38 protein-coding genes, 1 pseudogene, 1 CRISPR repeat array and 1 riboswitch (1 of these 41 cut by a window edge) are annotated in these 57,671 nt (G+C 38.9%); of the genes and pseudogenes, 31 read left to right on the top strand and 8 right to left on the bottom strand.

The genetic code is table 11. The features are described from left to right. The 4 genes in view from CEF22_RS10890 to CEF22_RS10875 are tightly spaced (each overlapping or abutting the next) and all read left to right on the top strand, a layout consistent with a single transcriptional unit that may run on beyond the window. On the top strand, window positions 1-987 hold the 3' portion of the coding sequence (locus CEF22_RS10890) for a Wadjet anti-phage system protein JetD domain-containing protein (RefSeq protein WP_100402899.1). The gene continues 30 nt to the left of window position 1, outside the view; 987 of the gene's 1,017 nt are visible here — the last part of the coding sequence; its start codon lies beyond the left edge, outside the window; it ends in the stop codon at window positions 985-987. After that, a complete protein-coding gene (locus CEF22_RS10885) occupies window positions 975-2,489 on the top strand; it encodes a replicative DNA helicase (RefSeq protein WP_100402898.1) in 1,515 nt (504 codons plus the stop codon). The genes CEF22_RS10890 and CEF22_RS10885 overlap by 13 nt, the downstream gene beginning before the upstream one ends. After that, window positions 2,476-3,216 (top strand): DUF6063 family protein, encoded by a 741-nt coding sequence (locus tag CEF22_RS10880; protein ID WP_100402897.1) that lies wholly within the window; start codon window positions 2,476-2,478, stop codon window positions 3,214-3,216. Before CEF22_RS10885 ends, CEF22_RS10880 begins: the two co-directional genes overlap by 14 nt. Next, the gene (locus CEF22_RS10875) at window positions 3,203-7,615 is read left to right on the top strand and encodes a Smc domain-containing protein (protein WP_100402896.1); all 4,413 of its coding nucleotides are present in this window, start codon (window positions 3,203-3,205) and stop codon (window positions 7,613-7,615) included. The genes CEF22_RS10880 and CEF22_RS10875 overlap by 14 nt, the downstream gene beginning before the upstream one ends. Window positions 7,616-7,696: 81 nt before the next feature. Here the strand turns inward: CEF22_RS10875 and CEF22_RS10870 are convergent, their stop codons facing one another. From CEF22_RS10870 to CEF22_RS10850, 5 genes are all read right to left on the bottom strand, one after another. Next, complete coding sequence (locus CEF22_RS10870) at window positions 7,697-7,969, bottom strand: YgaP family membrane protein (protein WP_100402895.1); 273 nt, start codon at window positions 7,967-7,969, stop codon at window positions 7,697-7,699. A 281-nt stretch (window positions 7,970-8,250) separates the two neighbouring features. Then, complete coding sequence (locus CEF22_RS10865) at window positions 8,251-9,606, bottom strand: sigma-54 interaction domain-containing protein (RefSeq protein WP_100402894.1); 1,356 nt, start codon at window positions 9,604-9,606, stop codon at window positions 8,251-8,253. 268 nt (window positions 9,607-9,874) lie between these two features. Further along, on the bottom strand, window positions 9,875-10,333 hold the full coding sequence (locus tag CEF22_RS10860; protein ID WP_157843223.1) for an acyl-CoA thioesterase: 459 nt from the start codon (window positions 10,331-10,333) through the stop codon (window positions 9,875-9,877). Next, a complete protein-coding gene (locus CEF22_RS10855; RefSeq protein ID WP_100402892.1) occupies window positions 10,330-11,247 on the bottom strand; it encodes an alpha/beta hydrolase in 918 nt (305 codons plus the stop codon). Before CEF22_RS10855 ends, CEF22_RS10860 begins: the two co-directional genes overlap by 4 nt. Before the next feature lie 24 nt (window positions 11,248-11,271). Next, on the bottom strand, window positions 11,272-11,580 hold the full coding sequence (locus CEF22_RS10850) for a muconolactone Delta-isomerase family protein (protein ID WP_100402891.1): 309 nt from the start codon (window positions 11,578-11,580) through the stop codon (window positions 11,272-11,274). A 269-nt stretch (window positions 11,581-11,849) separates the two neighbouring features. Between CEF22_RS10850 and CEF22_RS10845 the strand changes: the two genes are divergently transcribed. The 8 genes from CEF22_RS10845 (at window position 11,850) to CEF22_RS10810 (ending at window position 22,896) form a co-directional block, all read left to right on the top strand. Continuing rightward, entirely contained in the window at window positions 11,850-12,845 is a 996-nt protein-coding gene (locus CEF22_RS10845) for an NAD(P)H-dependent flavin oxidoreductase (RefSeq protein ID WP_232726104.1), read from the top strand. Next, window positions 12,845-14,269, top strand: coding sequence for a carotenoid oxygenase family protein (locus CEF22_RS10840; protein ID WP_100402890.1), 1,425 nt, complete (start codon window positions 12,845-12,847; stop codon window positions 14,267-14,269). The genes CEF22_RS10845 and CEF22_RS10840 overlap by 1 nt, the downstream gene beginning before the upstream one ends. A gap of 53 nt (window positions 14,270-14,322) precedes the next feature. Next, window positions 14,323-16,050 (top strand): class I adenylate-forming enzyme family protein, encoded by a 1,728-nt coding sequence (locus tag CEF22_RS10835; protein WP_100402889.1) that lies wholly within the window; start codon window positions 14,323-14,325, stop codon window positions 16,048-16,050. Between the two features lie 27 nt (window positions 16,051-16,077). Beyond that, window positions 16,078-17,283 (top strand): acetyl-CoA C-acetyltransferase, encoded by a 1,206-nt coding sequence (locus tag CEF22_RS10830; RefSeq protein WP_100402888.1) that lies wholly within the window; start codon window positions 16,078-16,080, stop codon window positions 17,281-17,283. Window positions 17,284-17,380: 97 nt separating this feature from the next. Then, window positions 17,381-18,484 carry an acyl-CoA dehydrogenase family protein gene (locus tag CEF22_RS10825; protein WP_100402887.1) on the top strand — a complete coding sequence of 368 codons (1,104 nt, stop codon included), beginning with the start codon at window positions 17,381-17,383 and terminating at the stop codon, window positions 18,482-18,484. 58 nt (window positions 18,485-18,542) lie between these two features. After that, a complete protein-coding gene (locus CEF22_RS10820) occupies window positions 18,543-19,733 on the top strand; it encodes an acyl-CoA dehydrogenase family protein (RefSeq protein ID WP_100402886.1) in 1,191 nt (396 codons plus the stop codon). A gap of 89 nt (window positions 19,734-19,822) precedes the next feature. Then, window positions 19,823-21,379, top strand: a complete 1,557-nt coding sequence (locus CEF22_RS10815) for a class I adenylate-forming enzyme family protein (RefSeq protein ID WP_100402885.1) — start codon at window positions 19,823-19,825, stop codon at window positions 21,377-21,379. A 170-nt stretch (window positions 21,380-21,549) separates the two neighbouring features. After that, the gene (locus CEF22_RS10810; RefSeq protein WP_100402884.1) at window positions 21,550-22,896 is read left to right on the top strand and encodes a 3-hydroxyacyl-CoA dehydrogenase family protein; all 1,347 of its coding nucleotides are present in this window, start codon (window positions 21,550-21,552) and stop codon (window positions 22,894-22,896) included. Between the two features lie 166 nt (window positions 22,897-23,062). Here the strand turns inward: CEF22_RS10810 and CEF22_RS10805 are convergent, their stop codons facing one another. Then, entirely contained in the window at window positions 23,063-23,593 is a 531-nt protein-coding gene (locus CEF22_RS10805; protein WP_157843222.1) for a GNAT family N-acetyltransferase, read from the bottom strand. Between the two features lie 230 nt (window positions 23,594-23,823). On the opposite strand from CEF22_RS10805, the gene CEF22_RS10800 reads away from it, so the two are divergent. The 18 genes and pseudogenes from CEF22_RS10800 (at window position 23,824) to CEF22_RS10715 (ending at window position 53,752) form a co-directional block, all read left to right on the top strand. Next, on the top strand, window positions 23,824-25,011 hold the full coding sequence (locus tag CEF22_RS10800; RefSeq protein ID WP_100402882.1) for a PucR family transcriptional regulator: 1,188 nt from the start codon (window positions 23,824-23,826) through the stop codon (window positions 25,009-25,011). Window positions 25,012-25,088: 77 nt separating this feature from the next. Next, window positions 25,089-25,955, top strand: a complete 867-nt coding sequence (locus CEF22_RS10795; RefSeq protein WP_100402881.1) for a DMT family transporter — start codon at window positions 25,089-25,091, stop codon at window positions 25,953-25,955. A gap of 74 nt (window positions 25,956-26,029) precedes the next feature. Further along, the gene (locus tag CEF22_RS10790; protein ID WP_100402880.1) at window positions 26,030-26,407 is read left to right on the top strand and encodes a VOC family protein; all 378 of its coding nucleotides are present in this window, start codon (window positions 26,030-26,032) and stop codon (window positions 26,405-26,407) included. Window positions 26,408-26,518: 111 nt separating this feature from the next. Next, window positions 26,519-28,654 (top strand): ATP-dependent helicase, encoded by a 2,136-nt coding sequence (locus CEF22_RS10785; protein ID WP_100402879.1) that lies wholly within the window; start codon window positions 26,519-26,521, stop codon window positions 28,652-28,654. A 177-nt stretch (window positions 28,655-28,831) separates the two neighbouring features. Next, complete coding sequence (locus CEF22_RS10780; RefSeq protein WP_100402878.1) at window positions 28,832-29,323, top strand: RNA polymerase sigma factor; 492 nt, start codon at window positions 28,832-28,834, stop codon at window positions 29,321-29,323. Then, on the top strand, window positions 29,323-30,234 hold the full coding sequence (locus CEF22_RS10775) for a sigma factor regulator N-terminal domain-containing protein (RefSeq protein ID WP_100402877.1): 912 nt from the start codon (window positions 29,323-29,325) through the stop codon (window positions 30,232-30,234). The genes CEF22_RS10780 and CEF22_RS10775 overlap by 1 nt, the downstream gene beginning before the upstream one ends. A 123-nt stretch (window positions 30,235-30,357) precedes the next feature. Beyond that, window positions 30,358-32,787, top strand: a complete 2,430-nt coding sequence (locus CEF22_RS10770; RefSeq protein ID WP_100402876.1) for a CRISPR-associated helicase/endonuclease Cas3 — start codon at window positions 30,358-30,360, stop codon at window positions 32,785-32,787. 12 nt (window positions 32,788-32,799) lie between these two features. Then, complete coding sequence (gene cas5c, locus CEF22_RS10765; protein ID WP_100402875.1) at window positions 32,800-33,519, top strand: type I-C CRISPR-associated protein Cas5c; 720 nt, start codon at window positions 32,800-32,802, stop codon at window positions 33,517-33,519. Next, on the top strand, window positions 33,520-35,409 hold the full coding sequence (gene cas8c / locus CEF22_RS10760) for a type I-C CRISPR-associated protein Cas8c/Csd1 (protein WP_100402874.1): 1,890 nt from the start codon (window positions 33,520-33,522) through the stop codon (window positions 35,407-35,409). 15 nt (window positions 35,410-35,424) lie between these two features. Next, window positions 35,425-36,288, top strand: a complete 864-nt coding sequence (gene cas7c / locus CEF22_RS10755; RefSeq protein ID WP_100402873.1) for a type I-C CRISPR-associated protein Cas7/Csd2 — start codon at window positions 35,425-35,427, stop codon at window positions 36,286-36,288. After that, the gene (gene cas4, locus CEF22_RS10750) at window positions 36,278-36,934 is read left to right on the top strand and encodes a CRISPR-associated protein Cas4 (RefSeq protein ID WP_442857366.1); all 657 of its coding nucleotides are present in this window, start codon (window positions 36,278-36,280) and stop codon (window positions 36,932-36,934) included. The genes cas7c and cas4 overlap by 11 nt, the downstream gene beginning before the upstream one ends. Continuing rightward, entirely contained in the window at window positions 36,931-37,962 is a 1,032-nt protein-coding gene (cas1c, locus tag CEF22_RS10745; RefSeq protein ID WP_100402871.1) for a type I-C CRISPR-associated endonuclease Cas1c, read from the top strand. Before cas4 ends, cas1c begins: the two co-directional genes overlap by 4 nt. A 9-nt stretch (window positions 37,963-37,971) precedes the next feature. Next, window positions 37,972-38,262, top strand: coding sequence for a CRISPR-associated endonuclease Cas2 (gene cas2 / locus CEF22_RS10740; protein ID WP_100402870.1), 291 nt, complete (start codon window positions 37,972-37,974; stop codon window positions 38,260-38,262). 167 nt (window positions 38,263-38,429) lie between these two features. Further along, a CRISPR array of direct repeats spans window positions 38,430-49,268; the repeat unit is 32 nt; unit sequence GTCGCACTCTACATGAGTGCGTGGATTGAAAT. A gap of 436 nt (window positions 49,269-49,704) precedes the next feature. Beyond that, a pseudogene (locus CEF22_RS10735) lies at window positions 49,705-50,858 on the top strand (RNA-guided endonuclease InsQ/TnpB family protein). 156 nt (window positions 50,859-51,014) lie between these two features. After that, window positions 51,015-51,518, top strand: a complete 504-nt coding sequence (locus CEF22_RS10730; protein WP_232726103.1) for a YhfM domain-containing protein — start codon at window positions 51,015-51,017, stop codon at window positions 51,516-51,518. A 172-nt stretch (window positions 51,519-51,690) separates the two neighbouring features. Further along, a complete protein-coding gene (locus tag CEF22_RS10725; protein ID WP_198508060.1) occupies window positions 51,691-52,095 on the top strand; it encodes a geobacillin-26 family protein in 405 nt (134 codons plus the stop codon). Window positions 52,096-52,251: 156 nt separating this feature from the next. Further along, window positions 52,252-52,428 carry a hypothetical protein gene (locus tag CEF22_RS10720; RefSeq protein WP_157843220.1) on the top strand — a complete coding sequence of 59 codons (177 nt, stop codon included), beginning with the start codon at window positions 52,252-52,254 and terminating at the stop codon, window positions 52,426-52,428. A gap of 151 nt (window positions 52,429-52,579) precedes the next feature. Further along, window positions 52,580-52,664: riboswitch (cyclic di-GMP riboswitch) on the top strand. A gap of 119 nt (window positions 52,665-52,783) precedes the next feature. Further along, the gene (locus CEF22_RS10715; protein WP_100402866.1) at window positions 52,784-53,752 is read left to right on the top strand and encodes a sensor domain-containing diguanylate cyclase; all 969 of its coding nucleotides are present in this window, start codon (window positions 52,784-52,786) and stop codon (window positions 53,750-53,752) included. A 151-nt stretch (window positions 53,753-53,903) separates the two neighbouring features. Here the strand turns inward: CEF22_RS10715 and CEF22_RS10710 are convergent, their stop codons facing one another. Both CEF22_RS10710 and pdxR read right to left on the bottom strand, forming a co-directional pair. Next, complete coding sequence (locus CEF22_RS10710) at window positions 53,904-54,971, bottom strand: DUF3900 domain-containing protein (RefSeq protein ID WP_100402865.1); 1,068 nt, start codon at window positions 54,969-54,971, stop codon at window positions 53,904-53,906. A gap of 15 nt (window positions 54,972-54,986) precedes the next feature. Beyond that, entirely contained in the window at window positions 54,987-56,402 is a 1,416-nt protein-coding gene (pdxR, locus tag CEF22_RS10705; protein ID WP_100402864.1) for a MocR-like pyridoxine biosynthesis transcription factor PdxR, read from the bottom strand. A gap of 207 nt (window positions 56,403-56,609) precedes the next feature. Between pdxR and ytvI the strand changes: the two genes are divergently transcribed. Further along, window positions 56,610-57,641: a sporulation integral membrane protein YtvI gene (ytvI, locus tag CEF22_RS10700; RefSeq protein ID WP_100402863.1), complete on the top strand. Its 1,032-nt coding sequence runs from the start codon at window positions 56,610-56,612 to the stop codon at window positions 57,639-57,641. The last annotated feature ends 30 nt before the right edge of the window (window positions 57,642-57,671 follow it).

Genomic DNA, 57,671 nt, shown 5'->3' with positions numbered 1-57,671 from the left:
TATTCTAAAAGAACTGTTTCTTTAAATGAACTTGAACAGTTATTGAACGATTATTTCGATACATACGAAGCATTTTCGGATACGATATTGAAATTGGAATCTGAAGGTGTGTTAGAGATGGTAAAGTCTAAAGGGCGTACAGGAAGAGTGCCCTCGCTTGCTTTACAGTATCGAATCAATAAGAGTTTACTCGTGGCAGATTACCATAAGGAATTACAACGTTATCGTTACATTTTGCACCCAGCTATTAACCTTGATGAGTATTATCGTAAAGATTCCTCTATTTGGGCACAGGATCTAGCTTATATTCAGAAAGTAGATACATATATTAAGCAATACTCTTTTCCGACTGAACCAGTTCCAGCCCCTGAGCGTAGCTTTGAAGTAGTTGGGGATGAGAAGTGGATAGTTGAAAAAGGTGGGAAGGAGTTGTTGGAGCGAATCGGTGTCTTTGAACGATTACATATTATCCCTGTTTCTGAACCTCTTATGTTCGCGATTAATCCAACCAACATACAAAGTAACCGACAATTACATTTGATCGTTGAAAACAAGACCACTTATCAAGGGCTACTTCCCGCTCTAACAGAAACGGAATTTTCGACGCTTATATATGGAAGTGGAAAGACCGTAATTAAAAGCATCGAACAATTTTCAATTCAATATCCAGTCAACGCAGATCATCATTTTTTTTACTTCGGAGATATTGATCGCGAAGGATTAAAAATATGGCATTCTTTATCGAAAAAACAAACAGCTATTCCCGCTCTCCCTTTTTATCGTGCCTGTTTAGAGAAAGTATCCGTCAAAGGAAAAGGTTATCAGAGTGAAAATATACAAGCACAAGAAGCCTTTTTGGGTTTCTTTTCCCGACAAGAGCAAGAGAGGGTCCGTACTTTATTAGCTAAAGGAGAGTACTACCCTCAGGAAACGTTAAAGACAAAAGAGTTACAGAAGATTTGGAGGGAGTCCGATTGGAGAACCTAGAATTAAATGAGTTAACGAGAGGATTTCGAGAGCGGATGAGAAGGCTTGCTCTTTTCGATCCGTTATATGATTTGGACCGGAAGCGTGTGCAAGATTTAGAAGGTACAAATATTGATATGAAGGGGCTTGGACTTCTTTCCCTTCTTTTTTTCTTTGAAAATATGATTATGAGGCAATCTAAAACAGGTGTAAAGCAGCTTGCTATCTTTTTGCAAAAAACCACCGCTAAAACGTATCTTGTTCCAGAAGAAAAATATATAGAAGTTGCAAGAACGATTCTTGAAACGTTCCGTCCGACGCATGGAAAAAAACGCAGTTATTCATATTTTGATTGGGAGCATCAAGAAGAGCAACGGATTGAATACTCGATCTTAAAAGCGAACAGTTTTGATGTGAAAACGAATACGCAATACTATGCACTAGATGAAGACGGCTTAGAGTTGTTGTTTGCGACAAAGGAGTTTTATAATGAGTTCCAGCTTTCGATTAATCAGTTAATCCTTCGAAAGCAGCTTGATAAAGGGGAATTTAAAGGAGCATTAAGGCAAATTAATGAAATGCGAATAGATGTGGAGACGTTGCAAGAACGAATGGTAAAGATGAAGCATGATATCCAGCGCAGCATTGTCTCTGAAGAAACATTTGAACGGTATAAGCAGCTTCTTGAAGATATATACAGGCGGCTCGCGAGGGAAGATGAAGAGTTTAAAGAGTTGCGTCAATTTGTTCGAGAAACGAGAGAACGTCTCTATGCGCAAAATGTACATCAGAAGGAAAAGAAAACATACGGCTATATTTTGAAAATAAATCACGAGCTTGAAGCGGTTCATTATGATCATTCGCATTTATTAAAGCAAACGCTCACTTTAAAAAACACAACGCTCATCACAGCACAAGAGTCGTTGTATTATACAGGTATTCAAGCATTTAACTTTGATCAAGATTTAGTTTCTCGAATTGTATCTGACGCTTTTCCGTTAGAAGCGATGAAAGGAGTGCTTCATCCTTTTTTAAAAGTAGAAGAAAACGAACAGTGGTCACCGTTAACGATATTAGCCGAACAAAATATAACGGAAGAACGTAAGGAAAAGTTGGAACGTACGTTTGCTGAAGTTGATAAAAACGAGGAGAAGGATGGGTATCGTCGAGAGTTGATAATAAAGTATAAAGAACTAATGTCACTTTTTTTACTAGCTTATGAAGAAGAGCAAGTTCGTACACTTTCAGCTTTTATTGATTATTTAGATAGAAACAGTCAATCATTTATTTATGAACAACGTTATTTCTATGATTTTTGGCTGATTCTTCATCAACGTTCACCTATCAATCAAGGAAATGTCGATGAACAGGAAGGGAAAATGCTTCTTAGTGACGCACTGGCATTGATCGGCAATCGAACACTTAAGGTTAAAGAAGGTAAAGGAGTGATCCGAAAAATGGAAAGGTATTCAATGCAAGAAATGACGATAGAATGGGAGGGGGTTGAAGATGCTCTATCCTGAGAACAAAGTTATTCAAGCATTTCAAATATATATGAAACTAGCACGAGACGGAGTGGCAGATGCTGAAGCGGTTCAAACATATAAAGCTGATGATGAAATTCGTTCATTATTAGATGCATATAGTAATGAAGTTGATTGTGTGATTATTCGAACGAGTGAACAACTATTTTTAGTCCCGAAAACAAAGCTATCTCCATTTCATGTAAGTAATGAATGGATTAAACGTAATTATTTGCGTTCAGGTGCAACAAATGGTGATCTCTATTTATTATATTTTGCTACTCTCATTCTTTTCGGTAGCTTTTATGATACATACCAAAGTCAAGAACCTACTCGCCAGTTTATTCGATTAGAAGAATGGATTCAGTTTATTCAAGAAAGAATCGATCAGTTAAAGTCTCATGAACAGGAGGCGCTCAAAGAATTTGAAAAGGAATTTTCCTATAATTGGTCGTTAATCATCGAGAAATGGGAAGATATGAATGATATAAAGGAAACGGCGAAGAAGCAAAGCGGAAATACGATTAGTCGCTTTAGTTTTATCGATACGGTAAAACGATTTTTGATCGACCAAGAGTTGATTCAAGAGATCGGTAATGATGAAATCACATTAACGGAAAAAGCAAAAACAATCGTGCAGCGCTTCTTTATGGAAGTTGAATATAACAAAGGAATTTTTGAATTTATTTACGGATTTGAAAAGAGGGAAGAACATGCCATCGATTAGCAAAATTCGTTTAACAAATGTCGTTTATGAAGAAGGTAACAAACGTTATAATGATGAGTTATTTTTATTTGATGGACATAATGGAGCCATTTTATTAGAAAATGGGGGCGGAAAAACGGTTCTCATCCAAACGGCTTTACAGGCAATTATTCCACATACGAACTTAGCGGAACGAAAAATTAAAAGCACGCTTCAGCTTGAAAATGCTCCTGCCCATATTGCGATTGAGTGGATGATCAATGATGCACCGAAACGATATGTTGTTACGGCGGTTACATTGTTTATCACGAAAAACGGACTTGATTCACTACGATATGTGTATGAATACGAAGTGAATGATCCGAACGGAATTGAAGGACTTCCGTTTGTTCGAGATAGCCAAGCAGGGAAAAGGCCAGCTGAACGAGGAGAAATGCAAGATTACTATAGTCAAATGCGCGAAAGTTCTTTCCAAGCCCGTGGCTTCCAGACAATTAAGGATTACCGCTCTTTTCTTGAAGAGCAGTATCATATTATTGCTGATGAATGGGATAGTATTGTGAAAATCAATAGCTCTGAAGGTGGAGTGGAAGCGTTTTTTGATGATTGTAAAAGTACAACCCAATTGTTTGATCGGCTATTAATTCCTACTGTAGAAAATTCTATTGCTGGTCACGAAGAAACGATGTTTGCTGACATGTTTGAAAAGCAGTATGTCAACTTTAAGCAGTATAAAAAATTCAAAGCAACGATTGAAGAAAATAAACGAATTCAAGCGGAATTAGAAACGTATGTGCAAATATTCGAAGCTTATCATCAAAGTAAGCTTTCGTATGAGAAAGAGAAGCAGCGTGCTAAAGGAACATGGGAAGAAATCCAGCTACAACAGCATCAAGCAATGAAGGAGCAAGCGGCTATTGGCGCAAAGCTCACGAGCTGGAAGGAACGAAGTCATCAATATAGCTTAAAAACTTCTTCGTATCACATCACTGTTGAAGAATCGATTTTTCGCACTCGAACAAGGGATTACGACAATGCTTTAGCTCAATATTCTAAACGTCAAGAGGAGCTTGAAGAAACGCAAATAGATTATTATTCCCTGCAACTCGCTCAACTTAAAAAAGAACAAAAAGATTTCCAAGATCAACTCAAAGTGATTGAGGTGGAGATGGAAAAACTACATGAAACGGAAGAATTGGATGAGATCGAAAATCAATTAGAAGAAGCTCAACGGAAGCTATTAGGCTTCTTTCTTACGGAAATGGATCAGCTTGAAAAAGAGATTCAAGGCGTATCTTATGAGCTTAATCCAATTACTGAGCAACTACAACAAATGAAAGATCGTTTGACTAAACTTCACGCAGAAGAAACGGATAAGCAACAAAATTTCGCAAGCATTCAAGGCCAACTCGAAACACGAAAGAAGGATATGGAAAAGCTAGAGCAACAACTATTAGCCAATCCGAAACAAGAAAAAGTGCAAGAAGAAATCATTCATTGGCAGGAGCGCTATCAATTTTTAGATGAAGAAATGATTCGATTGCAGCAAGAGAAAAAACAATTTCAACCGGAACTAAGAGATGCCGAAGAGACAAAAGAAGAACTTGTTAAAGAGAAAAATAATGTAGATCAAGAGTTGAAAATGTCGCGCTATGATCTTAGACGATTGGAGGAAGCTCAGAAAACATTGATTCATACACTTGCCTCTCTTCGCCCGCAATGGGCAGTACTAGACAATGTGTATGATAATGAAAGTTCCATTTCTTCACGATTAGAATCGATGAAAGATAAGCTTGAACGAGAGCGTCAGCAATTATTTTATCAAGAGAGGGTTGCCCGTCGTTTTGTAGATGATTATCAACAACAGGACATTTTTTTTGGAGATGCATTTATTGAATCTCAATTGAAAGTATGGAAAAATCAATTCGATTATTTGACGACAGGCATTGAATACTTGCTTTCGCTAGAAGTAGCGGAGTATGAGAAGAGAAAAGACTACCCACTTTGGCCGTTAACACTTATTACAACGAATAAATCAAAATCGGCATTACAAGAAAAAGTAAACGATGTAAAAGATAAGTTGCAATTTCCAATTCATGTGCTTACGACGGAAGAAGCGATGACGATTCATCAAGGAGAAATAGAAGCAGCATGGATTGGGCCTTTGCACTGGACGAAAGGAGCTGATACAGCCGCATTCCTTGAATGGAAATCTGAAATTTTGCAAAAGGCAAATGAAGCAACTAAATTACGAGAAGAGAAAGAAACAGAAATAAAAGTTTGTGAGTCCATTCAGCAAGCTTTTCAGCAATTTCTGGAGCAATATCCTTATGAAGAGAAGAAACGATTAAGTGAAAAATGCTCTACATTAGCGGCTCAACTTGAACAGCTTACACTCAGCATGAATAAGAAAGAAAAACGGATCGAAGAAATACATATGTCTCTTATGAAAATTGAAGCAACAACCAAAAACGATCAAGATGAAAAACAAGGGCTTGAAGGGAAGATAGATAAGGGAAGTCAATATCTCCAATACTATCGCGAAGTGGAACTAGCTCGTCAAAACGAACAGCGAATCAACGAGCAATTAAATAACTTAGAAAAAGAAATAAAAACTGTACAACTGCAGTATGATGCTTTTTCAGATGAAAAAGGAAAGCTAGAAGGGCGAAAAAACTCGTTAGAAAGCGAAATGAAAATACGTAAAGGCGATGAAGATTTTCTTGGCGTTCGCTCTTTACGACCTATATATTCCGATGAAAGCAAAAAGTCGATTCAAGAACAAATTCGTAATTTAGAAGATAAAATTCGGAAAATCAATGTAAGCTACGGAGAATGGAAAGTTAAAAAGGAACATGCCAACAGTAACATTAAGAGGATCGAAAAGAGCATCGAACAGCTTCACAAACAACACTGTTCGCTTGATGAAAATCGTCTTTTCCCAAGTAATGGAGAAGAATTGCTGAATGATTTATGGCAGAAAATCGAGAAAATGAAAAAAGAAATGGCGGCTCTTGACGAAAACGTAAAAAAGAAATTTGCTGCAAAGGAAAAGCAAGAAGGAAAATTAGGATCATTGATGGACCAATTTCAAAAAGACTATCCTCAAGGAACAATCATACAGTTTAGTGTAACATTAACGGAAGTGAAGGAAGAGTTAAATCAAGAAGCCATTGAATTAACAGAAGCGAAAACATTTTTAGAACAAGAGAATAAACGAATTGAACAAGATCTTTCTACTATTGGAAAAGCGGAACGGCAGCTTGAAAGATTTATTGAGAAGCATCATTTCAATGCCCCTGATATTGTTGCTATTTCATTAAGTTCAGAGGAGGTTTTGGATTTCTCATACAATCGTAAACCATTTGTAGACGCAATTGTGAAAGAACTTGAGGCAACAAATGAGTTAGTGGAAGTTGAGAACAAGAAAATCGAGAAAGCCAAGCAATCCTTTAGACGGTTTTGTCAAACGCTCACTGATGTGAAACTGAAACAAATGGCGGAAAAGGGCATTGAATATAAACGAACGTATGCGGATTTGTTAACCTTCAAGAAAAATATGCTAACAAGTATAGAGAGAGGAACAAATTACGCTAATGAGCACATTCGTTCAAAGGATGAAGAGCTACAAGCGTTTATTAACCAGATTCATGCTCATTTAAAAACTCTAGTAGAAGAACTAAAACAGATCCCAAAAATGACAAAAATAAAAGTGGAAGATCAATGGAAGCAAATTTTTAACTTCACCATACCCGACTGGGAAGAAGAGGAAGGGAAAAGCCGTATCCGTGATTACATTGAATGGATTCTCACACAACTTGAATCTGATCGCTTCCTTAATGACCAAGGACAGCAAGATGATGCAAAAATTCGAAAAGAACTGGATATGTGGCTACAGTCGAAGCAGCTAGTGCAAATGATTTTGAAAAATGAAGTCATGAAAGTAAATTGTCGAAAGGTAACAAATGATAATAAGGTAACAACGCGCTCCTATTCTTGGGAACAGAGTAACATTTGGTCCGGTGGAGAAAAATGGAGCAAAAATATGATCTTGTTTTTAGGGATTTTAAATTATGTCGCTGAGAAAAAACAGCATATTCAATCGAATATGAAACGTCATCGATCGGTCATTTTAGACAATCCATTTGGGAAAGCATCTAGCGATCATGTCTTAACTCCGGTATTCTATATTGCTGAACAGCTCGGTTTTCAAATTATTGCTTTAACAGCGCATGCAGAAGGGAAGTTTCTTCAAGACTTTTTCCCAGTGATCTATAGCTGTCGTTTAAGAGAAGCTGTAGATTCTAATCAGAAAGTCATGACAAAGGAAAAAAGACTTCACCATGCCTACTTCCAAGATCACGAACCACAATCGATCGAAAGACTAGGTGAGACAGAGCAACTGAAGTGGTTTGAATAAATGAATGTGAATGGATATAGGTTACATATATGAAGTACATCAACCGCTAATTCATTGAAAGAGTTAGCGGTTGTAAATTTTTTATTCATAATGAAAAGGGATTTCTTGTTCTGTTGTCTTTTCTTTATCAAAATTATAAACGAGCATTTCTTGTCTTTTATTGAACAAGGCTGTTAATGGACAAAAGCGCAGAATACCTTCACCTATTTTCATTCCACCTAACATGGCCATGACTAGATAGGAATTTCTCCAAGGGTGATTGATGAGCTTTGAAGTGCCCCAAGCAAAAATAGTAAAACCGGCCGTGATCCGAATTAACGCGTTAATGATTCCGATATTTGATGTGACTTTCATTTAGCTCGCTCCCTCTATAAATGTTATCGTTAAAATCCTTCACTATAGTGTTATAATCCCCAGTCGTTTGCATCTTATGCATCGAAATTTTCGGAGAATCGTGAATGGGACTCAGCTTGATCAGCGGACTCTTCTTTAGAAACAGCAACGTCTTTTCAAGAAGAAAGAAGATTTTTATATTTTTTTTCGATACCAGCCGTCTATTTCTAGAGCCTGGTCATAAAACAACATTTCCTGTGTTGAGGTGTTTCTTTTTTGGCAAAAATTTATTGAATTTACGACTAAAAACTCAGTTTATATTTTTGAAGTTTTTTTACGACTGCGGATTGGCTAATACCAAGCGCTTTTGCAACCTTTCGCGTTGTTTTATACATTTGCATTTTTTCGAGGATTATTTTCTTCTCTACTTCTTCAAGTGTGTGTTTCAATGAATAACTCCCAGAAAGACTTGGGTGTTCCGCAATGAAAGGAAGGTCGCTCCAAGTAATTTCTTCTTGTTCGGAGGTGACAACCAGCCGTTCAATCATATTTTCCATTTCGCGGATATTTCCAGGCCAAGAATGTTTTTCAAACAATTCAATAACACCGGGCTGAAAATGCTTATGCAAATTATATTTTTGGTTTGTCTGATTTAAGATCATATGCGCTAGTGGTTTAATATCTTCTACACGTTCACGTAAAGGAGGAATTTTTAAGGGAACTATATTCAATCGATAGTAAAGGTCTTCGCGGAACTCACCATTTTTAATTAGTTGTTCTAAGTTTTTATTCGTTGCCGAAATAATCCGAACATTAATCTTGATATCTTTTCTGCCACCAACTCTTCGAATTTCATATTCTTGTAGCACACGTAATAGTTTCACTTGAAGATCGATTGGCATATCGCCGATCTCATCTAAAAAGATCGTTCCACCGTTTGCTTCCTCAAAAAGTCCAGTTTTCCCGTTTTGGTCGGCTCCCGTGAAGGCCCCTTTTTCATAGCCAAATAATTCGGATTCGAGTAAATGCTGAGGAATGGCAGCACAATTGATTTTGATGAGCGGGTACTCTGCCCTTAGGCTTTGCTGATGGATTAGTTTGACAATAACTTCTTTACCGACGCCAGATTCTCCTAAAATGAGCACCGAAGAATCTACTTTAGCGACTTTTGTAGCTAGGTGAACAATATGTTGAGTTTTAGGACTAGAAGCAATTATATTCCCTGCTATGGGTACGGAAGGAAGTGTTTCTGGATGAGGGAAAAGGGGGTCCGCATTGTTTTTTCGCTTTAATGCAATGGATAAAAGCAAATCAATTTTGACGTTTTTCAATTCAGAAATATCGCGTACATTGAGAACAATGTAGTCTATTTGCCCCTTTGAATCAAAAATAGGGTTTCCTGTAACTAACATTTCAACTCCGCGAATGCTGATGACTTCTGTGTGCGGACGTTTATTCTTCAAAATCAGCTCCGTTACTGATTTTGAAATATACCCTTTTTCAATCGCCGATGCAATATTTTCTCCAATAAAGTCTTCACGACTAAAACCTGTAATACGTTCGGCCGCTTTATTAATCTCAAGACCAAAGCCATGTTTATCAAAAATACAAATACCATCATAGCTATGAAGAAAAGCAAGTGAATAAATAGTCTCCATTGTGTTCACCTCTTTTTCAATCTGTTCTAGATGATTCGTTATGGAATCGATCTTTATATGAATAATGATATACTAAATATTCTGAATTTCAATTCTTTTTGTGGAGTGGAAGTATTTAATAAAAAAGAAGGATGAAAAGTGGATTTATTATCTTGGATAGCTGTTGGATTCATTACAAAAGGATGATTCAATTGAATTTAGAAAAAGCGTGTTTTGATTAGTCTTTTTTCAAATCACGCTTTTTCTATGTATTCTTTTTTGAATGCTATTAAACTAGAGATTCATCTTTTTCTAATTCTCGTATTGATTCTTTAATGAAATCAGACAGGGCGATGGTTTTTTTGGTGTCACTATCCATTAAGATAAGCGTTGTCCAATTGGATGCAATCAGTTCACCTGTTGATTTTCGCAGGATTGCGCTTTCCAAAGTGAAAGACTTTGTTCCAAATTTGGAGGTTCTTACTTTGATGATTAATTCATCACGCACATAGGCTTCACGGTGGAAATGGCAATATATATCGCCAACGACAAACATTAGTCCGCAATCATAGAACCCAAAATGCTCGAGGTAATCAGCACGTCCTTGTTCAAAGTATAGACTGTAACTTGTATTGTTTACATGGCCAAATAAGTCTGTTTCACAAACTCGAACCTTCGTGTGGGTAGAAAAATGGAATTTTATAAGCCAGTCTTCAACAGTGGGTTTGATATATGCTGGAAGAGTCATTGTCCCACTCCTTTGCATAAATGCTCTACGAACCAGCTTGTAGCAGCTTGTTGTGCAGCCTCAAATGTTTCACCATTGTAAACATCGAAATGACCTTTTGGTAATTTTACAAGTTTTTTAGGCTCCTTGGCTTTCGAATGAAACACTTCAATAGCTGCGTCGGGCGGTGTAATCCCATCTTCTGTTGCAACAATCATCATCAGTGGCGTTGGTGAAATGATGTCTATATTAGCAGCCGGAAAGTATTCCAAATAATGTTCCATAGATTCGAGTGTAATATAGTTTTTCCAAGTAGGAGCCACCTCTTCAGACATTTTCGTAAACCATGGGTATGCTTCAGGATGTGTTTGTGCACAGTTTTGATGATCTTTGCTGACAACAGGAATATGTTCAACTGGAGCGCCGGCATAGCGTTCTGTACGGTAGGCAATCAGCTTTTTGATGTAGGCACCCATATTTTCTTTGCCCATTTTTTTCTCCATACCGATCCAACCGCGAATGGTTGGGACTTGTGAAACAATTGCTTTAACACGACGATCGAGTGCACCTACTTGTAAAACATGTCCCCCACTATAAGAGGTCCCCCAAATCCCAATTTGATCTTCCTTTACATTTGGATGTGATGAAACCCATGAAATCGCATGTCGATAATCTTTAATCTGCTCTAGAGGATCCATATGCTGCCGGTTTTCCCTTTCACTTTCTCCAAAGTTACGATAGTCGATAATGAGTGTAACCAATCCAGCCTCCGCAAACTTTTCCGCATACTTCGGTAAGTAAGCCTCTTTTACAAGACTAAATCCATGTGCCATCACGACAGCTGGATACGTTGCTGTATCTTCTCCAGCTGGAATATAAAGCAATCCACTGCATGCAATCCCATCACTCATATACGTAATTTTTTCGATTTTCATCCTATTCCTCCTCAAACAATGGCTTTATTTTTTGCTCCATCGGTCAATAACATCTTCTGCAAACTCAAGGTACGGCCGAATTGGGGTCATTTCCTGAATGGTTAAATAATTAGCTAATGGCAGTTGTGCAGTAAAAACACGATCTAATTCATCATGTGAATCAGCTCGATAAATTAATATGACTTCTTTCCGTCCAGCAATTTTATAAGCACTTATTATTTTTTTGTGTTCCATTGCTTTTCGAGCAACAGTTATTTCCTTTTCCCATAATGCCCAGAGCTCCTCATTTGATAGTTCTTTTTGATGAACTGATGCACGGATAAAAAATAACATCGCATTGTCCCCCTTATTATTCCATAGTCATTTTTGTTTCTAGGTAATAATATGCAAAAAGTATACCAAGCCTTTAGATCGCGTTAACATCGTCTTTTAATGAGATAAAGTCATATTCTGATTCGAAATCGAATCGGAATAGAAAGAGTTGATTATAAAAGTAATCAAAAAGAAGGTTGTTTTGCGATAGTAGCCGTTTTTTGATGTTGGCATGGTAATTGCAATTTATTCACTGTGAAAGGGCTTGAATCAGATAGGAGGAGATTTTTTTGAGGGATAAAGAATTGATTTTGAAAAGAATCGGGGATCAAACAGTACTGCCGGTTATATCGGCGCCTATGTTTCTAGTATCAGGTACGGAATTAGTGACGGCTTGTTGTAAAAGTGGTGTAATGAGTGCTTTTCCAGCACCGAATGCCCGAACAATCGAGCAATTGGAAGATTGGATGAAAACAATTAAAGGGTCATTAGAAGAAAGGAAAAATAATGGCCAAAAAATTGCTCCGTGGGCAGTAAATATAATTGCACACAGTTCATATGATCGTTTGCAACAAGAATTGGAGCTGTTAATCCACTATGAACCTCCCATTGTGATAACGGCATTAGGAAGTCCAGCTCGCGTGGTGGAAGTGGTCCATAGTTATGGTGGATACGTATTTGCTGATGTGAACTCTGTGAAATTCGCGAAGAAAGCCGCGCAAGCAGGAGTGGATGGTTTAATCCTTGTCAGCGCTGGAGCCGGCGGTCATACAGGAGCGATGGCAGGCTTTGCTTTTGTAGAAGCAGTGCGTCAATTCTGGGATGGGGTCATTGTCCTTGCAGGAGGCATATCTAGCGGAAAAGGTATTTTAGCCGCTCAAGCGCTTGGAGCCGATCTTGTTTACATGGGAACTTCTTTTATTCCAGCTGCAGAAAGCCTGGCGCAGCAAGAATATAAAGAGATGGTTGTAGAGGCGGAGTTTGACGATATTTTATTGACGAATGCCTTCACGGGCGTTCATGCGAACATGCTGATTCCGAGTGTTGTAAAAGCAGGTCTGGTACCTGAAGAGTTAACACCGAAGGATTCGATTGATTTTAGTAATCCACAAAGTGACACAAAAGCTTGGCGTGATATTTGGTCGGCCGGACATGGGGTGGGAGTCATTCAAAGCGTTCAACCCGCTGCCGAAATTATTCAACATTTACAACGAGAATATAAAGAAGCACAAATGGAATTAAATACAAACAACCAATGGAAAAACAGTGAAAAGGAGCGAATCTGATGAGTAAAGTGGAATTAAATCCTTATTTACAAGCCCCATTATATGCACCGATTGATGAAGAACTATTCATAGAGGAACTACAGGTGATTGAAGGCGAAATCCCTACTGACTTTAGTGGTGCGTATGTCCGTAATGGTCCGAATCCAAAGTATGAGCCGATGGGGCGCCATCATTGGTTTGACGGAGATGGGATGTTACATGCTGTCTATATTAAAGATGGAAAAGTGAGTTATCGAAACCGTTATGTTCAAACAAAAGGTTATCAGCATGAAGATCAAGCGAAGAAATCTGAATGGGTTGGGCTAATGGAAGACATATCAAAAAATCCAAGTTTTGAAAGGTTGAAAAACACTTCCAATACGGATGTTGTCTATCATAATAATAATCTGCTCAGTCTTTGGTACATTTCCGGTGAGCCCTACCGCATTGATGCGAAAACATTGGAAACGATTGGAGTAGAAAATTTTAATGGTCAATTAAAATCAAGCGTTTCTGCCCATTCAAAAGTCGATGAAAATACGGGTGAATTTATTTTCTTTGACTATGGGATAAAATTTCCATATATGATGTATGGTGTTGTTTCAGCAGATGGAAAAAATGTACACAGTGTGCCGATCGAATTGCCTGGACCACGAAATCCTCATGATATGTGGATTACAGAAAATTATTCAATTTTAATGGATTTGCCATTATTTAATAATCCAGAAGCGTTGAAAAAAGGGCGCTATAAGGTAGAGTTCTATCGTGATATGCCTAGTCGTTTTGGTGTGATTCCAAGATACGGTGCTTCGGAAGATATTCGCTGGTACGAAGCAGATCCTTGCTATATCTATCATACAATCAATGCATGGGAAGAAGGCGATGAAATTGTCCTTATCGGTTGTCGGGTAAAAGAGCCAGAGCCGCCAAAGAATGCGGGCGAAAGCGATATCGAACGGATGATGCAATTCTTACAGTTGAATGCGCAATTGCACTACTGGCGTTTAAATACAAAAACTGGAGCAGTAAAAGAAGGAGAACTTTGCGATATGAATACAGAGTTCCCGGTCACCAACTTAAATTACCTGGGACGAAAAGGGCGCTATTCATACAATGTTTATATTGATTCAGCGGTTACGCTAAAATTTACGGGTTTAGTCAAATATGACACATGGACCGGCGCCTCGAAAAAGCATCTATTCGCCCCTCAGCACTATGGAACGGAAGCAGCATTCGCGCCAAAGAAAAATGCCAAATCAGAAGATGATGGGTATATCCTTTCTTATATTTACAATGAACAAGAAAATAAATCCGAGTTGATCATCTTAGATGCACAGCATTTCGAACTGGAGCCAATTGCTAGAATTGCGCTGCCGCAACGGGTTCCGATGGGCTTCCATGCAACGTGGATTTCTGGGGAGAATTTCTACAAGGAAGATGCATAAAGCAGACGGATCGGCTAATAGAAACTTGCATAGCTAAAGGGGGAGAAACGGAAATGATACTGGCAAGCAAAGAAATCATTAAAGAGTATGAAGAAAAGGGATGGTGGGGAACAGAGACCATCTATGATATATTCCGTCATCACGTAAATAATCGACCGCATATTGAGGCCATTATTGACCCCCTCAATCGTGAAACCATTTGTCATCAAGCACCAAAACGACTCACGTACCAACAACTCAGTGATGAAGCAGATCGGCTAGCGGCTATTTTAATGAAAAATGGCATTCGGAAAGATGATATTATTGCCGTTCAATTGCCGAATACAGTTGAAATTGTTATTTCTTATTTAGCTATTTTACGAATTGGTGCGATTGCAACGCCATTACCAGTTCAATATCGAGAGCACGAATACGAAACCCTTCTTAATTTTGTTGAAGCAAAGGCTGTACTTACCATGTCACGTATTCTGAATTACCATGCCGCGCAAACATTTGTAGAGATGCGATCGAAATTGCCAACGATCGAAACGATTTTTGCTTGGGGCGAAGCTATTCCAACAGAAGTTCTCTCCATCGATCAAGCGGAGTTATCAATGGAAGATATCGAATGTCTGCAACAAGAAATAACTGCGAATCCATCTACGGCCAATGATATTTTTACGATTTGTTGGACATCTGGTACAGAAGGAAAACCGAAAGGAGTTCCAAGGAGCCATAATGAATGGTTGATTTCCGCATACGCTTCTGTTGATGTCGTGGAATTTACAGAAGAAGACATATTACTCAATACATTTCCAATGGTCAATATGGCGGGAATTGGCGGCATGTTCGTTCCTTGGTTAATTGCTGGCAGTAAGCTAATGATGCACCATCCGTTTGACTTACCGGCATTTTTGCAGCAAGTGGCAATTGAACGTGCAACGTATACATTAGCTCCTCCAGCGCTCTTAAATATGATGCTGAATAATGAAGCTATCTTAAAGCAAGCGAATTTTTCAACTTTGCGAGCTATTGGTTCTGGGTCCACTCCACTCTCTTCTTGGATGGTAAGAGGATGGAAAGAAAAATTCGACATTGATATTATCAATTATTTCGGTTCGAATGAAGGAGCAACGTTTATGAGTGGTCCGAGAGACATTCCAAATTCTGAGCAGCGTGCAAATTTCTTTCCGCGCTTTGGCGTAGAAGGATTTGAGTGGTCCACAAGAATCGCGCATCGTTTTCAAAGTAGAATTGTGGACGTAGAGACAGGAAAAATCATTACGGAAAGCGGCATGCCGGGTGAAATGCGGATTAAAGGCGCGAGTGTGCTACAAGGCTACTGGAAAAGAGAGGACCTTAACTGCAAAGTATACGATAAAGATGGCTTTTTCTGTACCGGAGATCTGTTCGAAATTGTTGAAGTAGATGGGGTTCAACGGTTCTATCGTTTCGTTGGGCGTTCTAAGGATATTATTATTCGTGGAGGAGTTAATATATCTCCAGAAGAAGTTGAATACTTCTTGCAAAGTCATCCAAAGATTGCAGAAGTTTCAGTCGTCGGCGTTCCTGATAAAGTAATGGGGGAAAAAGCCTGTGCTTGTATTGTGTTGAAAAACCTTGAGGAAACCATTGGATTAGAAGAAATATTCACATTTTTTAAAGAGAATGGTTATGCAACCTATAAGATTCCAGAATATATCACAATTTATAAGGAGTTTCCTCGTAATCCTGTAGGGAAAATATTGAAACATCGTTTGCGTGAGCAAGTGCTTGAAGAACAAGAAATCGAGTATCGCTAACAAAATTTTGAGAGTGGTGATTATCGAATGGATGCTTATATTTACGAAGCAATTCGCACACCGAGGGGGATGGCAAAGAAAGAAGGGTCTTTAGCTTCAGTTAAACCGATAAAGCTCGTTTCACAATTACTTGCTGCTATGGAGAATCATCATTCTTTTGATAAGGCACTAGTAGAAGATCTTATTCTCGGCTGTGTGACGCAAGTGAATGATCAGGGAGCCAATATTGCTAAAATCTCCGCTCTTTATGCTGAATGGCCGGAATCCATAAGTGGAGTAACGATCAATCGTTTCTGTGCTTCAGGTTTGGACGCGGTAGGAATGGCTGCGCTAAAAACGCACTCACGTATGGAAAATGTGGTGTTAGCAGGTGGGGTCGAATCTGTTTCACGCGTCCCTATGTTCGCTGATAAGGGTGCTTGGTTTGTTGACGAAGAAGTGCGTGTGCAAACTGGATTTGTGCAGATGGGCATTTCGGCTGACATCATCGCCTCTTTAGAAGGTTTTTCTCGAAGTCAGCTAGATGAATATGCTGTTCAATCTCAAGAGCGGGCAGCTGCAGCAAGAAGAAACAATCGTTTCTCTCGCTCCCTCGTCCCTGTTTATGATGATGAAAAAAATCTTTTGCTCGATCATGATGAGTTAATTCGTGAAAACAGCTCTACAGAAACATTATCGAAGCTTACACCTTCTTTTATTAAATTTGGTGTAGGGGAAGCCGAAGACAAAATCTATCGAGCTTTCCCGGAATTAAACAAAATTGAATATTTGCATCATGCAGGGAACTCACCCTCTTTAGCCGATGGGGCTTCCTTACTACTTGTAGGGAATAAAGAAGCCGCGCATTCTTTAGAGATGAAGCCAAGAGCGAGAATTATCGGAGCGGTGAATGCTGCAGCGAGTCCATATCTATTGACAGGTGGACAAACAGCTACTGAAAAAGTATTAGAGAAAACCAAGCTTTCCGTAGAAGACATTGACCTTTTTGAATATAACGAAGCTTTTGCCGCGACTGTTTTGAAATATATACGTGACTTGAATATTGACGTAGAAAAAATCAATGTCAATGGTGGCGCTATATCCATGGGACATGCACTAGGGGCTACAGGTGGTATGCTCGTGGCTACAATGCTTGATGAGCTAGAAAGACAGGAAAAGAAGCGAGGGTTAATTGCCGTAAGTGGTGGGGGAGGGACCGGAACCGCCCTTATTATCGAAAGAATCGAATCATGAGATAGACTCTTAAGGGGAGGATCACTTTTTCCGCGAAATGAATGCTAAGGAAGAGTGATTCATCTAATAAAAAAATGATTGGGTTGAGGTGAATCAAATGGATTTTTCTTATAACGATGAAGAAGTAATGTTGCAACGTAGTATACGGGACATGCTGAAAGAAAAAAATACAATTGAACAGGTTCGTCATTTTATAAAAAAGAGTGAAATGAGTCAAGAGATGCGTAAACTAATCGCTCAGCAAGGGATATTAAGCATGTTCGATCTAGCTAGCGATGAAAATAAAGGGATGATTCCTGGAGTAATTCTTGCACAAGAAGCTGGACGAGCATTGTTAACGTATCCGTATATTGAAGCGACTTTGGTTAATTCTTTATTGTCCACAAGTGAAATTCAAGCCAAAACGGTTGCAAATATTGAAATAGGGGCGGCACTTCCTACGATTGCGTGGACAAGCACGGAAGCGGTAGTTGAAAAAAGAGGTGAAAATCATTATGTTGCGAACGGCATCCTCAAAGAAGTCCCTTTTGCCAAAGATGCTGACTTGATCCTTGCATCAATCCGAATTTTAGGCAGTGGTTTTTCCAGTCAAGAAGAAGAGACATTGGTTCTGATTGATGCCAAAAGCAGTAGTTTGAATTTTAAGAACAATCATTCTTTAGATGAAACGTATCCTTTATATGAGGTAGCACTTCATGATTATGCTTTTGATCAATCTTCCATCGTATTAGCAGAGGGAATGGGAGTCGGTAACCAAAAGATGAAGGAACTGAAACGAATAGCTTCGTTATTGCTTGCTGCAGAATTAACGGGGGCGAGTGAAAGAATGATGCACTCCACTGTGCAATATTTAAAAGAGCGAAAACAATTTGGAGTGGCAATAGGGTCTTTTCAAGCATTGAAGCATATGGCTGCGGATATGTTTACACAAATTGAAAGTATGAAAGCAGCGATTGATTATAGTGCGTGGGCGCTGGATGTGAATCATAAAGAAGCGGCAGAAGCGGTTTCAATTGCTAAATCATATGCATCCTCCCATTCAATCAAAATCGCAGGGGATGCCATTCAAATGCATGGAGGAATTGGTTATACGTGGGAAAATGATATGCATTTATTTTTCAAACGCATTCGACGTGCTGCTGCGATATTAGGCAATAGTTATGATCATCGTGAAACGATAGCACAGCTAGTCATTGATTAAATCGATTCGAATCTATTGAAAGCAATATTGGAACAACAAATAATGATGAGGTGAGGGTATGGATCTTTCATTAAGCAAGGAGTTAGAAGCATATCGTTTAGAAGTTCGACATTGGTTACAAGAGAACTTGCCTGAGAAGTGGGGAACGCCTTTATATACAAAACCTCAAAATGAGGAAGAGGAGGCAGCCTTTTACCGCGGGTGGGAGAAAACGCTTTATTCAGGAGGATTTAATGGAATCACTTGGCCAAAAAAGTATGGAGGTCAAGGAAAAACAACGATACACGAAATTATTTTCTTTGAAGAGGCTGGAAAATTAAATGCTCCTCCTGAAGTAAACGCGTTAGGAAAATCTCTATTTGGACCGACACTATTAGTTTACGGTACTGAAGAACAAAAGAAGCGTTATTTAGAGCCTTTATTGAAAGGAGAAGAAATGTGGTGCCAAGGTTTTTCAGAGCCAAATGCTGGATCTGACTTAGCATCACTTCAAACGAGAGCGGAGTTAGATGGGGATGAGTGGGTTATAAATGGACAGAAAGTTTGGACAAGCGGAGCGCAATTTGCTGACTGGTGTTTTGTCTTAGCGCGAACAGATAAAGAAGCCCCTAAGCATAAAGGAATAACATTCTTTCTCGTTCCGATGAACAGTAAAGGCGTGACCGTTCGGCCGATTGTTCAAATGGATAAAAAGGCAATGTTTAATGAAGTGTTCTTTGATAATGTTCGGATTCCAAAAGAAAATTTTGTAGGCGAGCTAAATAATGGATGGCAAATTGCAATGACAACATTAAGTTTCGAACGCGGAACGATGTCACTTGGAAGACAAGCGCAATTTCAAAAAGAATTCGAGCAAATTGTTAAGTTAAGTAAAGAGTTAACAACAGCAGATGGTTCACGGATTGCGGATACAACTTACTTTAGACAAAAGCTTGCTGAAATTTACTCAGAAATCCGTATTTTCCGTTATCATGGCTTGAAAACAATGAGTCAGCTTATGAATCATAACAGGCTAGGCCCTGAAGCTTCCATGCAAAAGGTATTTTGGAGTTCTATGCATGTGAAATTGGGAGAATTGGCGATGGAAGTACTCGGTAAGCAGGCTCCGTATTGGGGGGAAGATAGTTTAGGAAAAGGGAAGTTGCATGAAATTGATTTTATCTCTCGAGGAGAAACGATTTATGCGGGCACAACGCAAGTTCAGAAAAATATTATTGCAGAAAGAGTTTTGCAATTACCGCGGGGATAATTAGCAGGTGTATGAAATCGTTTGATGTTAGAAGGGTAAATCAGTTAAGTACTAAATAGCATTCCTAAAAAACTAAGGGAGGAATTCCTATGATGTTACTTACTACTATATTGAAAGAGAACATAGAGAAATTTGGTAAACATGACTTTATTCGCTTTGGCGATTCCACGTATACGAATCTAGAACTAGATCATTTATCAACTAAACTTGCTAATTACCTGCAAACACAAGTGAAGAGTCAAAGTGATAAGGTGATTGTTTATTTGCAAAATTGTCCTGAAGTTCTTGTCGCCTATCAAGCGATTTTAAAAGCAGGAGCTGTTGTCGTTCCCGTTATGTATGCATTAAATGCAAACGAAGTCCATTATATTATGGAAGATTCTGATGCAGATACAATCATTACATCGAGCAGCCTGTACGATAATATTATTAAAGTAGCACAAAAAATGAATAAGAAGATTCATGTGGTTGTTACAGATACGTTTGAAAATGGACATGTTGAAAAAAATATGGAGGTCCATGAATTAAATCAAATCTATCTTTCTTCAGAGGATAAGCTGATTGAAAATAATCGAAATGTAAAAGAAGACGATTTAGCTGTCATCCTTTATACATCAGGCACGACTAGCCAACCGAAAGGAGTCATGTTAACACATCGCAATCTTTACATTAGCGCACAAGCCTCTGCTAATGTAATGGAAGTTGAGATGTTAAGGAAGACAACTATAGTCGCGTTGCCTTTAGCACATAGCTTCGGTTTTACAGCAATGAATATGTATTTAAATCTTGGAAGTACCGTAATTGTATTAGAACGATTTGATGCAGAAGAAATTTTTAAAGCGGTTGAAAAATATAAAATCCAATCTTTTTCAGCGGTTCCGGCCATGATCTATGGAATGATTATGCATCCGTCCATCGATAACTATGACTTTAGTAGTGTAGTAGGGATTTTATGTAGTTCTGCACCTTTACCAACCGCCTTAATGGAAGCGTTTACAAGAAGAACAGGTGCAACGATTTGGCAGGGCTACGGTTTGTCTGAAGCAGCGCCTGTCGTATCTCTTCAGTGGAGAGATATGGTTCAAAAACCGGGATCTGTAGGACCACCTATTGACATTGTCAAGGCAAAAATAATTGATGAAGATGGAAATACATTGTCGCCAGGTGAGATCGGTGAGCTGGCAGTCAAAGGATTGAATGTAACACCTGGTTATTACCGGCTTGAAGAAGAAACGGCCAGAACTATTGTCGACGGCTGGTTGCGTACAGGTGATATGGCGTATATGGATGAGGACGACTATATCTTTATCGTTGATCGCAAGAAAGATGTGGTAATTCGAGGCGGACTGAATATTTTCCCTCGAGACATCGAGGAAGTGATCGTTACGCATTCGGATGTCTTGGAGGTTGCGGCGGTTGGTGTGCCTGATGAACAAATGGGAGAGCGTTTAGTAGCATATGTGGTTAAAAAACCAGATGCTTCAATCACAGCGGAGGAGATCATTGCATTCAGCCAAGAACATTTAGCGAAATATAAAACGCCACAGGAAGTCATTTTTATCAACCAATTGCCTCGTAATGGAGTCGGAAAAATATTAAAACGCGGCCTAGTAGACATTTATCAAAAGGAAGTGACTAACAGATAACGAGGAAAACTTAAATCTTGGCTATATAACTCCAACAAATTTATTAATAAATAGATGAAGATCATTGTTTCAAACGACAAAGAAAGGCGACTACAGCTGAATCAGATTGCAGTCGCCTTTATGAATCTGCAACTTGGTGGGCAAAAACCATAAAAAAGGAAGTGTTTGAGGTGGGATATGCAATTAAAAAAGCTGCGGTTTTAGGGGCAGGTGTCATGGGGGCAGGCATTGCAGCTTATCTAGTAAATCAAGGATTGTCTGTTCAACTACTCGATAGAAAAGAGGAAACAAAAGGATGCAGTGCAGAAGATGCATCCGTCAAAAACCGGCTCGCAAACAATGCAATTAAAAGGCTTCTTCAACAACAGCTTCTAACAAAAGATCAGTTATCCTCTATTGTAGCTGGAAATTTTGAGGATGACTTAGCAAAGTTGAAAGATGTAGACTGGATAATTGAAGTAGTTGTAGAAGATTTACAAGTGAAAAAAATGTTATTTCAACAAATTGAGCAAGTTCGTTCAGAAAAAACAATAGTTAGTTCTAATACTTCTGGATTAAGCATTCGAGCAATGATAGAGGAATGCTCAGTCGAGTTTCAAAAGCATTTTTTAGGCACACACTTTTTTAATCCTCCTCAGTTGTTAAAACTACTTGAGCTCATCCCAGGAGAAAAAACGTCTACTGAAGTGTTAAACTATATGCAATATTTTTGTAAGGAAGTTTTACAGAAGGGAGTCATCCTCGCAAAAGATACACCGAACTTTATTGCGAATCGGTTGGGAACCTTTGGGATGTTTATTGCGCTAGGTGAACTTGAAAAAGGGGACTATTCAGTGGGAGAAATAGATTCAGTCATGGGACCATTGATCGGTCGTCCGAGCTCCGCAACGTTTCGAACGGCGGATGTAGTAGGAATTGACACGTTGAAGTTGGTAGCGAAGCATATGCAGGAGCAGGCAAAAGGTGTTGAAAAAGAAATGTATCAATTGCCTCGATTTATCAATCAAATGATCGAAAATGAAATGCTTGGCGTAAAAAAAGGTCGTGGGTTTTACCAGAAGTTAGATGGCGAAATATTAGAGTTAAATGTTAAATCAATGGAATACGAACCTATTAAAAAAATGAAGGCGCTTTCTGTTGAAAAAGCGATGCAAATAGAAGATGTTGGCGAGCGAATGAACATGTTAATATATTCCGATGATCGTGCAGGTAAACTCATTTGGAATATGTTATCAACAACTTTGCGATTTGCAGGACATCTACACGGTGAAATTGCAGACGATATTGTATCAATGGACAATGCATTGAAATGGGGATTCGGTTGGGAACTCGGTGTCTTTGAAATTTGGGATGCGATTGGTGTCACGAAGTCGGTTGTGAAAATGAAGGAAGAAGGAAAATCTATTCCACCTATTGCACAACAACTTATGGACAAAGGGTATGACTCTTTCTATAAGAAAGTAAGTGACAAGAACTATTTCTTCAATGGCAATGTATATGAACGATACGTTGAATAAAATTCGGTAGTCTAGTATGTCTGTTCGAAAGTTTTAGAAATGTTTCTGAGTGAGATTTATATGTCAAATCTCCATACAGTTTATCTTTGAAAAAACCTTCTGAAACAGAAAAGGGACATCCAAAAGCCGAAATATCAACTTTTGGATGCCCCGAGAAGGATTTAAATCAATCCGTTTGTAACAATGAGTACATATTGATGTCATTAAACGTTCCTTTTGATTTTTCGTACTGTCTTAATGTTCCCTCAAAAGTGAAGTTTAATTTTTCCAAAAGTCTTATAGAGTTCGAGTTTTCTGGTTCTACTTTTGCTTCAATTCGATTGAGCCTCAAAGTTTTAAAAGCATAATCTAACAAAGAATGAATGGCTTCTTGAGCGTATCCCTTACCCCAAAATGCTTTCGCTAAGTCATACCCTATTTCGGCTTTCGCATGTTCAAAGTCAAGAGAATTAAATCCACAAGAACCGATGATCTTTTGCGACTCTAATTCAATAATGGTGAAACGAATAGCTTTGTTACCTTGATCCAATTCATCAATAAGCTCGATCATTTCTTTTGCTTGATTTTCATCAGTAAAATTAGTAATGTTCATAAATTTAGTAACATCAGGGTCAGACCAAATATGAAATAAGCTAGGCGAGTCGGATACTTTCATCTTTCTTAGATGCAATCTTTTAGTGTATAGCTCTGTAGTCAATATTTTTACCTCCATTATTGTTTGGATAACTGGATTAAAAATATCGTCATCTGTGCATAGTTCAGTCCTTTCATGTTTGCATGTGTCTATTTTACAAAGGCTAGATGTCAGAGTAAATAGTTTTTCTGCGATAGGTGAAAGTGGAACTCGGAAATGGAATTTCTTATCGAATTATGCTGCGATGCTTTATAATCATGTTATCTACGTTATTAAAAAGGATGATACATATAATGAATGTAAAGGATTTATTACAGCTGTCAGTTACACAAGATTTTTCGGTTGTAGCAGGTGGCAATGCATTAAATAATATAATCGAAACGGTTGAAATTTTGGATTTTGAATTCGCGGCAGGTATTCAGCAAGTGAGAGAAACTGCTTTCAGCTCTTATAGCCTTGTACTCAGCAGTTTATTATTTGCCAAAGAAAAGCCAGAGCAGTTAATCGACACAATTAAAAAACTGATTGAATTAAAGGTGAGTGCCTTAGCCTATAAACCAGTTATTTTTGAGGATTTACCGAACGAGGTCCTAGATTTTGCAAATGAGCAGGGTTTCCCAATTTTACGTTTTGGTGGAGATGAATTTTTTGAAGATATCATTTTTGAAGTAATGAACGATATTAAAAAAAGGGACAATAAGCTCTTTTTAGAAAAGATGATGAGGTGCCTAATCGAAGAAGAAATTTCAGAGAAACAAATGCAATCCTTTTTACAACAAATGAATAAACCGTTTGAGAAATATGTGTTTGCAGCGAATATTAAAATGAAACAGTACGAGGACTCCCAATGGATGTACGATTTTTTCCAATTCGAGTCCTTTTTAACATCTGGTATTATTTGTACTTATAAACAAAGTATTCTCATCTTTTTTACAAACAAATACCAGCAACTTCAATTTGAGAAAATGCTAAATGAATGGATGACGTTTTATGCAATTCCAACAGATACATTAATAATTGGTTATAGCGAAGCTCACTTAACGCATACAGAACTTCATCTAGCTGTTAGAGAAGCCTACTATGCACGAATTATTGCTGAAATAGAAATGCAGTCTATTTGTCATTATGAACAACTTGCATCCGAAAGAATGCTTATTGAGCTCTATCGAAAGGATGCCCAATTCGCTAACAATTATATAAAAATGTATTTAGGTCCGCTTTTAGAAGAAAGAGTAGATCGTGAGTTATTGAATACAGCAGTGACATTTGTGTTGACAAAAGGGAATGTAAAAGAAGTAGCGGTCATACATTACTGTCATCCGAATACGATTCGTTATCGTATGACGAAAATACGTCAATTAATAGAACCTTTTGGTAACGAGCTCGTTTTTTATGAGCGTTTATCTTCAGCAATTAAATTGTATTTACTGCATATAACAATTGAAGGAGCGACTGTTGGATTGGAATCAGTACAAAAATAAGCTTGAAAATTTAGAATGACAATCAAATTATCGTATTTCTTCTCATGCTATCCTTGTTGTAGTTAGGAGGAGAAGAAATGAAACAATACATTGGTGATGGTATGTTGTTCATTACAGCAATTATTTGGGGGAGTGGGTTTGTTGTAACAGCTATCGCACTCGAATATTTAACCGCTTATGAAGTGATGGCAGGAAGGTTTGTTGTAGCTACGCTTATACTTACAATACTATTTGGATACAAATTCAAAAAATTTACGAAATCTGTCGTGTGGAAAGGCGCCATCTTAGGAACCATTTTATACATCGCCTTTGCTTTACAAACGGTCGGTTTACAATATACGACACCATCTAAAAATGCATTTTTAACAGCTGTCAATGTTGTGATTGTGCCGGTCATAGCTTATCTCATTTACAAACGCAAAATTGATCGGTATGAATTATTCGGCTCAGGTCTAGCCATTGTAGGTATTGGCTTTTTATCATTGCAAGGTTCTATGACAATCAACATAGGAGATGTGTTGTCCCTTTTATGTGCAATTGGCTTTGCTTTTGATATTTTTTACACTAATCTTTTTGTCCAAAAGGAAGATGCCATTTCACTAACAATTGTACAATTCATAACAGCGGCTTTAATTAGTATAGTTACGGTATTTATTCAAGGGGATATACCGATAACAATGGAAAAAGAAGCGATATATTCGATTTTGTATTTAGCAGTTTTTTCAACAACGATCGCCTATCTTTTTCAAAATATGGCGCATCGATATACAACGGCCACAAAGGCAGCCATTATTCTATCAACAGAATCATTTTTCGGTATGTTGTTATCGGTTTTATTTTTACATGAAGTGCTGACAGGTCGTATGGTTATGGGGGCTATGTTAATCATGATCGCTATTTTAATTGCGGAACTAAAGCCGGCATACTATAAAAAACATACATAGAACTTATTCTCGATTTTGTGTTACCATATTTTATGTAAGGAAATTTTAAGCAAATTAAATAGGGAGATGGTTGAATGGCTTTTCACATTGAAACAATTGATCATATTCAGCTGACAGCACCTAAGGGGAGCGAGGAAGAAGCAAGAAAGTTTTTTAAAGATATTTTACAATTTAAAGAAATCGAAAAGCCGGCTGAGTTGCGAAAACGAGGCGGGGTCTGGTTTGAATGTGGAAAAATCCAACTACATATTGGCATTGAGGAACCTTTTTCACCAGCGAAAAAAGCACATCCTGCGTTCGAAGTAAAAAATATTACCGAGTTAATGGAACACTTAGTTTCATGCCAGGTCGTTATTACTGAAGACGATAAGTTGCCCGGAGCAAAACGATTTTACACATCTGATCCATTTGGAAACCGCTTGGAGTTTTTAGAGTGGGTAGAATTTAGATGAAGCACACCATTTTCGAATTATGAAACGAGATTTGGAAGAGTCCGAGTGAATGAGTCTCCGTTTGATGTTATACTGAAAGAAATATTCGAACGGTTGAAAGGGTAATTTGAAATGACGGTAAAAGAAGATTTTTTTGTTCGCAAGAAAAGTGAATTAGGTGTTTCTTTAAATCAAATGCAACGACAAGCGGTGCTTCAAACAGAAGGACCGCTATTGCTGTTGGCTTCTCCAGGATCGGGAAAGACAACGACGATGATTATGCGGATCGGTTATTTAATCGAGGAAAAGGGGATAGCTCCATCACGGATTAAAGCGATTACGTTCAGTCGGGCAGCGGCTCATGATATGAAATTGCGTTTTGAGCGTTTCTTTCCTCATCTTCCAGCTGTTGATTTTTCTACAATTCATGGTTTGGCCTTTGAAGTCGTGCGCGAGCATTTTCGTGAAACGAGAACACCGTATCAAATGATTGAGGGGGATAAAAGCCCCTTGCATAAAAAAATCATCCTACGAAATTTATTTAAGTCAATTGTCGGTGAGCATATTACTGAAGATCAAATGGACGAGCTGACGACGTATATTAGTTTTATGAAAAATAAGATGATTACTGAGGATAAATGGTCAACCATCAAAGTAGATGTTCCGGAAGCAGAGCGGATTTTTCGCGAGTATGAGTCCTACAAGAAAACAGGCACGCATCAATTATTGCTTGATTATGATGATATGCTGACGATTGCTAATGAAGTGTTTGAAGAGAATCGCGAGCTTCTTAGCCGCTACCAACGGCGATATGATTATGTGTTGACAGACGAGAGTCAAGACACGTCGATGGTGCAACATGCAATGATTGAAAAACTCGTCCAACAACATAAAAATCTTTGTGTGGTCGCAGACGATGATCAAGCGATTTATAGCTGGCGAGGAGCAGAGCCGTCATATTTGTTGAATTTTAAGCAAGTCTATCCAAGTGCCACTGTTCTATTTATGGAACAAAATTATCGTTCGTCTCAAGAGATCGTCGATGCAGCGAATCAATTTATTAAACGAAACAAGCAGCGCTATGATAAAAATATGTTTACGGATAATCCTTCAGCAGAGTCAATTAAAGTGAAGGATTTAGCAGATTACAAGTATCAAGCGAAATATTTAGTAAAAGAAATGAAGAAAACGGAACAGCTTGCTGAAGTGGCCGTTTTATATCGCAATCATTCTTCTTCCATTATGTTAATGAATGAGTTTGACCGTGCTGGCATTCTTTTTTATATGAAGGATGCGGACAATCGCTTTTTCTCGCACTGGATCGTGGAAGATATTTTAAATTTTATGCGCATGACGTTTACTGATAAACGCCCGGATATTTTAGAGAAAATTCATCTGAAGTTTAATGGCTATATTAGTAAACAGCAAATGGCCGCACTGAAGCAAATTCGTAACAACGAATCGGTTTTTGATAACTTATTGAATCATGTTCAACTAAAAGACTATCAAGTGAAACAATTAAAAGCATGTAAAGAAACTTTCCAGCAAATGAGCGGTATGCCACCGTTGCAGGCGATTCGTGTGATTAGAGATCGGCTAGGTTATGAGAAAGCACTAGAAAAGACATGTGAACAATTGGGCTTTCGCAAGGAATATTTATTTGGTATTTTGAACACGCTTGAAGAAATTGCCGACACGTTAGAAACGATGGAGGGGTTTGCAGGGCGGCTTAAGCATCTAGAATCCGTTCTAAAAACAGCTAAAATAAGAAAAGGGCAAAATGCCGTCATTTTCTCGACATTTCACAGTGCGAAAGGGCTAGAATTTGAGCGTGTGTATATGATCGATTTAGTGGAAGGCGTGATTCCATCTTCTGATGATGATAAAAAAGGGACAGAAGAGAAAATGGAAGAGGCCACTCGCTTGTTTTACGTCGGAATGACACGAGCAAAACGACATTTAGAGCTCATTCATTATAAAGTTCGTGATGGGAAAAGGACAACAGAATCCCGTTTCGTCACGGACGTTAAAAAAATAATCAGTCCGAAAGAGGAAAAGCCTCGTGAGGAAGGACCCGAACAGAACCCCAATGCGATCCGAAGCAGAGGTGACTTGGTAACAGGAAAATTGGTGAAGCATCGAGTGTTTGGAAGTGGGGAAATTGTTCAACTTACTGAAGAGATGATTGAAATTCAGTTTCAAGAAGGGGTTAAAAAGCTGGCTGTGACTACTTGTTTGGAGATGGGCTTATTAGAGAAAGTTAAATAGATCAATCAAAACCGCTCAAAGTGAAGAAGCTTTAGAGCGGTTTTGACGTTGGTGCTTTTTATTATTTGTAGCAATAATAAAGTGATTCACCTCGGGAAGCGAATCGTTAATTTTTTTCATTTAAGTGTATACATTTATTGTTACTTATTCGTTGTATAAGTATAGGGAGGAAAAATGATGAAGAAAGAAAACATATTGGCCTCCTATCTTATCAATTTAGGAGAGGAAGTGTTTAAGCTATTATTAGCGAAAGGAGCCAAAAAAGAAGATGCTGAAGATATCATTCAAAATACTTTTTACAAAGTGTACACGTTATTAGATGATCTAACAGAGAACAATATACGTCCGTGGTTTTTTAGAGTTGCGCTCAATGAATACATTGACTTAAAGAGAAAAAAGGAGCAGCGAAACATCTACTTAACCGAGGAGATTTACTCAAAGCTACAACATACAGACCGCGAATTCGACATCATTTTAAATAAGGATGAGATTTATTATTTATTAAAAGACATCAAAAAGGACTACAAAGAAGTTTTCTTTTTAAAGTATTATTATGATTTTTCATATGAAGAAATTGCGTCTCTTTTGGATATTAAAGTAAACAGTGTCAAGCAAAAATTATATCGCGCACGTACGTCTATTCATTCAAAAATAGGAGGAGAATATTAATGGATACTTCGTTAAAAGGTGCTTTAAAAAAAGCTAAACGAAAACAATTACTGAAAATCGTTATTATTTCAACGATCGTTGTACTTATACTAATCCCGATTCTTTATACAACTGGTAATTACTTTGCAGGGAAAAGTTCTACAAGGCTTCACGAACAACTCTTTTTACATAACGAGATTGCCGAACCTAACATTCAAATCGATTCTCAAGTTACGAGTAATCCCTCTACGTTTGGTGGCAATATTGTGACGAATCGTTCTAAAAACATTAATGGCTATGTAGTGCAATGGGGCACACTCACGAGTTCATATAATTGGATTAGTGTTGATATTGATCATAACGAGTTAATACCGGGGTCTTATTGGTCTGATACGGACTTCTACGAGTATGATAAACAAACAAAGAATAAAGTCGCAAAATTTTATCATCCATCTATTAAAAAATACCATGATGGTGTACAAAACGAACTAGGCGAAATTTCACAAATGGAAAATCACGTTGCGGAAGTGGCGATTTCCTTTGATCATCCTTATACATTACAAGAAATACAAGCGAAAATTCCCGATAATTTGAACATTGTATGGTTGTATATGGCATCACCCATTGTAGATGAAAGTCAGGGACCTTCTGGCATGCCGATTTATGGATTTGATCCATCTGATTCGCCAAAAGAAGCGTACGATAGCTTCATTGCTGCACTTAAACAATATGATGCAAATGGTAATCATGAAGCCATCCAGGAGTTTTTCAGATTAAATAAAAATAAACAGTTTGATGAAGTGAAAATTTTAGGGGTCATGCTGACTGGTCAAACCCAAAATTTCAAAGCCTTAGAAAATCAAGATTTTATTCGAGGTGCCTCTGTAGGAGCTACTGCACCAATTGTCCCTTATATTAAACCGGAGAAATAATAAGTAAGAGACCAGATCAATATTTGGTCTCTTATTTATTGTAAATTTTGTCGAATATTTGGTTGTTATTTGTAAAAATATGATAAGATGGATATGAAAATATCACCAGAAAGGGTAGGTTTGATGGGATATATTGCTCATATTCGGGAAAGTGATCACGAAATTCAGTCTGTTGAGGATCATTTATTAGAAGTGAAACAACTAGCAGAATCCTACGGAGAAAAGCTTGGGATTCAACATATTGCAGGACTGGCTGGAGTGCTTCATGATTTAGGAAAATATACTCAAGAGTTTAAACAATACATAATAGAAGCAGTGAATAACCCAGATGCTCCCCCGAAAAGAGGTAGTGTTGACCATTCTACTGCTGGCGGAAAGTTATTGTATGAATTATTTCATACAGGAAAGAACATCCATCCTTATAAAGCCATTTTAGCTGAGATTGTTGGTAATGCGATTATTTCTCATCATGCTTATTTACAAGATTTTTTAAATCCTGAGTTAGGATCGAACTATTTAAATAGAGTGCGAGATAAAGAGTTAACGGAGTTTCATTTAACGAAGAGCGCTTTTTTTGACCATGTCATGAGTGAAGAAGAATTTCTTGAATATGTAGAGAACGCCACTGCTGAGTTACAGGCCTTTTTAGCGAAAGAATCTCCTGAAAATTATGATAAACAGTTCATGTTTTTATCGAAGTTTATTTTTAGTGCATTAATTGACGCTGACCGAACGAATACAAGGTTATTTGAGGAGAATTCGAACAACGAACCAACAACAGATGCTAATGAATTGTTCCATATCTATTACGAAAGGCTACTAGAAAAAATCAATTCATTTAAACAACATGAAAATGCTAATACGCCCATTAATTTGTTAAGAGCAGAGATGTCTAATCAATGTGAAGCATTTGCTGAAAACCCATCAGGGATTTATACCTTATCAATTCCAACAGGCGGCGGCAAGACATTAGCTAGTTTAAGATATGCTCTTAAACATGCCAAGTTGTATAACAAAAAGCGAATCATTTATGTTGTTCCATTTACAACGATTATTGAACAGAACGCTAAAGAAGTGCGAAACATACTCAAAGATGAAGTGAATATTTTAGAGCATCATTCTAATGTCATTGAAGATGTGGACGATCATGATGAATACCAAGATGGCATGATCAATGTTCAACAAAAATTGAAGCTAGCGAAAGATAATTGGGATGCTCCGATCATTTTTACAACGATGGTGCAATTTTTGAATGTGTTTTACGCAAAAGGGAGCCGAAATATTCGACGACTTCACAATTTGAGTGAGTCGATTATTATTTTTGATGAAGTCCAAAAGGTACCGATTTCTTGTGTCAGCTTGTTTAATCACGCGTTAAATTTTCTGAAAAGCTATGCTCATTCGAGTGTCGTTCTTTGTACAGCAACTCAGCCAGCATTAGATTTTGTCGAACATAAGTTAGAGATCAATACAGATGCTGAAATGATTGAAAATTTAGGCGAGGTAGTCGAGGCGTTTACCCGTGTAAAAATGATTGATAAGGCGACGAACGAAACCTTTAATAATGCTAAGCTTGCTGATTTTATCCAATCAAAAATAGAAGATATTCAAAGTGTATTAGTCATTTTAAATACGAAAACAGTTGTGAAAAACTTATATGATCAATTAATCAATCAAGAACTCGATATTCCTATTTACCATTTAAGTACATCGATGTGTGCGGCCCATCGAAATGAGATTTTAGATGAAGTAAGAGAGCATTTAAAACAAGGAAATAAAATGATTTGTATTAGTACACAATTAATTGAAGCAGGCGTAGATGTTAGTTTTGATTGTGTCATTCGCTCTTTAGCAGGATTAGATTCGATTGCACAAGCAGCTGGTAGATGTAATCGCCATGGGGAAAAAGCTATTCAAAATGTGTATGTGATCGATCATGAGGAAGAAAACCTTGATCGCTTAAAAGAAATCAAGGTCGGGAAACAAGTATCACAAAAAATCCTTATTGATCTTCAGCACGATGACACCAATCACGGTGGACATATTTTATCAACGCAAGCGATGGAACGATACTTTAAAGAATACTATACAGAATTTGAATCGGATTTGAATTATTTCATTCCGGCATTGAAAAAGGAAATGACCGAATTATTGACAGTTTCTAAAGCAAACAGTAGTTATGCTCAAGCTTATTATCGTAAAGAAAAAGAGCATTTGCCGTTGTTTATTATCAATAGTTATCATACAGCAGCCGAGCATTTTCGCGTCATTGATGATCAAACGACCTCCGTACTCGTCCCTTACGGAGAGGGAAAAGAAGTGATTGCAGAATTAAACAGTAACGGCTCCATTGAAAAGCTTACTAAGTTATTAAAAAAGGCTCAGCAATATACGATCAGTCTATACAGTCATGAAAAGAACCAATTATCTAATAATGAAGGTCTTGTCAGTTATTTAGATGGGAAAATATTTGCGTTAAAAGAAGGGGCTTATGATGAAAAGTATGGTCTCAATCTTGAAAATGATAGTATGCCTGGGCTTACATTATTTTAAGGGGGTGAGTGTATGAGAAACGGAATTGAATTTGAAGTTTTCGGTGATTATGCGTTATTCACTGATCCACTAACGAAAATGGGTGGAGAGAAGTTATCGTACCAAGTACCCACGTATCAAGCGTTAAAAGGAATTGTTGAAAGTATTTATTGGAAGCCTACTTTACTAATGATCGTGGATGAAGTGCGAGTGATGAATGCGATCAAGATGGAATCTAAAGGAATTCGGCCGATTGATTATGGTGGAGGAAACACGCTAGCGAATTATACGTATTTAAGGGATGTACACTACCAAGTACGAGCTCATTTTATTTTTAATCCTCATCGACCAGATATGGCTTTTGATCGTAATGAAAACAAGCATCATAACATATTAAAACGTTCACTCAAAGTTGGGGGCCGCAGAGATATTTTCCTCGGAGCGAGAGAATGTCAAGCTTATGTAGAGCCGTGTGTATTTGGTGAAGGAGAAGGATTCTATGACAATTATGGTGGAGAAATTCATCTCGGACCCATGGTGCATGGTATTAATTATCCAGATGAAACGGGTCGAAATGAAATGGAAGTTCGTTTATGGACGCCAGTGATGAAAAATGGAGTGATTCAATTCATCCGACCGGACCAATGTACGCACATTCGCAAGATCAAAGATATGGAAATGAAGCACTTTGATCAAAATAACGTGAATTCTGTAGAGGGAGAAGAAGTGAAGCTAGAGTTAGGAGGTGAGTAAATGAGCTGGCTATTGAATTTATATGAAACGTATGAAGCAAACCTCGATCACGTAGGTGTCATTGAAAAAAAATACAATGACAAGGAATTCACTTTACTTCCTATTTCACATACGACACAAAATGCACATATTGAAGTCAATATTACAGAGGATGGAGAGTTTCATTCGGCGGTCGTTATTGATAAAAGTGATGCCAGTACGTTAATTCCGTGTACAGAAGAATCAGCCAGTCGAGCAGGGGCAAAAATAGCTCCGTATCCGCTGCATGATAAATTAAGTTATGTAGCAGGAGACTTTGTTGCTTATGGCGGCAAAATAAAAAAAGAGGAGCCGTTTACATATTATATTGCACAACTAGAAGAATGGGCGAGCTCTTCATATGGTCATGACAAGATAAAAAGCATTTATAAATATTTAAGCAAGAAACAATTAATTCACGATCTAGTGGATGAAAAGGTTTTATTTCTTGATGCAAATGGTCGATTAATTGATAAATGGGAGAAAACATACGAAGCCTTACATAGCGAAAAACCAGCGATCTTTTCGGTAGTGAGCGGCGGTCAAGAAAGTGCTTTTATCCGTTTTAACGTGCATTCACCTAATGACATATTAACGAAAATTTGGAAAGACAAAGACGTATATGATTCTTTCACTTGTTATTATAATGAGTTGTTAAGTGATGAAGATCTTTGTTACATAACAGGAGAAAGCTTACCAAGTACAGATAGGCATGCAAATAAAATCCGAAATGCAGCAGATAAGGCAAAGTTAATTTCAGCGAATGATACGAGCGGATTTACATTTAGAGGTCGTTTTAATAAAAGTCATGAAGTAGCCAGTATTAGTTATGAAGTGTCTCAAAAAGCCCATAATGCCCTAAAATGGCTCATTCATCGTCAAGGGAAAATTGTTGACCAGCGAGTGTTTCTTGTATGGGAAAATGATGACACAAATACGCCTGATCCAACCGAAGATACCTTTTCGCTTGTGCCAGTTACTGCAGAGAAAAGCAAGAAGATATCGTTTACTAATCAAGAGTTTGCAGGAGAAGTGGCTAAGGCGCTTGATGGTTACAGAAATGATTTAAAGCAACGTTCAAACATCAATATTATCATTTTAGATTCTGCTACTACGGGTCGTTTAGCTGTACTATATTATCGGAATATGGAAAAAGAGATTTATTTAGATCGATTGGTGAAATGGCATTCCACTTGTGTGTGGCTTCATCGCTATCGCAAAAATGATCAAGGGGAATTTGTTCAATTCTATGGTGCTCCGGCGACAAAAGATATCGCCTTTGCTGCATATGGTCCCAGAGCAAATGAAAAAGTAGTGAAGGGACTTATGGAGCGGATGCTACCTTGCATTATCGACGAGAGAAAGGTACCACAAGATATTCTTAACAGTGCTTTTTATCGAGCGTCTAACCCTGTATCGATGGACAAGTGGGAATGGGAAAAGACATTAAGCATTACCTGTGCATTAATTAATCAAAAGGAGGAGTACAATTTGGCATTAGATACAGAAAAGAATGACCGCGATTACTTATTCGGACGTTTACTAGCCGTTGCAGATGTATTAGAAAGACGTGCTTTAGGTTCAGATGAAACTCGTGCAAGTAATGCGATTCGATACATGAATTCGTTCTCTAAGCATCCGGCACGAACGTGGAAAACGATTCAAGATAGTTTGCAACCGTACCAAGCGAGATTAGGGAAAAAAGGATTAGATTTGTCAAAGCTAATTGATGAAATAGCTTCCAAGATGGACTATGAGGATTTTAATAATAAGCCGTTGTCAGGAAAGTATTTATTAGGGTTTTACAGCCAACGTCATGAGTTATATCAGAAGAAAGAAAATAATGAAGCAACAGATCAGACGACTAATTAAAAAGGGGCTATGAACATGACTATTTTAGATCATAAAATCGATTTTGCTGTTATTTTAACTGTAACGAAAGCGAACCCGAACGGAGATCCGTTAAATGGAAATCGTCCGCGACAAAATTATGACGGTCACGGCGAAATATCTGATGTAGCTTTAAAAAGAAAAATAAGAAATCGTCTGCAAGATATGGGAGAATCTATTTTTGTCCAATCAAATGATAGAAAGGTAGATTCATTTAAAAGCTTAAGAGAGCGTGCAGAAGCTAATTCAGAATTAGAAAAAATCTTGAAATCTAAAGATAGTTCTGCAGATTCATTTGCAACGATCGCTTGTCATGAATGGCTAGACGTTCGCAGTTTTGGACAAGTGTTTGCATTTAAAGCTGCAGGTAAAGGGGCAGGGGTCTCTGTTGGTGTAAGGGGACCAGTTTCGATTCATACAGCAACAAGTGTAGATCCAATTGATATTACAAGTATGCAAATCACGAAAAGCGTCAATTCTGAGCCTGGTAAAGAAAAAGGTTCGGATACTATGGGAATGAAGCACCGAGTCGATTTTGGCGTTTACGTATTTTATGGCAGCATTAATACCCAATTAGCAGAAAAAACAGGCTTTACAAATGAAGATGCGGAAAAAATTAAACAAGCGCTCGTTACGTTATTTGAAAATGATGCATCTTCCGCAAGACCTGATGGGAGTATGGAAATCAATAAAGTATATTGGTGGGAGCATAACTCCAAATTAGGTCAGTATTCTTCTGCGAAAGTTCATCGTTTACTGAACATTACAAGTAAAGTGGACGAGCCTAAAGCAATTGATGATTACACGATTACTTTAAATGAATTAGAAGGCTTGCGAGTTGACGTAATTGATGGACAATAAAGAAGACGGCTATTTGATGCTATCTGGCATTCAGCATTTTCAGTTTTGTCGACGGCAATGGGCGCTCATTCACATTGAACAGCAATGGGAAGAAAACGTTCGAACAGTTGAAGGACAACATCTGCATACGAAAGCAGATGACCCTTTTATTAGAGAGAAAAGAGGAGAGAAACTCATTGTACGTGGAATGCCTGTAAAGTCTAATGAACTTCAAATTACTGGTGTTTGTGACGTAGTCGAGTTTATCAAAGATCGGCACGGGGTGGAGATCAATGGTGCTGACGGCAAATATACGGCTTATCCAGTAGAGTATAAACGAGGAAAACCGAAAAAGAATGATTCAGATGTATTGCAATTAACGGCCCAAGCGCTCTGTTTAGAAGAAATGTTGCTTTGTGAAATAAACATAGGTTACATGTATTATCATGAAATTAAACACCGCGTTGAAGTTCCGATTACAATAGAACATAAAAAGAAAGTGAAGTCTGTTGTTGCAGAAATGCAAGATTATTATCAGCGTAAGCATACGCCTAAAGTGAAAACAGGAGCATTCTGCAACAGCTGCTCCCTTCAAAACATTTGCTTACCAGCGTTAATGAATAAACGATCGGTGAAAAGCTATATTGAAGGGAAGATCAACGAATGAAAAAACTTTTGAATACGTTGTTTATCACTCAACCAGATGTTTATTTATCATTAGACGGAGATAATATCGTTCTTCTGAAGGAACAAGAGAAGCTAGGAAGATTGCCACTACATAACTTGGAATCAGTTGTTTCTTTCGGTTATACAGGGGCCAGCCCGGCATTAATGGGCTACTGTGCAGATCGCAATATTTCCTTAATATTTTTAACGAAAAATGGCAGGTTTTTAGCTAGGGTCATTGGACAAAGCAGAGGGAATGTGATCTTGAGGAAAAAGCAATATCGTGTATCAGAGGATGAAACAACATCGGCAAAAATAGCTAGAAACTTTATTGTTGGTAAAGTATATAATCAAAAATGGATGATTGAAAGAATGACAAGAGATTATCCATTACGAGTAGATGTCCCTCAATTTAAAGAAGTGTCTAAACAGCTTTCTTCCATCATTTTAGAAGTAAGAGCATGTGAAGATTTGGAAAGCTTACGCGGATGGGAAGGACAAGCTGCTGTAAGTTATAACAAAATATTTAATCAAATGATTTTACAACAAAAAGAAGATTTCTATTTTCACCTGCGTTCAAGAAGGCCGCCGTTAGACAATGTGAACGCAATGTTATCCTTTGCTTATACATTATTATCCAATGACATGGCAGCAGCACTAGAAGGTGTTGGTTTAGATGCTTATGTAGGTTTTCTGCATCGAGATCGACCAGGAAGAGCTTCTTTAGCTTTAGATGTGATGGAAGAATTGAGAGGCGTGTATGCTGATCGATTTGTCTTGTCTTTAATCAATAAAAAAGTGATGAATAAAGATGACTTCTTCAAAAAAGAAAATGGAGCCATCATCATGACAGAAGAAGGAAGAAAGAAGTTTCTAGCCGCTTGGCAAAATAAAAAACAAGATAAAATCACACATCCATACTTAGGAGAGAAAATTTCTTGGGGATTAGTCCCTCATGCTCAAGCCCTATTACTGGCACGATACTTACGAACGGATCTAGATGAATATCCTCCGTTCTTATGGAAGTAGGTGAAACATTTGTTAGTATTAATCACTTATGATGTAAGCACTACTAGTAATACTGGGCAAAAGAGGTTGCGAAAAGTAGCAAAAACATGTCAAAACTACGGTCAACGAGTCCAAAATTCCGTATTTGAATGTATTGTCGATGCTACCCAATTTGCAGCATTAAAAATTGAATTAACTAACATTATCGACAAAGACCAAGACAGCCTTAGATTTTACCAGCTAGGCAATAACTATAAAAGTAAAGTAGAACACATCGGTGTAAAAGAATCCATCGACATAGAAGGACCTTTAATATTCTAGTGCGAACCTATAGTGCACATGAATTCTCCGGTGCATTCGCACCTGATATTTTTAGATTCTCTTTGTGATTTTGTAATATTTGTTACATTGTTCTTTATTTAATAAAGGAAATAGCGTGTTTTTGGATAGAAAAGGACTTTTTTAAGTTTTTTTACCCAAAAATCGCTGTCGCACTCTACATGAGTGCGTGGATTGAAATTTGAGTAGGTAATACATTGGGATTGGACAGTTTTGTCGCACTCTACATGAGTGCGTGGATTGAAATACTAGGGGGTGACCAATAATGGCTAACTTATACCGTCGCACTCTACATGAGTGCGTGGATTGAAATAATATCTCCTTTCATACTCTCCTAAAATTACTGGGTCGCACTCTACATGAGTGCGTGGATTGAAATTGTTGCTGGAAAATATTCTTTTCCATCCATAGTCGTCGCACTCTACATGAGTGCGTGGATTGAAATATATCATGAATGACGAACTATCTGCTCAAATATTGTCGCACTCTACATGAGTGCGTGGATTGAAATCCAAAGAGTATCTGTCATAAGTAAAATTGTATTATCGTCGCACTCTACATGAGTGCGTGGATTGAAATGGTTCTACAAAGGTAGAAGACATTAACCGCTCGTTGTCGCACTCTACATGAGTGCGTGGATTGAAATTCGACACGGTGCCGCTCAACTTGAAGGAAATCATCGCGTCGCACTCTACATGAGTGCGTGGATTGAAATATATGGCGTGGAAATACTTCAAAAGGTATTAACGTCGCACTCTACATGAGTGCGTGGATTGAAATACATTATTGGGTGGCTTTTTATCGGCTACCCTTTGTCGCACTCTACATGAGTGCGTGGATTGAAATCCAAAGAGTATCTGTCATAAGTAAAATTGTATTAGTCGCACTCTACATGAGTGCGTGGATTGAAATATACTCTCCTAAAATTACTGGGAATGTTTCATGCGTCGCACTCTACATGAGTGCGTGGATTGAAATTCCGTTTGTGTTTGCTCTATCTAAGCTAACGTATTTGTCGCACTCTACATGAGTGCGTGGATTGAAATGTTAATATCCATGTTTATTCCTCCTATTATCCAAGTCGCACTCTACATGAGTGCGTGGATTGAAATTCCTTGCAGCAGGATAGATAATACTTGTTTTTGGGTCGCACTCTACATGAGTGCGTGGATTGAAATCTCCTATGATTTAATAACTTAATTTTACCACTATGTCGCACTCTACATGAGTGCGTGGATTGAAATTAAAGTATAATTTTGTGCCGCATATTGTTTAATCGTCGCACTCTACATGAGTGCGTGGATTGAAATACCTATGCTATTTCGGTGTTTTATAACCCTAATAGTCGCACTCTACATGAGTGCGTGGATTGAAATAATAGACGAACTACTCGACGAAATGAATGACTTGGGTCGCACTCTACATGAGTGCGTGGATTGAAATGGTATCGAATGTTTACAGGCAATTGTCAAAGACATCCCGTCGCACTCTACATGAGTGCGTGGATTGAAATAACGCTTGACGCTTCGGCGTTTTCCGATACTACAGTCGCACTCTACATGAGTGCGTGGATTGAAATTTTACTGTATACTTTTTCATCCGAGGCGCACCGGTCGCACTCTACATGAGTGCGTGGATTGAAATCCCGAAAGGAGGATCGTATTTGTCCGAAAATAAACGTCGCACTCTACATGAGTGCGTGGATTGAAATTGCGTTTTCCAAGGCGTGGCGTCCGTTAGTTCTTGTCGCACTCTACATGAGTGCGTGGATTGAAATCGACGGGTAACGTCTTGTCTGCGTTATTACTACGTCGCACTCTACATGAGTGCGTGGATTGAAATCGCCAATCCTTAGCGTTTGTTTTGCTCATTCGTCGTCGCACTCTACATGAGTGCGTGGATTGAAATTTCCGGCGCCTCATATTCTTCGCGCGGGATATCGTCGCACTCTACATGAGTGCGTGGATTGAAATCGAACGGTAATTAGTCACGCAGGAATTGAAGAAACGTCGCACTCTACATGAGTGCGTGGATTGAAATGCCAGTAATATTGTCGTAATATATTTTACTTCCTGTCGCACTCTACATGAGTGCGTGGATTGAAATTTTGCACGTTTGGCGCAGCGGGGAAAAATCTATGTCGCACTCTACATGAGTGCGTGGATTGAAATCGAACGGTAATTAGTCACGCAGGAATTGAAGAAACGTCGCACTCTACATGAGTGCGTGGATTGAAATGCCAGTAATATTGTCGTAATATATTTTACTTCCTGTCGCACTCTACATGAGTGCGTGGATTGAAATTTTGCACGTTTGGCGCAGCGGGGAAAAATCTATGTCGCACTCTACATGAGTGCGTGGATTGAAATTTTGCACGTTTGGCGCAGCGGGGAAAAATCTATGTCGCACTCTACATGAGTGCGTGGATTGAAATATGCGTGCGTAGTAATCGCGGACTATTTCCGTATGTCGCACTCTACATGAGTGCGTGGATTGAAATCGCGAAAGACGAGATAGCGCCGATACTTACGTTGGTCGCACTCTACATGAGTGCGTGGATTGAAATACTTTGAATTTCACCGCAAAATGACGACGCTTAGGTCGCACTCTACATGAGTGCGTGGATTGAAATCCTGATGTCAGCCTTCGCCTTTGCTACGATTTCGTCGCACTCTACATGAGTGCGTGGATTGAAATAATATTTAACGGAGAGCCGGAGGTGGCGGAAGGTGTCGCACTCTACATGAGTGCGTGGATTGAAATTACAACTTAGCGCGCAATCAGAAGATGGTCGCTACTTGTCGCACTCTACATGAGTGCGTGGATTGAAATTCTAGTTATAGTACCGCATGAGAAGATGGTTTTTGGTCGCACTCTACATGAGTGCGTGGATTGAAATATTTCGTATCGCACCGCCCGTATCTTCCGCCAGATGTCGCACTCTACATGAGTGCGTGGATTGAAATCCGAAGGCGATGAGAAAATGACGATTGTGATTGAGTCGCACTCTACATGAGTGCGTGGATTGAAATGATAATCAATTGACGATTGTTAATGCGCGGGCAGGTCGCACTCTACATGAGTGCGTGGATTGAAATTTCTGTGGAAAAACTGGGACACTGTAAAAGAAAGTCGCACTCTACATGAGTGCGTGGATTGAAATTAAATCTAACGAGGATCGTAAAACGCAAGTGAAGGTCGCACTCTACATGAGTGCGTGGATTGAAATATAAAATAAACGAAGAAAGGAGGCGTTAGGATTTGGGTCGCACTCTACATGAGTGCGTGGATTGAAATAAGGCAAGCCGGTATTCAGACTCCATGCGGAGCGTCGCACTCTACATGAGTGCGTGGATTGAAATGACCATCATAGAACGCAAACTCGCTTGATCGTCGTCGCACTCTACATGAGTGCGTGGATTGAAATGTTAGGGCAAACGGATAGGGGCGCCGGCGGGTTCGGGTCGCACTCTACATGAGTGCGTGGATTGAAATACCAACGCACACGTAAAGCGCTACGGATTGAGGCGCGTCGCACTCTACATGAGTGCGTGGATTGAAATATACCCGTTGACTAGTGCGCTCATTAGTTCGTCAGAGTCGCACTCTACATGAGTGCGTGGATTGAAATAAAGCAGTTAAAAATGGCGCAGACATTTGAATATGTGTCGCACTCTACATGAGTGCGTGGATTGAAATAAGCGGTGAATTTGCGCCGTACGTCGCAGGTCTTGTCGCACTCTACATGAGTGCGTGGATTGAAATCAGCTATTCGCACTTTAATCGCTGAATACGAAAAGTCGCACTCTACATGAGTGCGTGGATTGAAATTCGAAAACAGCAGAGTTGATCGCTAATCATGTAAGTCGCACTCTACATGAGTGCGTGGATTGAAATTCTATTGATTTTTACCGATATGTTGACTCTCGCTGTCGCACTCTACATGAGTGCGTGGATTGAAATAAGGTAGTTAGAAACATTACCTAGAAAGAAGGTGACGTCGCACTCTACATGAGTGCGTGGATTGAAATTACATAACCATTCCCCATTTTTTCACGATCTTCTGTCGCACTCTACATGAGTGCGTGGATTGAAATTGGAGCTAAGTTACGTACTCAGTTAGGATTGACGTCGCACTCTACATGAGTGCGTGGATTGAAATTCTTTCAAAAGTACTTAATTCTTTCGCTGCTACTTGTCGCACTCTACATGAGTGCGTGGATTGAAATATACGAAATGGACTCAAAAAGGTCGTCTGTTTATGTCGCACTCTACATGAGTGCGTGGATTGAAATCTCTAGCTATTTGTTTATTTTTAACACGCCAATTGTCGCACTCTACATGAGTGCGTGGATTGAAATCATTCAAACAAAACACTATTAGGAGGAATTTTAGTCGCACTCTACATGAGTGCGTGGATTGAAATCGGAAAGCCGTGCAATTAACGTTTTGAGAACTGAGGTCGCACTCTACATGAGTGCGTGGATTGAAATTAAACATAAGACTTTCATAATCTGCCCCTTCGCGTCGCACTCTACATGAGTGCGTGGATTGAAATAAATCAATTTGTAGCGCTTCGTATGCTGCTACTAGTCGCACTCTACATGAGTGCGTGGATTGAAATCAGTGTTAGAAGCGATATTCGAAGTCATATTCAGCGTCGCACTCTACATGAGTGCGTGGATTGAAATTCCTCGTAATAGTTGTAGTAACTCATTTGTTTCGTCGCACTCTACATGAGTGCGTGGATTGAAATCTCTGGAACGGTACGCGCACAGACACGAATATACTGTCGCACTCTACATGAGTGCGTGGATTGAAATTTGCCGTTGATCATTTGAACGTATTTTCGGAATTCGTCGCACTCTACATGAGTGCGTGGATTGAAATCGTAATCCTGCGCTAACACACCCGCCCCAAAGGAAGGTCGCACTCTACATGAGTGCGTGGATTGAAATCTACATTTATAGGAGACGCGGAATCGTTATAAATCGTCGCACTCTACATGAGTGCGTGGATTGAAATATTTTTATCTACGGTTTACCCTCCCATTTTCCAACGTCGCACTCTACATGAGTGCGTGGATTGAAATCTCAAGCTTTTTAGACTTGTTTAAATTGAATTGAGTCGCACTCTACATGAGTGCGTGGATTGAAATATACTTAGGTTTTGGCCCCTGTATTTTATAGTCACGTCGCACTCTACATGAGTGCGTGGATTGAAATCTCACCATTAAACGGCAATTCTCTGTCACACCAAGTCGCACTCTACATGAGTGCGTGGATTGAAATCTCACCATTAAACGGCAATTCTCTGTCACACCAAGTCGCACTCTACATGAGTGCGTGGATTGAAATTCCCATTGAACTATGAATAACTATAGTATCCTCATTGTCGCACTCTACATGAGTGCGTGGATTGAAATCTTTATATATGTTGATCCAGTGGCAAGAACAGGGCGTCGCACTCTACATGAGTGCGTGGATTGAAATCTCACCATTAAACGGCAATTCTCTGTCACACCAAGTCGCACTCTACATGAGTGCGTGGATTGAAATTCCCATTGAACTATGAATAACTATAGTATCCTCATTGTCGCACTCTACATGAGTGCGTGGATTGAAATCTTTATATATGTTGATCCAGTGGCAAGAACAGGGCGTCGCACTCTACATGAGTGCGTGGATTGAAATTTGTTGCGAACAAGCAAACAGCTGGATACGGACTGTCGCACTCTACATGAGTGCGTGGATTGAAATTGTTGCCAGACAGCTTAAATACAGATCCGAACCCGTCGCACTCTACATGAGTGCGTGGATTGAAATGCTGTAGATGAAGTAGTTAGACGTCGTGATGCAGCGTCGCACTCTACATGAGTGCGTGGATTGAAATGAAAAGAACAGTTTTTTGAAGCTAGGAAGGTGGGTGTCGCACTCTACATGAGTGCGTGGATTGAAATAAAATCACTCGATACTCACAAAACTCCCGCAAGCGAGTCGCACTCTACATGAGTGCGTGGATTGAAATTATTCTTTATCTTTGGACTGAAAAAGGTGCTTGGTCGCACTCTACATGAGTGCGTGGATTGAAATCAGTTCCCATTTCCATATAAAATGCACCGATTTTTGTCGCACTCTACATGAGTGCGTGGATTGAAATACAACGAATAGAGAAATAATTTCACAAAATGAATGTCGCACTCTACATGAGTGCGTGGATTGAAATACAACCGCCGTTCGAGTTGGCAGCCGATTGGTGCGTCGCACTCTACATGAGTGCGTGGATTGAAATAAAGAAAGCTAAATTTTAAAACGTCAGGCATAGGTCGCACTCTACATGAGTGCGTGGATTGAAATTTTTTACCTCCTTGCTTACTGGATCGTTGGAACTGGTCGCACTCTACATGAGTGCGTGGATTGAAATTTCCACAAATAAAGAAGCGGATATTTACATGTAGTCGCACTCTACATGAGTGCGTGGATTGAAATCACTTGGGTCTGTCGTGCACGTCAAAGTACCAGGAAGTCGCACTCTACATGAGTGCGTGGATTGAAATCATACCATTTGCCGTACTCTCAATAACACCAATGTCGCACTCTACATGAGTGCGTGGATTGAAATCAACATCACTTTTTCCGCTTGTGACTTGCTCATAGGTCGCACTCTACATGAGTGCGTGGATTGAAATAGGATGGCAAGTTAGTGGAGGACCCGCATAATCGGTCGCACTCTACATGAGTGCGTGGATTGAAATCCCAAGCGATCGTTGGAATATAAGATTCTTTTCGTCGCACTCTACATGAGTGCGTGGATTGAAATTACTGGCATGCCACCATTAGAGCAATAGTTGCAGTCGCACTCTACATGAGTGCGTGGATTGAAATTACACAATATATTTCAGACTCTTCAGGTTTTTTACGTCGCACTCTACATGAGTGCGTGGATTGAAATTCGACATTGATGGGAACAATCTCTGAAATAAAACGTCGCACTCTACATGAGTGCGTGGATTGAAATAGCGAAAGATCGATCGGATTACAGAAGTGCCTAGTCGCACTCTACATGAGTGCGTGGATTGAAATTTGATGCAAATGTGGTATCCACTTCACCTTTAGAGTCGCACTCTACATGAGTGCGTGGATTGAAATGAGCGTCTACGCCCGCTGAACCGCCTAACTCTGCGTCGCACTCTACATGAGTGCGTGGATTGAAATTAGTGTGTATCCCGATAATAATACGCCAGAAAGGGTCGCACTCTACATGAGTGCGTGGATTGAAATCAAAATTTCAGGAAGAACAGGGAGACGCGACTTCGGTCGCACTCTACATGAGTGCGTGGATTGAAATTCGCCTTTTTCTGCTGCATCCCACATCTGCTTGAAGTCGCACTCTACATGAGTGCGTGGATTGAAATATCTGACCAACCGAATTTAGACAAATCAATCACAGTCGCACTCTACATGAGTGCGTGGATTGAAATGATGAAGAATATTTAAAAGCTGGATTTATTTTCGTCGCACTCTACATGAGTGCGTGGATTGAAATCGGTGGTCTTAAACAGTTTGCAACAGCAACAGAGCGTCGCACTCTACATGAGTGCGTGGATTGAAATTGTCATTCTCTCTAAATTAATTGCTGCATCTTTCAGTCGCACTCTACATGAGTGCGTGGATTGAAATTCTAGCATTATGACTCGCGGTCGAACCGTAGCAGCGTCGCACTCTACATGAGTGCGTGGATTGAAATACAATGATGCTCTGTTTCTGGATGATTCACCTGGTCGCACTCTACATGAGTGCGTGGATTGAAATAACTGTTACGAATGCTCCGATCGGTGCTCTTCCCTGTCGCACTCTACATGAGTGCGTGGATTGAAATTATTTTTGCACCAGCGGAATAACATTACCATCTTTGTCGCACTCTACATGAGTGCGTGGATTGAAATATTTGGATCATTAAAAAAGGTAGTAACAAATACGGTCGCACTCTACATGAGTGCGTGGATTGAAATGACTGTTACCGTTTTATCACGGGCATCAAACGTTAACGTCGCACTCTACATGAGTGCGTGGATTGAAATCCATGAAGATTTATTTGCGTCGGGAGGTAAGAACTGTCGCACTCTACATGAGTGCGTGGATTGAAATACATAAGGATTGCGATCTGGAACACAGTGATTCGTCGCACTCTACATGAGTGCGTGGATTGAAATTTCCCATAGGACGAACCCCTTTTCCTCCTGCATGTCGCACTCTACATGAGTGCGTGGATTGAAATTGTAAACAGTCCAGACTTCTTGGCCCATTCCGCGGTCGCACTCTACATGAGTGCGTGGATTGAAATAATTGGATCCGGCTATCTCTCCTAACTCTATTTTGTCGCACTCTACATGAGTGCGTGGATTGAAATAAAAGTCTGGCATTACACCGGACATTGTTGTCATGTCGCACTCTACATGAGTGCGTGGATTGAAATACAAAGAAGAATATTTTGAAGTTAAAGTTTGCTCGTCGCACTCTACATGAGTGCGTGGATTGAAATCATGCGCTAGTTAGCGCAACGGATGTAAAAGGAGTCGCACTCTACATGAGTGCGTGGATTGAAATACGGCACTTATCCACAAGGTGACTGCCCCTTGCTCGTCGCACTCTACATGAGTGCGTGGATTGAAATATGATATGTATGGATTAAGCAAGGGAAGGTAGATGTCGCACTCTACATGAGTGCGTGGATTGAAATTATAGCTTCAACCATTTCATTCGGGAATGTAACAGTCGCACTCTACATGAGTGCGTGGATTGAAATACCTAATTGTGGCACATCCGTGTTAGCTTTACTCGGTCGCACTCTACATGAGTGCGTGGATTGAAATCATAATCCTGCGCTAACACACCCGCCGCAAAGGAGTCGCACTCTACATGAGTGCGTGGATTGAAATACAACGATCAATCAAAGCTTCAGTATTCTCAATAGTCGCACTCTACATGAGTGCGTGGATTGAAATACCTCCTCTCAGGTCAAACATTATTTCCAAATATTGTCGCACTCTACATGAGTGCGTGGATTGAAATGAAAGTGGCGCAAGTGACAGCTTTGAACTAGACGTCGCACTCTACATGAGTGCGTGGATTGAAATCGGAAACGCAAACGGAACAACTTGTGGAACTATTGTCGCACTCTACATGAGTGCGTGGATTGAAATCCTTGGTTTGCTATGCCAAGCTATCGTATGCCAGGTCGCACTCTACATGAGTGCGTGGATTGAAATTTTCAAGATCATCGATGCCGTCAAATTCGAAATGTCGCACTCTACATGAGTGCGTGGATTGAAATCTCGTAGCTGTTATATCTGCGAAAGTTTGCATTGTCGCACTCTACATGAGTGCGTGGATTGAAATGACGCGCATTTTAAAGCGTACAGAGGGCAGAGGACGTCGCACTCTACATGAGTGCGTGGATTGAAATAGCTCAGGTTGGTAAGTCTGAAATTGTGCTAAATGTCGCACTCTACATGAGTGCGTGGATTGAAATGATTAGATAGTTACGTAAAGCTTCAGCCAAGTCAGGTCGCACTCTACATGAGTGCGTGGATTGAAATATCACTCATCACCATCTAGCTCAATCGCTTTTTGGTCGCACTCTACATGAGTGCGTGGATTGAAATTTTTCTTATGTTGAACAGCTCGTATCCGAAATGCGTCGCACTCTACATGAGTGCGTGGATTGAAATCGTTGAAGACTGGACGCATAAGGCAACACAAAGAAAGTCGCACTCTACATGAGTGCGTGGATTGAAATTTGGGAAAATGGTAAAATTGATTTGAAAGCTTATGTCGCACTCTACATGAGTGCGTGGATTGAAATGTAACTCCATCCACGATTATGCACTCGATCTCGGTCGCACTCTACATGAGTGCGTGGATTGAAATTACTATCTGGAACCAGACGTTTATACTTACATCGGTCGCACTCTACATGAGTGCGTGGATTGAAATTCCTGTTTCTTCGTCTTTTAGTACATCGTGCAACTGTCGCACTCTACATGAGTGCGTGGATTGAAATAAAAACGAAGGGAGAAATACAAATGGAAACTTTAACGTCGCACTCTACATGAGTGCGTGGATTGAAATTCTATCAAGAAGCGCTCCATCTTGGGAAGCCCCCTCGTCGCACTCTACATGAGTGCGTGGATTGAAATAATCCAGTGACGAAATTGTACGAAAAGGCATAGCGTCGCACTCTACATGAGTGCGTGGATTGAAATTAAAGAATGTGTTGACGAATATGAAATGCCAGCTGTCGCACTCTACATGAGTGCGTGGATTGAAATCTCCCGATTCATTTTTGATGCGCAATATGCGTCTACGTCGCACTCTACATGAGTGCGTGGATTGAAATGATACGATCGCACTACCAGTAGCAGATGATGACGTCGCACTCTACATGAGTGCGTGGATTGAAATTAAGCTATTTTGGACATAGTTACTTATTTTATCGTCGCACTCTACATGAGTGCGTGGATTGAAATCTTACTGTTTCATCTTCGATACTTACCAAGGCCTTGTCGCACTCTACATGAGTGCGTGGATTGAAATAAAGTTTTAAGGCATACTGGGAAGGTTTTGTTGAGTCGCACTCTACATGAGTGCGTGGATTGAAATGCTATAGTATCTGCTGATGGAAGAGTTGTTTATGTCGCACTCTACATGAGTGCGTGGATTGAAATATATCATACTTCAATACTTTATGACGATGGAATCGTCGCACTCTACATGAGTGCGTGGATTGAAATCTTATACATTAGTTTTTATACCTGTGTTATTACGTCGCACTCTACATGAGTGCGTGGATTGAAATTGCTTGATCTTGAAAACATCTGTCTCCATGCCCTGTCGCACTCTACATGAGTGCGTGGATTGAAATCACCTAGTGCATTTAATGCTTTTTCCGCTTCTGGTCGCACTCTACATGAGTGCGTGGATTGAAATTGATGGATGATGCCCATCGTCAGCAGCCCAATAGGACAGCATTAATGTAACAAGAGTTATTATGGTAATATATGGATAAAAAAATACTTCATCATGCGAATTAAAAAATCATGAGCATATTCTTATTGTTCTTTAAAGGAATTATCAACTGTTATTAAAAATATAGATAATCAAGTACAAATATGGACAAATACTCTAAAAAAACAGTTAGTCTTAAATTGGTTCTAGTCGTATCGTGATCATCTGATTCAATGATTTCGAAATCGGTATTCGCATTTCTTTACAGCATTCTCTCCATTGCTTAAGCCATTCATGATCAATGGCACTACGGATAAGGCTCCTTGTTTTCTCATCATCATAGATACTCTACAACTAATGTTAATTTATCCCAAACAACATCAATTATAGAGTATAATGAATGCAAGGTGGTGAGTAAATGAAGAAAGCCTATTTGATAGAGATTCAGCCGACAACCGAGCAGAAAACGAAAATACACCAAACGATCGGCGTTTGCCGATACGTGTACAATTTTTATCTGTCAAAGAACAAAGAAATATATGAAAAAGATGGATCGTTTATGAGCGGTTATGACTTCTCTAAGTGGTTGAATAACGTTCATACGCTCGAAAAAGATCAGTGGATTAAAGAGGTATCTTCTAAAGCAGTTAAACAATCGATTATGAATGCAGATAAGGCCTTTAGAAACTTCTTTGCGGGGAAAGCGAAATTTCCCCGGTTTAAAAAGAAAAAGAATCAAGATGTGAAATGCTATTTTCCAAAGAACAATAAAACGGATTGGACTGTGGAACGTCATCGAGTGAAGATCCCTACACTTGGCTGGATGCACTTGAAGGAATTTGGCTACATCCCTGAAGAGGCCATCGTAAAAAGCGGAACCGTCTCACAGAAAGCAGGAAGATATTACGTTTCGATTTTATGTGAAGTGGACTCTCAAGGGAAACAGCCTGCTGTTAAAAATGAAGGATTGGGCATTGATTTAGGAATTAGTACTTTCGCTGTATGTAGCAATGGTTCGGTATATAAAAACATCAACCGTTCTATACGAGTAAGAAAGCTAGAAAAGAAATTAACACGTGAACAGCGCTCTTTGTCACGAAAATATCAACATTTAAAAAAGAGAGGTGAAAAAGCTGTCGCTAAAAGAGCAAACATAAACAAAAACATTCTTAGAGTTCAAAAACTTCATACTCGATTGGCAAATATTCGCTTAGAGTATGTCAAGTCTATCGTGAGCCAAGTGGTGAAAACCAAGCCACGTTTCATCACGATAGAGGATTTGAATGTAAAAGGGATGATGAAGAATCGTCATTTATCGAAAGCGGTCGCTCAGCAATGTTTTTATACATTTAAAACTTGGCTCACAGCGAAATGTAAAGAATTACATATTGAGCTGAGACAAGTGGATCGGTTTTATCCATCTTCGAAATTATGCTCTTGTTGTGGAGAAAAAAGAGGGATTTAAAACTATCGGATCGTGTATACACATGCGAGCGCGGCCACAAGATGGATCGAGACTTCAATGCTTCTATCAATCTTTTACAAGCAAAAGAATACATCATTCTCACGTAAAGAGTGTGGTGTATGATAGGTGGGGCTACCCCCGAAATCACGCCTGTGGAGTGCTATATCAACCAGAGTAGCTCGCAGTGTAGCGAAATGGGGTACGAGGAAGCAGGAAAATTCTAAGGATAGACTTTTGTCTATGTTTTTAGTGGCAGTGCAATGATGAGAGTGTATAAGACTCGTATTGGTTGCATGGCAGTGTCCCTTCTTCTTGTGGCAGGTTGTGGTGATATGCAACAAAAAGAGGTTGGTGTATCGGGAACGGGTAAAGTAGATGATTCGTTTGAGGAACCTCTTGTCATTGAGACAACTGGAGACATTATTGTTGATATTAACGATGGAGATAATGATTTTGATCCGTTCAGAATGCTAAACGATTCGGATGTTTTCGAAGCGGTGCAAGGCATTCTTGACAGTGCCAATTGGGAAACAGCAGAAGTAAGTATGAGCCGATCTGCGGATTATCGTGTCGAAATTGTAGATAAGAGAGATAAGGAAAAGCCAAAAACAACTGTTTACTATCTTTGGACAAATCCGGAGCATAAAAATATTGAACTGGTAGATGATAATAATACACGGTACACTTTGATGAATAAGCCGGATTCAGAAAAGTTGTACAAATTTTTGACGGATAGAAACTTGTCAGACCATGTTGTCATTGAATAACCTTCATCCTAGCGCTCGTTTCAGACAGATTAGTAAAAGATAAGAGAATTGAATGATTACTTCTACGACTTTTCTGAAGTTATTAAAGAATGAAGGGAAGATGTACTTGAAAGAGAAGTTCTCGTTAATATTTTTCATATCAATCATTTTTTTCATATCAATAGTTCAAAGCGTGTCTGCCACTTCACCATTTGTTATAGGTGAAGAGAAGGCAGGTGGTTATAAATATATTGTAATAAAAGAACAGGATACATTCACTTGGGAAATTGGTCATCAAGAAAAAATATCTACCATTATAGAGAATCAGGATAATGAGGAAACATTGGAGCATTTCAGAATGGCTGTTAATGATATCAATATGAAAATATTTAAAATGATCATCTCTATAATATATATTTTGATTGTTGTTATAACTATACTGATTCTTTACAAGAAGAACAAACAAATGCTTAAAAGTGGTGGCGCCATTATTGCTATATTCGTAGGCGCTGGGTTATATATGATGCTCGTTACTTCTATCGATCTAAATGTTGCATTTCAAGATGCGAAATTTTATTATTTGTTACTGATGAATTAAGAATTGAGGCTGTCCAAAAAGGATGAACTTTGGGGCAGCTTCTTTCTTTTTTGATATAATTGATTTCCTATAAAACTCAGTATTTTCAACAACGATAATGAAGGAAGTGTTTTACATTTGATGAGTGATCGTGAATATCAAGTTAGGAAGGTCTCTTTGGAAAATATTGACCAAGTCATTAGCTTGCGTTTAGCCTTATTAAAAGAATTAGATGAAATCAAATCGGATCAAGAGGAACATCTGATTGTCACTGCTACGAGAGAGTATTTAGACAAAGCACTTGCTCATAATGAATTTATCTCTTACGTGGCTGAATCTGGTGAAGAAGGTTGACTTTCTCTCGCCAGTGCATTTTGTTTTGGTAATGTATTTAATACGTAGGGGTGCATTTTTTGTGCTATTAATCATGGGTATATTGACATGTGTCGGTTGGTTGTATATAATTTTAAGTGTAATAGAAAAAATTGTTATATTTCAAAAAATTGAATGATAAAGGCAAACTCATCGAAAGGTGAAGGCGCAAAACTATAGGGACTAAAGTCGTGAGATCATGTCAGCCAGTTGCCGATTTATCTTGATAAACAGTAGGCTAATCGGTATGAAATAGCCTATTTTTTATGGAGGTAAAGTGAAAAGGGTGCCTTTATAAAAGTAGATGAGGTCGCTCATAATAAAAGGGGCATTGTTAATGGGGTTTATTCACTTTTTACTAGGTTTCGTTTTAGGTATTGTCATTTTTAGAATATACTTAATATCCAAAATGGAGAGCTGGAAAGCGAAATTTGAAAATAAAAATCGGATATTTCAATTAGTGGAAAATTCAAAGGATGTTATTTATTATTACGAAGTAAAGCCAAAGTTCAAACATAGGTATACAAGTCCTTCGGTTGAATATTTTTTAGGCGAAGGAACGCTAGAGGAGCTCGATAATAACCCACAAGCCCCCTTTGAAATGATTCATCCAGATGATTACGAAATTATGCTTAACAAAGTAAGCAGTAACATTGATTACAGTAAACCAATCATTCAGCGACTTCAAGATAAGCAAGGGAATTATAAATGGTTTGAAGAGTATACGACCCCTATTTATGAAAATGGTGAATTAATAGCGGTTCAGGGAATTATGAGGAATATCGATGACAAAATAAAATTACAACAAAGTCTGGAATATAGAATTACTCATGATGCTTTGACCAATATTTATAATCGAGAATTTTTTGAACAGAGTATGGAGAAGTATAACAAGCATATAGATGCATCTGTCGGTATTCTCTTATGCGACTTGGACGATTTGAAATATTTGAATGATCATTATGGTCATAAAAAAGGTGATATTTTACTTCAAGAATTCGCCAAACTATTAAATCAATATTTTTCAGGAAATGCGATTGTTTCAAGGATTGGTGGAGATGAATTTGTTATTATTATCATAAATACGGACAAAACACATGTAGAATCTTTGTGTGAAAACCTTTCTCAAAAAATTAGTGAGTATAATAGAAGCAGTGAAGACTTAAAGATCAATATGTCGATGGGCCATGCTTTTAGTAAGCAGTCCATAGGAAAAATGGAAAGTCTATTTGCCGAAGCTGATAAAAAGATGTATCAAAATAAAAGAGAGAAGAAGGGCCAATATTTAATGCAAGCGAGTAGATGACGACAAAAAGTTCGGTCCATTTCATTATTATCTTAAAGTATATTAAAAATCCGACATGGACAAGTAGCCTATGTCGGATTTTTGCTTGGTATTGATGGTTAGAAGTAGTGGGAATAGCACATTAATCAAACTAATTATACAACTGAACTCACTATCTCCCATTCTTCCGCTCAATCTTCTCAATCACCTCATGCAACTCATCCGGCTTATGAAATTCAATCGGAGAAAAGCCTTTTTCAAACACAACCGAGTCCGCTTCCACTAATAAAACATAGCGATCACCTAATTTCGCCAAGTGAACGGATTCGCCAAAGTCCGAAAGCATGGCATTGACGCCCATGTGATCGAGCTTCATCTTCAGCTCCAACTCAGGCGTATGCTCAACCATGCGAGCGGAGGCTTCGACGACTTCATCGGTCGTAAAGCGTTCTTGCAGTTCTCGCTTCGGACTGTCTGCCCATACTTCCATTGCTTCTTCAAACTGTTGAAATTCTGGACTTTCCTCTTCTAGTTCTTCGATCGTGTATTCCCGCACCATATCGATGACTTGTGATTTGACGATTTCCGGCATTGATTGTTCGTAGCCGACGTATTTTAAGAAGTCCTCAAAATAGCGAGCGTGGGAGGCTTGATGGATTTTTAGTTCGCCTTCTTCGACCATGCCTTCTTCCGGCATGTATGGGTATTGGATCGACTTCATGTTTTTCGTGGTGATCGCTAGTTCGACATGTTGGATGAGCGAAGAAGCGTCCGTAATGGTCGCTACTTTTGGCTCGAAGTCGCATTTTAATAGGAAGACGAAGGCGTCATCGAAGTATTTTTTAATTTGCGCTTTAGCGACGATGAAGACACCGCCTCTAACTGCGCTTGTTTGTGTATAGAGTGTAGCGAATTGTTCGCTTGCTTCTTGGAATTCGAGTACCGAGTAGGCAGCACGTGCTTTGGCGAACAAGTTGTAGTTCGGATTAGACGTTAAATCATGTCCGGGTTCAGCGGTGAAGTAACCGATTTTTGTTGGGACTTGTTCGGCTTTCGGGTGCCGGTCGGCCTTTCGTTTAGCAATCTTGGTAAATTCGCCATCTAAGAAGTCTTTGAGTGGGTTGTTTTCGTACTCTTCTTCACCGAGCGTTTGATAATGCTGGGCACGCTTCACGGCATCGTCACCTTTGCCGTCCACATGAACGACAAAGAACGATAAATAATTGATTGTAAAATCCAATGAACATCACCTTTTTTAACTATTTTCTAACATGATTTCTCGTAATTGTTTGATCCCTTTTTCAAAATCTTCCATCGACGCGTAGCCGTAAGAGAGGCGGATAGCCTGAGTCGATTCTTCTGTATAAATGGTGCCAGGATTTAAAAGGATACCTTGTTGGTAGGCTTTTGTATATAGCTCTTTGTATGGGATTTTCACTTTTAATTTGAGCCATATTAAGAAGCCGCCTGATGGTACATCCCATTCTGCAAGATCGGACATATACTGATCAAGAATATGCAAGGCTGTTGCTCGGCGCTCCTTTAGCTGTTCGCGTACGAAAGATAGGTGGGTTTCGTAAAGGCCGCTCGAAATCCATTCCGCTGCTACTCTTTGAGATAAGGAGCTTGAACCATAGTCGGTTTGTTGTTTAATTTCAGCTAATCGATCAATGACTTGTTCTGACCCTGCAATCCAGCCGATGCGAAGGCCTGGACTTAATGTTTTGGACAGGCTACCTAAATAAAGCACATGACCATATGGATCTAATGATTTTAATGAAGAAGGTGGGGGTCCGTCAATCCAAAGCTCTCGATAAATATCATCTTCAATCACAGGTAATCGCAATTGTTCGCACACATCGAGTAATTCTTTTCGTCGTTGTTCGGTCATTAGGATGCCTGTCGGATTGTGAAAGCAAGGAATCGTGTAAACAATGGATCGTTCGCTTTCGTAATGCTTTTTAATGGCTGCTGCATGTAGCCCTTCCTGATCCATCGGCAGTCCACATAGCTTCATTCCAGCTGATTGAAATACTTGTAGAGAATACAAATAGGAAGGCTTCTCTAATAAAATAGTTGATCCTCTATGTAAGAGCCCAGCTGAAATCAATTGCAGTCCTTGTAAGGCGCCAGATACAATTAAAATAGAGGATGGAGACACTTCTGTCCCTTGTCGACTCATGTATTCACTAATGGCTTCTCTTAAAGGTAAAAATCCTTTCGGTTCCTCGTAGCCAAATGGTTCTAAATTATCTGCGAGTCGCATCATCACCTGTTGCATATGATCGGTAGGGAAGATGTCTTGTGCAAGTTCGCCTTTACTCAGTTGAATAAAATGATCTTCGTTTTCATTTGCCCCTTCTACACTAGAAGATGAGTGAGCTTTCAACCAATTAGAAGCGGTGGTTTCATTCCAATCAGCAGGGGGAGATGTAGCGAGTAGCGTCCAAGTGTTATTGACAACAATCGTTCCTTTACCCATTACTCCTTCTAGCAAACCGTCTGCTTTTAGTTCTTCAAGAGCTGTGACAATTGTGCTGCGGTTGACGCCGAATAGTTCAGCTAATTTGCGTTGACTCGGGATTTTGCTGCCAATTGGCCATTCGCCATTGAAAATATTTTCTTTTATATAATGGATTACTTTTTCATATTTTGCTTGATTTTGCATCATTGCTTATTTTCTACTCCCTATATTCATGCTTTGCCTATTATCGTTTATTATTATTATAAACGATAAATAGCAACGGTTCATGTGAAAAAGAAAAAGGTGTGATGGGATTTCGCAATTTAACGAAAATAAAGTGACTTTATTGGCGAGAATAGTTTATTATAGTAGTTAGAATTTTCGAGTCATGAAAGAAGGGCAGTTGATGTTTTTTTGTTAAAGAAATGGATTTTACCTGTAGCGATTTTACTAATTATTATATTTTTGCTCCCGTATTCGCTACCTTTTATACTTGCCTTAGTGACTGCTATTTTATTAGAGAACTCTGTAAAATGGTTTATGCTCCGGTTTAGATGGCAACGATTTCGAGCGGTTCTTGTGACTTTTATTTTGTATCTAGTGTTTATTGCTCTATTTGTATGGTTTGTTGTCAATCTCGTGATTGATCAAATCGTGACGTTAGCGCAAAAAGGTCCGTCATTTGTGACGAACTTTTATAAGGAATCATTGATTCAGTTCGTGGATCAGTTCCAGCATTACTTTAAGTCGTTACCACCAGATGTGATTCGATCATTTGAACAAACACTTGAAAACTCAATCGATTCTGTGACTCAAATGGCTCAATCGATACTTGAATGGTTATTTAGCTTAGCAACCGCTATACCGGGATTTTTAATAGAGTTTTTAGTATATTTAATCGCCGTCTTTTTGTTCAGTCTTGAACTCTCTCGATTGAAAGTAAAAACGGACCGGCATTTAAAGGACTCAACAAAAGAGAAATTATATTTAATTACCGGTCAATTAAATAAAGCAGGAGTTGGCTTTATTAAAGCGCAAATTTTCTTAAGCGCGGTCACTTTTTTAATGGCGTTTATCGGTTTATCTATTTTACAAGTACCGTATGCCGTGTTACTTTCGATATTAATCGTTTTCGTCGATGTGTTACCGATTTTAGGAACCGGGTCTGTACTTGTTCCATGGGCAGTGATTTCCTTTTTCCAAGAAAACCAATTCCTTGGCATTGGGCTCATTCTTTTGTTTATTGTAATTACAGTTGTGCGCCGTATTTTAGAACCGAAAGTCTTTTCATCCAACATGGGGATTTCTCCGTTAGCGGCTTTAATTAGTTTATTTGTCGGCTTTAAAATATTAGGGTTTATCGGCTTTTTCGTTGGACCAGCGATCGTCATTGTTTATGATACGCTACGAGAAGCGGGGATTTTAAAAAGTAGATGGAAAATTTAACGGTATCAGCCTTCTATTATAGAAGGCTGA

It is taken from the genome of Bacillus sp. FJAT-42315, assembly GCF_002797375.1.
GTDB lineage: Bacteria > Bacillota > Bacilli > Bacillales > Domibacillaceae > Bacillus_CE.
This window is presented reverse-complemented; position numbering and strand designations above follow the sequence as displayed.

Coding starts and splice junctions, on each gene's coding strand:
- CEF22_RS10880 (WP_100402897.1), top strand. CDS start 2,476: ATGCTCTATCCTGAGAACAAAGTTATTCAAGCATTTCAAATATATATG.
- CEF22_RS10875 (WP_100402896.1), top strand. CDS start 3,203: ATGCCATCGATTAGCAAAATTCGTTTAACAAATGTCGTTTATGAAGAA.
- CEF22_RS10870 (WP_100402895.1), bottom strand. CDS start 7,969: ATGAAAGTCACATCAAATATCGGAATCATTAACGCGTTAATTCGGATC.
- CEF22_RS10865 (WP_100402894.1), bottom strand. CDS start 9,606: ATGGAGACTATTTATTCACTTGCTTTTCTTCATAGCTATGATGGTATT.
- CEF22_RS10860 (WP_157843223.1), bottom strand. CDS start 10,333: ATGACTCTTCCAGCATATATCAAACCCACTGTTGAAGACTGGCTTATA.
- CEF22_RS10855 (WP_100402892.1), bottom strand. CDS start 11,247: ATGAAAATCGAAAAAATTACGTATATGAGTGATGGGATTGCATGCAGT.
- CEF22_RS10850 (WP_100402891.1), bottom strand. CDS start 11,580: ATGTTATTTTTTATCCGTGCATCAGTTCATCAAAAAGAACTATCAAAT.
- CEF22_RS10840 (WP_100402890.1), top strand. CDS start 12,845: ATGAGTAAAGTGGAATTAAATCCTTATTTACAAGCCCCATTATATGCA.
- CEF22_RS10835 (WP_100402889.1), top strand. CDS start 14,323: ATGATACTGGCAAGCAAAGAAATCATTAAAGAGTATGAAGAAAAGGGA.
- CEF22_RS10830 (WP_100402888.1), top strand. CDS start 16,078: ATGGATGCTTATATTTACGAAGCAATTCGCACACCGAGGGGGATGGCA.
- CEF22_RS10825 (WP_100402887.1), top strand. CDS start 17,381: ATGGATTTTTCTTATAACGATGAAGAAGTAATGTTGCAACGTAGTATA.
- CEF22_RS10820 (WP_100402886.1), top strand. CDS start 18,543: ATGGATCTTTCATTAAGCAAGGAGTTAGAAGCATATCGTTTAGAAGTT.
- CEF22_RS10815 (WP_100402885.1), top strand. CDS start 19,823: ATGATGTTACTTACTACTATATTGAAAGAGAACATAGAGAAATTTGGT.
- CEF22_RS10800 (WP_100402882.1), top strand. CDS start 23,824: ATGAATGTAAAGGATTTATTACAGCTGTCAGTTACACAAGATTTTTCG.
- CEF22_RS10795 (WP_100402881.1), top strand. CDS start 25,089: ATGAAACAATACATTGGTGATGGTATGTTGTTCATTACAGCAATTATT.
- CEF22_RS10790 (WP_100402880.1), top strand. CDS start 26,030: ATGGCTTTTCACATTGAAACAATTGATCATATTCAGCTGACAGCACCT.
- CEF22_RS10785 (WP_100402879.1), top strand. CDS start 26,519: ATGACGGTAAAAGAAGATTTTTTTGTTCGCAAGAAAAGTGAATTAGGT.
- CEF22_RS10780 (WP_100402878.1), top strand. CDS start 28,832: ATGAAGAAAGAAAACATATTGGCCTCCTATCTTATCAATTTAGGAGAG.
- CEF22_RS10775 (WP_100402877.1), top strand. CDS start 29,323: ATGGATACTTCGTTAAAAGGTGCTTTAAAAAAAGCTAAACGAAAACAA.
- CEF22_RS10770 (WP_100402876.1), top strand. CDS start 30,358: ATGGGATATATTGCTCATATTCGGGAAAGTGATCACGAAATTCAGTCT.
- cas5c (WP_100402875.1), top strand. CDS start 32,800: ATGAGAAACGGAATTGAATTTGAAGTTTTCGGTGATTATGCGTTATTC.
- cas8c (WP_100402874.1), top strand. CDS start 33,520: ATGAGCTGGCTATTGAATTTATATGAAACGTATGAAGCAAACCTCGAT.
- cas7c (WP_100402873.1), top strand. CDS start 35,425: ATGACTATTTTAGATCATAAAATCGATTTTGCTGTTATTTTAACTGTA.
- cas4 (WP_442857366.1), top strand. CDS start 36,278: ATGGACAATAAAGAAGACGGCTATTTGATGCTATCTGGCATTCAGCAT.
- cas1c (WP_100402871.1), top strand. CDS start 36,931: ATGAAAAAACTTTTGAATACGTTGTTTATCACTCAACCAGATGTTTAT.
- CEF22_RS10730 (WP_232726103.1), top strand. CDS start 51,015: ATGAGAGTGTATAAGACTCGTATTGGTTGCATGGCAGTGTCCCTTCTT.
- CEF22_RS10715 (WP_100402866.1), top strand. CDS start 52,784: ATGGGGTTTATTCACTTTTTACTAGGTTTCGTTTTAGGTATTGTCATT.
- pdxR (WP_100402864.1), bottom strand. CDS start 56,402: ATGATGCAAAATCAAGCAAAATATGAAAAAGTAATCCATTATATAAAA.